This window comes from Kribbella sp. NPDC051586 (assembly GCF_044453965.1).
Lineage (GTDB): Bacteria > Actinomycetota > Actinomycetes > Propionibacteriales > Kribbellaceae > Kribbella.
This window is the reverse complement of record NZ_JBITDF010000005.1, coordinates 725,359-781,050: the sequence shown is the minus strand read 5'-3', so window position 1 is coordinate 781,050 and position 55,692 is coordinate 725,359. Positions and strand designations below refer to the sequence as shown.

At 68.2% G+C, this 55,692-nt stretch carries 60 protein-coding genes, 2 tRNA genes and 1 pseudogene (2 of these 63 cut by a window edge); 34 read left to right on the top strand and 29 right to left on the bottom strand.

Translation table 11 applies throughout. The annotated features are described in order from the left end of the window. Both ACIA58_RS37465 and ACIA58_RS37460 read right to left on the bottom strand, forming a co-directional pair. Positions 1–679 carry the 5' portion of a PhzF family phenazine biosynthesis protein gene (locus ACIA58_RS37465; protein ID WP_396408598.1) on the bottom strand. It extends 143 nt beyond the left edge of the window, so the window shows 679 of its 822 coding nt (coding positions 1–679); its start codon is at positions 677–679; its stop codon lies off the left edge, out of view. 150 nt (positions 680–829) lie between these two features. Continuing rightward, positions 830–1,189, bottom strand: coding sequence for a hypothetical protein (locus tag ACIA58_RS37460; RefSeq protein WP_396408597.1), 360 nt, complete (start codon positions 1,187–1,189; stop codon positions 830–832). Between the two features lie 38 nt (positions 1,190–1,227). Here ACIA58_RS37460 and ACIA58_RS37455 point away from each other — a divergent pair, with 38 nt between their 5' ends. Further along, the gene (locus ACIA58_RS37455; protein ID WP_396408596.1) at positions 1,228–1,611 is read left to right on the top strand and encodes a VOC family protein; all 384 of its coding nucleotides are present in this window, start codon (positions 1,228–1,230) and stop codon (positions 1,609–1,611) included. Here the strand turns inward: ACIA58_RS37455 and ACIA58_RS37450 are convergent. The 4 genes from ACIA58_RS37450 to ACIA58_RS37435 form a co-directional block, all read right to left on the bottom strand. Further along, positions 1,599–2,111, bottom strand: a complete 513-nt coding sequence (locus tag ACIA58_RS37450; protein ID WP_396408595.1) for a DUF1707 domain-containing protein — start codon at positions 2,109–2,111, stop codon at positions 1,599–1,601. The genes ACIA58_RS37455 and ACIA58_RS37450 overlap by 13 nt on opposite strands. After that, positions 2,108–2,809 (bottom strand): PadR family transcriptional regulator, encoded by a 702-nt coding sequence (locus ACIA58_RS37445; protein WP_396408594.1) that lies wholly within the window; start codon positions 2,807–2,809, stop codon positions 2,108–2,110. Before ACIA58_RS37445 ends, ACIA58_RS37450 begins: the two co-directional genes overlap by 4 nt. A gap of 74 nt (positions 2,810–2,883) precedes the next feature. After that, positions 2,884–3,603: a DUF2993 domain-containing protein gene (locus ACIA58_RS37440; protein ID WP_396408593.1), complete on the bottom strand. Its 720-nt coding sequence runs from the start codon at positions 3,601–3,603 to the stop codon at positions 2,884–2,886. Continuing rightward, on the bottom strand, positions 3,600–4,502 hold the full coding sequence (locus ACIA58_RS37435) for an NAD-dependent epimerase/dehydratase family protein (RefSeq protein WP_396408592.1): 903 nt from the start codon (positions 4,500–4,502) through the stop codon (positions 3,600–3,602). The genes ACIA58_RS37440 and ACIA58_RS37435 overlap by 4 nt, the downstream gene beginning before the upstream one ends. A gap of 68 nt (positions 4,503–4,570) precedes the next feature. Here ACIA58_RS37435 and ACIA58_RS37430 point away from each other — a divergent pair, with 68 nt between their 5' ends. Both ACIA58_RS37430 and ACIA58_RS37425 read left to right on the top strand, forming a co-directional pair. Further along, positions 4,571–5,296, top strand: coding sequence for a phosphatase PAP2 family protein (locus ACIA58_RS37430; RefSeq protein ID WP_396408591.1), 726 nt, complete (start codon positions 4,571–4,573; stop codon positions 5,294–5,296). Then, entirely contained in the window at positions 5,233–5,892 is a 660-nt protein-coding gene (locus tag ACIA58_RS37425) for a phosphatase PAP2 family protein (RefSeq protein WP_396408590.1), read from the top strand. Before ACIA58_RS37430 ends, ACIA58_RS37425 begins: the two co-directional genes overlap by 64 nt. Before the next feature lie 18 nt (positions 5,893–5,910). Here ACIA58_RS37425 and ACIA58_RS37420 read toward each other — a convergent pair whose 3' ends face one another. From ACIA58_RS37420 to ACIA58_RS37390, 7 genes are all read right to left on the bottom strand, one after another. Further along, positions 5,911–7,272, bottom strand: a complete 1,362-nt coding sequence (locus ACIA58_RS37420; protein WP_396408589.1) for a hypothetical protein — start codon at positions 7,270–7,272, stop codon at positions 5,911–5,913. Positions 7,273–7,488: 216 nt separating this feature from the next. Next, positions 7,489–7,564 (bottom strand) — tRNA-Arg (locus ACIA58_RS37415). 42 nt (positions 7,565–7,606) lie between these two features. Continuing rightward, positions 7,607–8,770 carry a hypothetical protein gene (locus ACIA58_RS37410; protein WP_396408588.1) on the bottom strand — a complete coding sequence of 388 codons (1,164 nt, stop codon included), beginning with the start codon at positions 8,768–8,770 and terminating at the stop codon, positions 7,607–7,609. Positions 8,771–8,988: 218 nt separating this feature from the next. Then, the gene (locus ACIA58_RS37405) at positions 8,989–9,594 is read right to left on the bottom strand and encodes an META domain-containing protein (protein ID WP_396408587.1); all 606 of its coding nucleotides are present in this window, start codon (positions 9,592–9,594) and stop codon (positions 8,989–8,991) included. Further along, the gene (locus ACIA58_RS37400) at positions 9,591–10,100 is read right to left on the bottom strand and encodes a SigE family RNA polymerase sigma factor (protein WP_396408586.1); all 510 of its coding nucleotides are present in this window, start codon (positions 10,098–10,100) and stop codon (positions 9,591–9,593) included. Before ACIA58_RS37400 ends, ACIA58_RS37405 begins: the two co-directional genes overlap by 4 nt. 92 nt (positions 10,101–10,192) lie before the next feature. After that, positions 10,193–11,494, bottom strand: coding sequence for an alpha/beta hydrolase (locus ACIA58_RS37395; protein WP_396408585.1), 1,302 nt, complete (start codon positions 11,492–11,494; stop codon positions 10,193–10,195). A 128-nt stretch (positions 11,495–11,622) separates the two neighbouring features. Further along, positions 11,623–12,228, bottom strand: a complete 606-nt coding sequence (locus tag ACIA58_RS37390; protein WP_396408584.1) for a hypothetical protein — start codon at positions 12,226–12,228, stop codon at positions 11,623–11,625. A 219-nt stretch (positions 12,229–12,447) separates the two neighbouring features. Here ACIA58_RS37390 and ACIA58_RS37385 point away from each other — a divergent pair, with 219 nt between their 5' ends. The 4 genes from ACIA58_RS37385 to ACIA58_RS37370 are packed head-to-tail and all read left to right on the top strand — an operon-like array spanning position 12,448 to position 14,430. Then, positions 12,448–13,152, top strand: coding sequence for a hypothetical protein (locus ACIA58_RS37385; protein WP_396408583.1), 705 nt, complete (start codon positions 12,448–12,450; stop codon positions 13,150–13,152). Next, positions 13,149–13,289 (top strand): hypothetical protein, encoded by a 141-nt coding sequence (locus ACIA58_RS37380; protein ID WP_396408582.1) that lies wholly within the window; start codon positions 13,149–13,151, stop codon positions 13,287–13,289. Before ACIA58_RS37385 ends, ACIA58_RS37380 begins: the two co-directional genes overlap by 4 nt. Continuing rightward, positions 13,286–13,912 carry a hypothetical protein gene (locus ACIA58_RS37375; protein ID WP_396408581.1) on the top strand — a complete coding sequence of 209 codons (627 nt, stop codon included), beginning with the start codon at positions 13,286–13,288 and terminating at the stop codon, positions 13,910–13,912. The genes ACIA58_RS37380 and ACIA58_RS37375 overlap by 4 nt, the downstream gene beginning before the upstream one ends. Positions 13,913–13,923: 11 nt before the next feature. After that, positions 13,924–14,430 carry a GNAT family N-acetyltransferase gene (locus ACIA58_RS37370; protein ID WP_396408580.1) on the top strand — a complete coding sequence of 169 codons (507 nt, stop codon included), beginning with the start codon at positions 13,924–13,926 and terminating at the stop codon, positions 14,428–14,430. A gap of 32 nt (positions 14,431–14,462) precedes the next feature. On the opposite strand, the gene mscL is transcribed toward ACIA58_RS37370, so the two are convergent. Both mscL and ACIA58_RS37360 read right to left on the bottom strand, forming a co-directional pair. Next, positions 14,463–14,852: a large conductance mechanosensitive channel protein MscL gene (gene mscL, locus ACIA58_RS37365; protein ID WP_396408579.1), complete on the bottom strand. Its 390-nt coding sequence runs from the start codon at positions 14,850–14,852 to the stop codon at positions 14,463–14,465. 118 nt (positions 14,853–14,970) lie between these two features. Then, positions 14,971–15,588 (bottom strand): hypothetical protein, encoded by a 618-nt coding sequence (locus ACIA58_RS37360; RefSeq protein ID WP_396408578.1) that lies wholly within the window; start codon positions 15,586–15,588, stop codon positions 14,971–14,973. A 90-nt stretch (positions 15,589–15,678) separates the two neighbouring features. On the opposite strand from ACIA58_RS37360, the gene ACIA58_RS37355 reads away from it, so the two are divergent. Next, positions 15,679–15,861 (top strand): hypothetical protein, encoded by a 183-nt coding sequence (locus ACIA58_RS37355; RefSeq protein WP_396408721.1) that lies wholly within the window; start codon positions 15,679–15,681, stop codon positions 15,859–15,861. 62 nt (positions 15,862–15,923) lie between these two features. Here ACIA58_RS37355 and ACIA58_RS37350 read toward each other — a convergent pair. After that, positions 15,924–15,968 (bottom strand): annotated as a pseudogene (locus ACIA58_RS37350) (FmdB family transcriptional regulator); the annotation flags it as partial. 125 nt (positions 15,969–16,093) lie between these two features. Further along, positions 16,094–16,558 (bottom strand): DUF1203 domain-containing protein, encoded by a 465-nt coding sequence (locus ACIA58_RS37345; RefSeq protein WP_396408577.1) that lies wholly within the window; start codon positions 16,556–16,558, stop codon positions 16,094–16,096. A gap of 78 nt (positions 16,559–16,636) precedes the next feature. On the opposite strand from ACIA58_RS37345, the gene ACIA58_RS37340 reads away from it, so the two are divergent. Next, positions 16,637–19,177 carry a penicillin acylase family protein gene (locus ACIA58_RS37340; RefSeq protein WP_396408576.1) on the top strand — a complete coding sequence of 847 codons (2,541 nt, stop codon included), beginning with the start codon at positions 16,637–16,639 and terminating at the stop codon, positions 19,175–19,177. A gap of 6 nt (positions 19,178–19,183) precedes the next feature. Here the strand turns inward: ACIA58_RS37340 and ACIA58_RS37335 are convergent, their stop codons facing one another. From ACIA58_RS37335 to ACIA58_RS37325, 3 genes are read right to left on the bottom strand one after another with little or no spacing between them, the layout of a single operon-like run. Then, positions 19,184–20,242 carry a serine hydrolase domain-containing protein gene (locus tag ACIA58_RS37335; protein ID WP_396408575.1) on the bottom strand — a complete coding sequence of 353 codons (1,059 nt, stop codon included), beginning with the start codon at positions 20,240–20,242 and terminating at the stop codon, positions 19,184–19,186. Further along, positions 20,242–21,150: a phosphotransferase gene (locus ACIA58_RS37330; protein WP_396408574.1), complete on the bottom strand. Its 909-nt coding sequence runs from the start codon at positions 21,148–21,150 to the stop codon at positions 20,242–20,244. The genes ACIA58_RS37335 and ACIA58_RS37330 overlap by 1 nt, the downstream gene beginning before the upstream one ends. Further along, positions 21,143–21,685, bottom strand: a complete 543-nt coding sequence (locus tag ACIA58_RS37325) for a 5-formyltetrahydrofolate cyclo-ligase (RefSeq protein WP_396408573.1) — start codon at positions 21,683–21,685, stop codon at positions 21,143–21,145. The genes ACIA58_RS37330 and ACIA58_RS37325 overlap by 8 nt, the downstream gene beginning before the upstream one ends. Before the next feature lie 83 nt (positions 21,686–21,768). On the opposite strand from ACIA58_RS37325, the gene ACIA58_RS37320 reads away from it, so the two are divergent. From ACIA58_RS37320 to ACIA58_RS37285, 8 genes are all read left to right on the top strand, one after another. Then, positions 21,769–23,157, top strand: coding sequence for a UTP--glucose-1-phosphate uridylyltransferase (locus ACIA58_RS37320; RefSeq protein WP_396408572.1), 1,389 nt, complete (start codon positions 21,769–21,771; stop codon positions 23,155–23,157). Between the two features lie 19 nt (positions 23,158–23,176). Next, positions 23,177–23,647, top strand: coding sequence for a GNAT family N-acetyltransferase (locus ACIA58_RS37315; protein ID WP_396408571.1), 471 nt, complete (start codon positions 23,177–23,179; stop codon positions 23,645–23,647). Positions 23,648–23,657: 10 nt separating this feature from the next. Next, positions 23,658–24,884, top strand: coding sequence for a gephyrin-like molybdotransferase Glp (glp, locus tag ACIA58_RS37310; protein WP_396408570.1), 1,227 nt, complete (start codon positions 23,658–23,660; stop codon positions 24,882–24,884). Continuing rightward, positions 24,881–25,363: a cyclic pyranopterin monophosphate synthase MoaC gene (gene moaC / locus ACIA58_RS37305; RefSeq protein WP_396408569.1), complete on the top strand. Its 483-nt coding sequence runs from the start codon at positions 24,881–24,883 to the stop codon at positions 25,361–25,363. The genes glp and moaC overlap by 4 nt, the downstream gene beginning before the upstream one ends. Then, positions 25,360–25,848, top strand: coding sequence for a molybdenum cofactor biosynthesis protein B (locus ACIA58_RS37300; protein ID WP_396408568.1), 489 nt, complete (start codon positions 25,360–25,362; stop codon positions 25,846–25,848). Before moaC ends, ACIA58_RS37300 begins: the two co-directional genes overlap by 4 nt. Beyond that, entirely contained in the window at positions 25,848–26,465 is a 618-nt protein-coding gene (locus ACIA58_RS37295; RefSeq protein ID WP_396408567.1) for a GNAT family N-acetyltransferase, read from the top strand. Before ACIA58_RS37300 ends, ACIA58_RS37295 begins: the two co-directional genes overlap by 1 nt. Positions 26,466–26,562: 97 nt before the next feature. Then, positions 26,563–27,339 carry a hypothetical protein gene (locus ACIA58_RS37290; RefSeq protein WP_396408566.1) on the top strand — a complete coding sequence of 259 codons (777 nt, stop codon included), beginning with the start codon at positions 26,563–26,565 and terminating at the stop codon, positions 27,337–27,339. Between the two features lie 74 nt (positions 27,340–27,413). Then, positions 27,414–27,486: transfer RNA gene (locus ACIA58_RS37285), tRNA-Ala, on the top strand. A gap of 145 nt (positions 27,487–27,631) precedes the next feature. Here the strand turns inward: ACIA58_RS37285 and ACIA58_RS37280 are convergent. Next, a complete protein-coding gene (locus tag ACIA58_RS37280; protein ID WP_396408565.1) occupies positions 27,632–28,471 on the bottom strand; it encodes an endonuclease/exonuclease/phosphatase family protein in 840 nt (279 codons plus the stop codon). A gap of 108 nt (positions 28,472–28,579) precedes the next feature. After that, complete coding sequence (locus ACIA58_RS37275; RefSeq protein WP_396408564.1) at positions 28,580–29,194, bottom strand: TetR/AcrR family transcriptional regulator; 615 nt, start codon at positions 29,192–29,194, stop codon at positions 28,580–28,582. Between the two features lie 112 nt (positions 29,195–29,306). On the opposite strand from ACIA58_RS37275, the gene ACIA58_RS37270 reads away from it, so the two are divergent. After that, positions 29,307–29,999 (top strand): hypothetical protein, encoded by a 693-nt coding sequence (locus ACIA58_RS37270; RefSeq protein WP_396408563.1) that lies wholly within the window; start codon positions 29,307–29,309, stop codon positions 29,997–29,999. A gap of 41 nt (positions 30,000–30,040) precedes the next feature. Here ACIA58_RS37270 and ACIA58_RS37265 read toward each other — a convergent pair whose 3' ends face one another. Next, positions 30,041–30,616 (bottom strand): TetR/AcrR family transcriptional regulator, encoded by a 576-nt coding sequence (locus ACIA58_RS37265; RefSeq protein ID WP_396408562.1) that lies wholly within the window; start codon positions 30,614–30,616, stop codon positions 30,041–30,043. Positions 30,617–30,699: 83 nt separating this feature from the next. Here ACIA58_RS37265 and ACIA58_RS37260 point away from each other — a divergent pair, with 83 nt between their 5' ends. The 8 genes from ACIA58_RS37260 to ACIA58_RS37225 all read left to right on the top strand — a co-directional run bounded on the left by ACIA58_RS37260 (position 30,700) and on the right by ACIA58_RS37225 (position 42,297). Then, a complete protein-coding gene (locus ACIA58_RS37260) occupies positions 30,700–31,581 on the top strand; it encodes an SDR family oxidoreductase (RefSeq protein WP_396408561.1) in 882 nt (293 codons plus the stop codon). Positions 31,582–31,650: 69 nt separating this feature from the next. Beyond that, positions 31,651–32,076, top strand: a complete 426-nt coding sequence (locus ACIA58_RS37255; RefSeq protein WP_396408560.1) for a Fur family transcriptional regulator — start codon at positions 31,651–31,653, stop codon at positions 32,074–32,076. A 39-nt stretch (positions 32,077–32,115) separates the two neighbouring features. Then, a complete protein-coding gene (gene katG / locus ACIA58_RS37250) occupies positions 32,116–34,341 on the top strand; it encodes a catalase/peroxidase HPI (RefSeq protein WP_396408559.1) in 2,226 nt (741 codons plus the stop codon). Between the two features lie 212 nt (positions 34,342–34,553). Continuing rightward, positions 34,554–35,066 carry a hypothetical protein gene (locus tag ACIA58_RS37245; RefSeq protein WP_396408558.1) on the top strand — a complete coding sequence of 171 codons (513 nt, stop codon included), beginning with the start codon at positions 34,554–34,556 and terminating at the stop codon, positions 35,064–35,066. 124 nt (positions 35,067–35,190) lie between these two features. Further along, entirely contained in the window at positions 35,191–35,667 is a 477-nt protein-coding gene (locus tag ACIA58_RS37240) for a hypothetical protein (RefSeq protein WP_396408557.1), read from the top strand. A 224-nt stretch (positions 35,668–35,891) separates the two neighbouring features. Continuing rightward, positions 35,892–37,328, top strand: a complete 1,437-nt coding sequence (locus ACIA58_RS37235; RefSeq protein WP_396408556.1) for a GuaB1 family IMP dehydrogenase-related protein — start codon at positions 35,892–35,894, stop codon at positions 37,326–37,328. A 415-nt stretch (positions 37,329–37,743) separates the two neighbouring features. Continuing rightward, complete coding sequence (locus ACIA58_RS37230; protein ID WP_396408555.1) at positions 37,744–38,724, top strand: response regulator transcription factor; 981 nt, start codon at positions 37,744–37,746, stop codon at positions 38,722–38,724. Positions 38,725–38,805: 81 nt separating this feature from the next. After that, positions 38,806–42,297 carry a discoidin domain-containing protein gene (locus ACIA58_RS37225; protein WP_396408554.1) on the top strand — a complete coding sequence of 1,164 codons (3,492 nt, stop codon included), beginning with the start codon at positions 38,806–38,808 and terminating at the stop codon, positions 42,295–42,297. Here the strand turns inward: ACIA58_RS37225 and proS are convergent. From proS to ACIA58_RS37195, 6 genes are all read right to left on the bottom strand, one after another. Next, positions 42,294–43,706 carry a proline--tRNA ligase gene (gene proS, locus ACIA58_RS37220; protein WP_396408553.1) on the bottom strand — a complete coding sequence of 471 codons (1,413 nt, stop codon included), beginning with the start codon at positions 43,704–43,706 and terminating at the stop codon, positions 42,294–42,296. The genes ACIA58_RS37225 and proS overlap by 4 nt on opposite strands. 105 nt (positions 43,707–43,811) lie before the next feature. Further along, positions 43,812–46,028: an NADP-dependent isocitrate dehydrogenase gene (locus tag ACIA58_RS37215; RefSeq protein ID WP_396408552.1), complete on the bottom strand. Its 2,217-nt coding sequence runs from the start codon at positions 46,026–46,028 to the stop codon at positions 43,812–43,814. Positions 46,029–46,114: 86 nt separating this feature from the next. Then, complete coding sequence (locus ACIA58_RS37210) at positions 46,115–46,804, bottom strand: pentapeptide repeat-containing protein (RefSeq protein ID WP_396408551.1); 690 nt, start codon at positions 46,802–46,804, stop codon at positions 46,115–46,117. 51 nt (positions 46,805–46,855) lie between these two features. Beyond that, complete coding sequence (locus ACIA58_RS37205; protein WP_396408550.1) at positions 46,856–47,680, bottom strand: ROK family protein; 825 nt, start codon at positions 47,678–47,680, stop codon at positions 46,856–46,858. Positions 47,681–47,700: 20 nt separating this feature from the next. Next, positions 47,701–48,474 (bottom strand): hypothetical protein, encoded by a 774-nt coding sequence (locus ACIA58_RS37200; protein WP_396408549.1) that lies wholly within the window; start codon positions 48,472–48,474, stop codon positions 47,701–47,703. Position 48,475: 1 nt separating this feature from the next. After that, positions 48,476–49,000 carry a SigE family RNA polymerase sigma factor gene (locus ACIA58_RS37195; RefSeq protein WP_396408548.1) on the bottom strand — a complete coding sequence of 175 codons (525 nt, stop codon included), beginning with the start codon at positions 48,998–49,000 and terminating at the stop codon, positions 48,476–48,478. Positions 49,001–49,168: 168 nt separating this feature from the next. On the opposite strand from ACIA58_RS37195, the gene ACIA58_RS37190 reads away from it, so the two are divergent. The 8 genes from ACIA58_RS37190 to ACIA58_RS37155 all read left to right on the top strand — a co-directional run. Next, entirely contained in the window at positions 49,169–49,720 is a 552-nt protein-coding gene (locus ACIA58_RS37190) for a hypothetical protein (RefSeq protein WP_396408547.1), read from the top strand. Between the two features lie 46 nt (positions 49,721–49,766). Next, complete coding sequence (locus tag ACIA58_RS37185) at positions 49,767–50,462, top strand: YcnI family protein (protein WP_396408546.1); 696 nt, start codon at positions 49,767–49,769, stop codon at positions 50,460–50,462. Positions 50,463–50,464: 2 nt separating this feature from the next. After that, a complete protein-coding gene (locus ACIA58_RS37180) occupies positions 50,465–50,977 on the top strand; it encodes a copper resistance protein CopC (protein WP_396408545.1) in 513 nt (170 codons plus the stop codon). Further along, on the top strand, positions 50,977–52,008 hold the full coding sequence (locus ACIA58_RS37175; protein ID WP_396408544.1) for a copper resistance D family protein: 1,032 nt from the start codon (positions 50,977–50,979) through the stop codon (positions 52,006–52,008). The genes ACIA58_RS37180 and ACIA58_RS37175 overlap by 1 nt, the downstream gene beginning before the upstream one ends. Positions 52,009–52,052: 44 nt before the next feature. Then, the gene (locus ACIA58_RS37170; protein ID WP_396408543.1) at positions 52,053–52,535 is read left to right on the top strand and encodes a MarR family winged helix-turn-helix transcriptional regulator; all 483 of its coding nucleotides are present in this window, start codon (positions 52,053–52,055) and stop codon (positions 52,533–52,535) included. A gap of 111 nt (positions 52,536–52,646) precedes the next feature. Next, a complete protein-coding gene (locus ACIA58_RS37165) occupies positions 52,647–54,173 on the top strand; it encodes an ABC transporter substrate-binding protein (protein WP_396408542.1) in 1,527 nt (508 codons plus the stop codon). Further along, positions 54,174–55,112: an ABC transporter permease gene (locus tag ACIA58_RS37160; RefSeq protein WP_396408541.1), complete on the top strand. Its 939-nt coding sequence runs from the start codon at positions 54,174–54,176 to the stop codon at positions 55,110–55,112. After that, positions 55,109–55,692 carry the 5' portion of an ABC transporter permease gene (locus ACIA58_RS37155; protein WP_396408540.1) on the top strand. The gene runs 259 nt beyond the window's last position, so 584 of the gene's 843 nt are visible here — the first part of the coding sequence; its start codon is at positions 55,109–55,111; the stop codon falls past the right edge of the window. The genes ACIA58_RS37160 and ACIA58_RS37155 overlap by 4 nt, the downstream gene beginning before the upstream one ends.

Genomic DNA, 55,692 nt, shown 5'->3' with positions numbered 1-55,692 from the left:
CCCGCAGGTAGGCGCCGAACGCGGCCGCCGCCGCGCCCGTCGCGGGATCCTCGACGACACCGCCGACGGGGAACGGATCCCGCACGTGGAACGTGGTCGGGGACTCCCGCCAGACGAGCTGCAGGGTGGTGAGGTCGCGCTCGAGCATGTACGCGAGCAGGCGATCGAAGTCGTAGTCCAGCTCGGCGAGTCGTTGCCGGGTCGCCGCACTCAGGACGAGATGCCGTGCGCCGGCGTAAGCGATCCGCGCCGGCAGATCCGGGTCGAGGTCGGTCGCCTCCCACCGCAGGATGTCGAGGACATCTGTCAGGTCCCCAGCAGGCTCGACTGACGGCTCGACGCTGGTGAGGGTCGCGCGCAGTCCGTCGTCAACGGTGACCGGGACCAATCCGGCCTGCGTCGAGAAGACGAACTCACCCGGACCACTCCGCTCGGCGAGGGCGACCGCAGTCGCAACCGTCGCATGTCCACAGAACGGCACCTCGGCCTTGGGCGAGAAGTACCGCACCGGAAGCACATCCGCTCCATCGGTGACGAACGCCGTCTCGGAGTAGCCAACCTCAGTCGCAATCGCCTGCATCGCAACGTCGTCAAGCCCGCTGGCGTCGAGCACCACCCCGGCCGGATTCCCACCCGCCGGATCGGATGTGAACGCCGCGTAGCGAAGTACTGTCGTCATCGTCGAATGACCTCCACATGAGTTGCCCGAGGTGAGGTGATCGTGCCGCCCTCGACAGGTCTGGACGCAGGTGGTGCGTAGGCACGAAGACGTCATGGTGGCACGGCGGGTTGGGACCCCACCATCTGGTCCACGCCTCGTCCTCCAGAACTACCGCGTCCAGTCCAGTTGAGGCTCCGGGATCGCCAGGCCGCGGCCGAATTCCTTTGCCTCCTCGCGAGCCTGGTCGTCTCCCCGCGGGTACCGGAACACGCGCCCCGGGAACACCACGAAGATCTCCCGGTCGTCATGGAAGTCGGCGTACCAACCGGGACTGTCGAGCACCCGCGACAACATCTCGGCCAACTCTTCCCCACGCTCCACCTCGAACTCCAGCAGAGACCACACCGGCGGTTGGTCGGCTGAAGCATTGCCGACGGCGGGCCGGCTGATCTTCCGCACCGTCAGCTGGAGCCGCTCCAGCTCGGTCCCGACCGTGAGGCTCTCCAGGATCAACACTCCGTCGTACATGCCCGCGACCCTACGGACCAGCGCCGACAATTACGGGTATGCAGATCGGGTACGTCATCTTGTACGTCGCGGATCTGGAACGGTCGGTGGCGTTCTACCGGGACATGGTGAGGCTCGCGTACAAGTTCACCGATGCGGGGTACGCGGAGTTCGACGCGGGCGGAGTGCGGTTCGCGTTGTACGAACGGCGCCGCGCCGAGTGGCTGACGGGGCGTGCAGTGACGCCGGGCGCGGGCGGGGAAGTGGTGGTGATGGTCGACGGCGTGGACGCGTACGCCGAGCGGCTGGTCGCGGCCGGCGTACCGCTGCTGAGCGGGCCGGCGGACCGTCCGTGGGGACATCGGACGGTCCATGTTGCCGACCCGGACGGGTTCGTCGTGGAGTTCGCGGAGGAGATCCCGCGGGCCCGTCAGCGGCGGTAGTTCTGCCAGCGGCGGCGGGACATGCCGCTCATCAGGACGATCCAGAACACGCCCCACAGCAACCAAGGCGCGGTCAGGGCGATCGAGCTGATCACCAGGCCGATCATCAGGAACGGCATCAGCATCATGAACGGCGGCGGTGGACCTGGCCTCCGCCGGACGCCGCTCGGACCGCCTTGCGCGACCTGCAGCTCCATCGAGGTCGGCAGGTCGTCGAACAGCGGCTCGAGGTCATCGCTGTACCGCGATCGGGTCGCCTGCTCGCTGCGCTCCTCGAACTCGGCCTGCGTCAACCGCCCGGCGACGAAGTGCTCGCTGAGCAACGAAACAGCCTGGTCCCGCTCCGCGTCGCCGATCCGCACCCGCTTCCTCGGTACGTCGCTCTGCCGGCGAGCGTCGCGCTGCTCGTCCCAGCCGGTCTCGCGCCAGTCGGCGACCAACCTCGGTCCACGCCAATCGCCGTCCCAACCGCGACGGCGGCCCCGATCCGGCGAGGTCATGCCCGGTCCTGCTCGTTGTTCTCCGGGTTGTCGTCGTCCTCGGCGAGGATGCCGTACAGCCTGCGGCGCAGGTCGCCGACCGCCTCGCGGGCCTTCGCCTGCTGGTCCGGCGTACCGCTGGCCATGATCTGCCACATCGCCGTCGCCACCTGCCCGAGCACGGGCTTGAATCCGTTCTCGTCCTCGCTGCCGGGAGCGCTCATCGCCTCCCACGGCGCGGACACCTCGTCCTGGTGCTCGGCGACGTACGCCCGACCCTCGTCGGTGAGCTGGAACGTCCGCCGGCCGACCTCTGCGTCAGCCGCCACCAGCCCCTCGTCCTCGAGCTGCTGCAGCGTCGGGTAGATCGACCCGGGGCTGGGCTTCCACACCCCACCGCTGCGCTCGGCGATCTCCTGGATGATCTGGTAGCCGTTCATCGGCTGCTCGGCGAGCACGGCGAGGATCGCCGCGCGCACGTCACCGCGCCGTGCCTTCGGCCCACGCCACCGCGGCGGCGGACCCCACGGCGGGCCGAACGCCTGGCCGCCGCCGAACATCGCCCACGGCGGCCCGAAGTGCTGGTGCTGCTGGTGTCCCCGGGGCCCGCGCCGGCCGGTCATCGCCGCGCGCAGCTCGTCCAGGATGTCGTCGAAGTTCGAACAATGCCGCGCGAACTGCTGCCAAGGCCAGCCCGCGGCGTACGCCGATCCGGTCATCTCGACCACCCGTCCCTACGAAAGTGATTGCGATAGTTCGACGATATATCGCGAACCATCGCAACCCAAGGGAGTCAGGAATTGAACTTCAGGTCCTGGACGGCAGCGGTCAGGATGACGGAGTTGTCCTGGACGTTGACCCCGGTGACCTGGGCGCCGAACGGGAGCTTCGGGATCTCGATGCCGTCGGACAGGCGGTTCTGCAGCGCGGTCCGGAGGGCGGCCGGGATGCCGTCCGGTAACTGGTCGACGGTCAGCGCCAGGCGGCCGTTGCTGATCTGCGGAGTGATCGGCACGTCGGCGCTGGATCCGCCCAGCGTCAGCTTGGCGTGCAGCTGGCCGTCGACCACGACCACACTCAGCCCTCGCAGCCCGGTGGCCGCGACGGCGAGCCGGCTCAGCTCGCGCGGCGCGAACTGCAGTCGCAGGTCGGTCGAGTCGATGGTCACCGCACCGGACTGCTGTGTCAGCAGTGAGCGCGGCACATGCACGCTGTGCATGTCGACCGTGAGCTTCTCACCCGGGATCTTGGACAGCTTCGGCTGCCCCATCGTCAGTGTGACCTTGGAGAAGTCCTCCTTGAACAGCTGCGGGAAGAACCCGAACCCGCCGATCTTCACCGTGGTGTCCGCCGAGCGCACGTCGTACTTCGCGGCCTCCTTGGTGGCCATCGAGGCGAGCTGGTTCTGCGCGACCACCGCGGCGATCCGGTCCGCGACGACCGCCAGCACCGCCAGCACGACCAGCGTGACAACGAGGCGGCGGAACCCGCGGCCTGGCCTCTTGGAGCTCATTGCTTGCCCTTCCCGATCATTTCGGTGAGTGCGTCGTCGGTCGCCGTCGGTTTGATGCCGAAGGCAACAGTTGCGGCGGTGGAGTCGAGCACGAACGGACGCTGCCACTGGTACTGCATCTCCACCATCTCCCGCGCGGAGGGATCCACCAACCCGGCCAGCTTCAATATCCAGCCCGGCATCGCGGCCATCTTTGCCTGCGGTGCGCCTGCCAGTACGGCGGCGCGCTCGGCGAGTCGGCGGACCGGCACCGGCTCCGGAGTCGGCACGTGCCAGGCGCGTCCCCACGCGCTCTCGTCGCCGGCGACAGCGATCAGGGTCCGCGCGACGTCGCCGACGTACGTCCAGCTGTGCGGCGCGTCCAGGTCGCCCGGCATCATCCCGCGCTTACCGGCGATCACTTTCGGCAACACCGTCACGCTGAACGGCGACACCGCGCCCGCGCCGAGGTAGTCCGACCCGCGCACCTCCGCCGTACGGATCCGACCCGCCTGATGTGCTTCCAGCGCGTCGGCCCACAGTCGCGCCCGCACCTGCCCCTTCACGGTGTTGGGCAGCAGCGGCAGTTCCTCGGTCATCACCCCGTCAACGGCGCCGTACCCGTACAGGTTCCCGGTCGTGACGAGCACCGCACCCGAGGCTTCCGCCGCTGCGATCAACGCCGCGCCGAGCGGAGGCCACTGTGAAGTCCATTTGCTGTACGCCGGTCCCGCGCACGAGTAGATCGCCGTCGCACCCTCGACGTACTTCGCCAGCTCCGTGCCGGCATCGGCAGCGATCCGCTCAGCGCCGTCCGGCCCACCCCCGGACCGGGTGATCACCCGAACCCGTTCCCCCTGCTCGACCAGTCGCCGGGCCACCACGCTCCCGACCGCACCCGCACCGACAACAACCTGCACGCGATTCCCTTCCCATCCGGCCGGCCTTCACAGTACCGATCACCGAGTTCGCTGTGATTCTGTGCCCGATGGGGTACAGGTTGGCCATGGCGACGCGGCGGGCGGGTGCGACGGCGGTCGTCCGGACGCGGAGCTGGCGGTTGTTCCGTGGGGTCCTGGCGATGCTGGTGTTCGCGCTGCCCGTAGTACTGCTGGGGCTGGCGGTGCGACAGCAGTTCGAGCCGTTGATCAGCGCCGATAACGCGGCCAGCCGGGCGGCCACCGGGTTCAGCGTTCGTCACGGGCTGGTGCCGGCGCTGACCGTGATCCAGCTCGTCAGCCAGCCGATCTTCGTGTACATCGTGGCGACCGCGGTGGCGGTCTGGGTCTGGACGTCCAAGAAGCTGAAGGGGCGGGCGTTGTGGGCGTTCGTCACGATGATGGTCGGCTGGGGGATCGGCGGCATCTCCAAACCCATCACGCAGCGCGCACGGCCGGTCGTCGACGGTCCGGTGCCGCACGCCCAGGGCTACTCGTTCCCCTCCGGCCATACGCTGAACATCACCTTGGCGGCCGCCGTCCTGGTCTTCCTGCTCTGGCCGCTGCTGTCCGCGACCCAACGCCGCATCGCCGTCGTCCTCGCGATCGTGGTGCCTGTGCTCGTCGGTCTGGACCGGCTTTTCATCGGTGCACACTTCCCGTCCGACATTCTCGCCGGGCACATTCTCGGTCTAGGCATTATGTTCGCTTCATGGATCGGGTTCATCGGAAAGACGGCGTCGATCTCCTCACCAGGACCGTCGCACCCGGCGTAGCCCTCGGTGGAGTCATCATCGGCATCGGGCTGGCGCTGAAGGGACCACTCGACGGGATCTCCCACGCCGAGGAGGCGGTCAACAGAGATCTCGCCGGCGATCGCACCGGAACCTGGAACACGATCACCGCGGTGTGGTCGCAGATCGGCAACACCGCGGGTGTGATCGCGGTGTGCATCGTCGTGTCGTCGCTGTTGTTGTGGCGGTCCCGGGACCTGCACCTCGCGCTCGTCGCACCGGTGGCGATCGCCATGCAGGGGCTGATCTTCCTGATCTCGGCCAAAGTCGTCGACCGCGACCGCCCGCAGGTGGAAAGGCTCGACCCGTCCCCCCCGACCGCGAGTTACCCGAGCGGACACGTCGGTGCGTCGACCGGCTTGTACTTCGCGTTCGCCCTGCTCGCGCTGGGCATCGAACGCCCCTGGCTGCGCTGGACGACGGTGGTCCTCTGCCTGGCGATGCCGTTGCTGGTGGCGTTCTCGCGGCTGTACCGCGGCATGCACCATGTCACGGACGTCGGCGCAGGCGCGCTCAACGGCGCGATCTGCGCCCTACTCGCCTACGGCTGGTACCGCACCTGCACCTCACGCCGCTAACGCCACGCGCCCCACTGGTCAGTACGACTGGCGGTACCACTTCGACCAGGCCTGTTGGATCTGTGCCGGGGCGTAGAACGTCATCGATCCGCCCTTGTCGCTCTTGACGACTCCGGTGAACGGTGTCGAGTTGCCGGTGTAGGCGATACGGGCCGCGTACAACGCGTCGGAAATGCTGTAGGTCTCCGCGAGGTAGCCATACACGCTCCCGGCCACGTCGTACCAGAAGGACCCTTCGGCACCGGATCCGTTGTAGAGCTGCGCGTCGGTCGGGGGCCGCCCGGCGAACCGCGACCGCAACGGGTTCTTTCGCATCTCGTTGAAGTTGAAAGCCATGTTGTCTGCGTCCGGATCCGGGTTGTTCCGGTAGAACGCTTCGACGAACCGGGCCACACCTTCCGCGGTCCAGGCAGGAGCCGGCTTGTCGTCGGTGTAGGACCAGATGGTGTCGCGCGCGAAGATCGTGTGCACGAATTCGTGGACGAGTACGGCTGTGTTCTCGTGCGAGCTGCGCTGGGAATGAAATACCACGCGGGCGCCGCCGATGCCGTTCGTCGTCACACCGGACACGAGTGTGCCTGGATTGCCCGGCAGCGGCTTCGCATAGCCGGCCGGGTCGGCGACCCAGCCCTTGGGCTGCGGGCCGGTGCGGAACCAGGACGCGCGGCGGGTGGAGTTGTTGGAGACGAACATGACGAACCCCGCCTGCTGCACGTCGTAGGAGTCGAACTTCTTGAACATTCGCAGGTCGTACTCGGCGGCCTTCTCGGCGTCCGCCGCGACCGAATCGGCCAAGTGCCTCTCGTCCGGATATGCCGCGATCTTCACGTGCGCTCGCTTGGCCACGTACAGCGCGCTCAGGTCCCACGGAGCGTTCATCAGCGGCTTCCACCCAGTGATCGCGACGGGTCCGGATTCGCTGTCCTGGTGGACCGTGAGCTGATACGAGGTGAGTGGGACGTAGACCTTGCCGGAATCCGGGTCGACCGGATCCAGCGTGTCATGCGTGCCCGCCCAGACTCGGACCGTGCCATTGCCGGCGGAGTTCAACGGCACGTGTGCGCTGATCGCGCTGTCGGGATAGAAGACGCCGTTGGAGAAGCCCAGCGCGGCCATGTTCTGCCACCAACGCGTGGCTGAGACCTTGGCTGATCCCGTGAATTTGGCCAGGAACGCGCTGCGGTTGGCCCGCGCGACATCTTCGGTGAGGCCCCGGAACAGCGTGTCAGTAGCTGCCGCCGTGGGCCGGCTCGCAGTTGGCTTCGAGCTGGCCTTGGTGCTCGACGAACAGCCGGTGGACGTGGCGGTGATCGCTGCGGCCAAGGCGACCGCGATTGCGATCCTGGTTCGAACGCGGCCGGATCGAGCTGTGCGAATCATGGTTCCCCAGTAAATTTCTGGCTGGACAGAGGCCTATGTTCAATCGCTTGAACATGCAGTCGGGGAGAGTAATGCGAGACGCGTGCGGTTGTCACCCGATTTAGGCGGGACAACCTTGGGCCACGGTCCTCAACCCGGACTTCCACCGGCAGCTGGCCGCCAACACAAAGAACCTCGGCCATCTCTTCGATGACCGAGGTTCTGAAGACGTCTCCTTGGTGCCCCCGGCAGGATTCGAACCTGCGACGCACGGTTTAGGAAACCGACGCTCTATCCCCTGAGCTACGGGGGCGCACGCGGGGACAGCTTAGCGGAGGTGGGGGCGGGGTCCGCGTCAGCCGGTGAGGGCGGTGACGCCGAGGTGGCCGGCGATGGAGTTGTAGCGTTCGGCGTAGAGGGTGGTGCAGCGGGAGGCGGCGCAACCCGCGCCGGCGAACGCGATGCCGCGGACGGTGGCGGAGCTGGTGCCGCGGCGGGTGTAGACGGGGCCGCCGGAGTCGCCGCCGATGATGGCGACCAGCCCGCCGCGGGTGGCGCGAATGACGTACGTCGTGCAGCCGTCGGTGTCGCAGTACTTCGCCGAAGTCGAGCGGACCGTGAGGCCGCAGAGTGACGTGCTGAAGCTGCCCGACTGGCAGACCACCGTGCCGACGCCGGGGTCGCCGCCGCCGGTGACGGTGCGGGTGTTGGCGGTGTCGCCAGGGCCGTCCGTCCAGATCTTCGCGCCGTACGCGCTGCCCGTCACCAGCGACTGGTCGTAGTCCGGGTAGTTCGTCCGGAGAGTCGTGGTGCCGTAGTAGTTGGTGCCCGACTTCCAGACCGTGCCGGCTGCGCCGCAGTGGCCTGCCGTGACCGTGCCGCGCTGACCGTTGGAACGCCGTACGACGGAGAACCCGGCGGTGCAGTTTTTCAACGCGGAGGTGATCCGGGCACCGCCCCAGTGACCGCCCTTCGGTGTGTCGCTCAGGCGGGTCGTTCGCGTGAGCGAGCCGGCGACGAGCTGTACGCCGGACAGCTCGCCGAGGCCGGCCTGGGACGCAGAGGAGGTCGTGGCCTGGTCGTACTCGACGACGACGTTCTCGGTGACTGGGTCGAGGTCGGCGGCGAACGTCGTACGGCCGGCGTCGGAGGACCAGTCGCGGGCACCGACTGCGTTCCACGCGTCGGCGATGGACTGGGCCGAGCGGCAACTGCGCTCCACCCGGACCATCTGCTTGCCCGCCGCGGGCAGGTTGCGGGTCATCGCGGACTGGTACTTCTTGGCGTCCAGGCGTGCGGAGTCGACAACGACCTTGTAGCCGGTCGTCGCCGAGCCGACCACGCCGATGACGCCCTGGCCCAGTCCGTACGGCAGGCCGGAGGTGGGACGGCCGGTCGCGTCGAGGGGCTCGAGCGAACGCACGGCGGCGGAGATGCCGTCGCCGAGCGACTCACCGAGCGGACGCGCGTCGGAGGCGGAGGTCGGTTGCAACAGCCGCTTCGCCTCGGTCGAGCTCACACTCGGTTGTGTGTGGGAGCACACCGCGGCACCCGCCACCGCGCCCGAGGAGGGGACGGTGAGGGCGACTGCGAAGAGTGAGGCTGAGCCGAGGGTGAGCAGCGGGACGGTAACAGAGAGTCGCACAAAGCTCCCAAGATCGGTGGACCGGCCACTAGATGGTCCGGTCAGAGGCTCCGTTCCGTCAAGAGGCGATCACCGTCCGCGAGCAATTGCGACTACCGTGCGCGAGCGTAACTCGCAACTTGACGCCCGTCGGCGCCGAAGAACTGGAGCGTGTCCCCGTCGATCGCGATCCGCTTCGCGGCCTTCAGTACGCCGGTGTGCGGGACGTTGTCGCAGCCCATCATGTGCTGCGGGCCGGACGTCGCCGTGAACTCACCACGCTGGCCGATGCTGTACGTCCCCTGGAGGGCGTTGCAGCCGTCCGAACCCGTCCAGGTCCCGTCCGCACGGAACACCAGCACCGGGTCATCCGGCCGGGAGGCCTTCAGTGACTTGAAGCCGGCCATCTGCAGCGGCCGCCACGTGCCGGACACGGTCTGAGCCGTCGGCGGTTGCGGTGTCGGGGTCGCTGAGGCCGGCGCCTGTCCACCGGCGACCGGCGGCTGGGCGGGCTTGCCGTTCGAGCCGGCCAGCCCGAAGCCGACGACCGCGATCCCCGCGACCGCGACGGCGGCCGCGCCGGACGCGATCCAGGTCCGCCGCTGGGCCCGGTGGGCGCCCGAGGTGGCGCGCTCGGTCAGGCCGGTGGCCTCCGGCACCGTGGCGGCGGCGCGCTCGAACGTACTTCGCAGGTCATCCTCGAGATCGGTGTTGCTCACGACAACCTCTCATCAACGCGGTCGGCCTTCTTGGACAGGCGCAGCTTGGATTCACGTAGCGAGGCGAGCGCCCGGCTCGCCGTCGCGCGCACGGAGGACGGTTTGATGCCGAGCACGTCGGCGATCGTCTGGTCGTCGAGGTCCTCGTAGTAGCGCAGGACCAGCACGACCCGCTCCCGGGCGGACAAGGTGGCAAGCGCTCGCCAGAGGTCGTCGGAGTTCGCGATGTCCGTGGCGTGATCGGGCACCGCGCCCGGTGGGTCGATCTCGGCCGTCGGGGCCTCGCCGTACGAACGCCGGCGGGTCATCGAGAGGAACTCGTTCACCAGGATGCGCCGGACGTAGTGGTGCGGGTCGTCCGCGTTCCGCACCTTCCGCCACGAGCGGAACGCCTGCATCAACGCGATCTGCGCAAGGTCCTCCGCTCGCTGGTAGTCGCCGGAGACGGTGAACCCGAGCCGCACCAGTTCCTGTCCACGGGCGGATACGTACTCCTCGAACTCCACTCGCCACTCCCTGGCTGGGCGTAAAACTCCTCACACCTATTAGACGCATCGAGCCGCCCACGTGCTGCAACCATTCGCGCACAGTTCGATCTCTACTCCAGCAGGAACTTCCGGACCGCCTCCTGCCCACGGGGATCTCGTTGCACGCTGTGTCCGCTTCCGGCGATGACGACAAGCTTGGCGTCCCGTGAGTGCTCCTGCTCCCATCTGGACCAGTCCAGTGGGCAGAACAGGTCGTTGCTCCCGTGCAGGATCAGCGTGCGCGGCAAAAGCTCCTGCGCGGTCGGGTAGGTCGACACGCGGGCTGCCGGCCAGCGCAGGCAGCCCTGGATCATCAGCTGGCTGCGGGCGGTTGCCGCGTCGTACGGGTACATCCTCTTCGGGTCCAACCGGCGTACTGCGTCGTCGAGAGCGGTCTTGCGGTTGGCCTTGCCGGACCAGGGAAAGCGCAGGTCCGAGCAGAGGGTGGCCATGTGCAGGCCGGCGGAAAGCGTGCCGTACGTGAGGCCTTTGCTGGTGGTCTGCTGGAAGAGCTGCTTCAGACCGGTGTCGTCTCCGCCGCGCGCGGCGTGCAGGATGGCTGGGATCCCTTTGAGCGTTGGGTTCACCGAGTTGAGGCTCGCGACGGACAGCGTCTCCATCAGGTCGGTCCCGCTCACACCGTGCTGCACCAACCAGGCCAGGTCCGCCACCGGATCCGTCGTACATGTGGCGTCCTGACTGCATGCGGCCTTGAGCACGCCGCCGGTCGCAGCCATCAGATCCACGCCCATAGGGTCGAAGCCCTTGTGCGGTACGACGGAATCCAGCACGAGCGCCTGCACGTGGTCCGGGTACTTCAGCCCGTATTGCGCTGCCGTGAAGCTGCCGTACGACGTACCGTCGAGCGTCAACCGGTCGACCTTGAGGGACTGGCGTAGCTGCTCGATGTCGTCGACGGTGTCCGGGGTGCCGTAGTACCCGAGGCCTGAGCTGATTCGCTGGGCGCACTCGTCGACGGCTGTCGGGGGCGGTGTCAGGAAGTCCGATCCGCCCACGGTCTCTTGGAGGGAAGGGCAATTGATGCCGTCCGGACCTGTGCCACGCTGGTCGAACATGACGAGGCGGTAGTCGCGCAGCACATCAGGATGCACATTCCGCCGGAGGCTGGACAGGAGCGGTACGCCGGGCTGTCCGGGGCCGCCGGTGAGGAGCAGGAGGAGACCGCGCGGTGCGTCCACGTTGTCGGCGGCGACGACCGCGAGATCGAGAGACGGGCCGTCCGGTCGTTGGCGGTCGAGCGGCACGTGCAGCGTCGTGCAGGTAAAGCCTGCTGCGCAGGGCTTGTTTTCCGCCGGAGCTGAGCAGGCACTGCAGGCGAGGACCAGCGCGCACAGCAGCCGGATCGTTCGCATGCATCAGGGTGCGGCAGCGCGCCGGCCGCCGCAACCTGCCTCGCGGGTCGACCTCTGGAGGGACCCGCAAGGCAGGCGCGGTTGACCCCGCTTCGGACGGCTTCGGGGTGCGCGTCCGGCGCGGGGGGTCAGCGGAGGCCGAGCGCCTTGGTCAGCTCCGGGGTCACCTGGCGCGGCGCCGGCAGGGTGCCGGGCTTGCCCTGGCCCTCCAGGGAGGTCGCCACCAGGCGGTGGCAGCCGAAGGCTTCGGCGGTGATCGAGAGCACGCCGCGGTCGTTGTCGGTGAACCGCAGCACGTAGGTCGGGCCGAGTTCCTTGGTGCAGATGCTCGGCTTCTTGGCGACGGGTTTCGCCGCGTTGACCAGGGCGAACAGGTCTGTCGCCTGCTTGCCGGTGCGCTTCGTGGTGACGGTCGCGTAGTCCTGCCCGGACGCCTTCGCGTCGTACTGGCAGATCGTCACGCTGACGGGGTGGAACAGCGAGGTCGCCGCGCCCTGGCCCCAGACCACCTTGTCGGTGGCGGTGCGGACGGCCGCGACGGTGTCGGGGCAGTCGGTGCTCGGTGTGCCGCTGGGGGTGGGCGACGGCGTGGGGGTGCCGGGGGTGGTCGGCGTATCCGTGGGCTGGGCGGCGGGCGGAGAGGTGGCGTCCTCGTTACCGCAGGCGGCGGCAACTCCGAGAACAGCCACGACGAGCGTCGCACCGATCAGGCCCCGTGTCCGTAATGCACTCACGACTCGGTCCTTCCGGGGTTGGCAAGGTCACCCATGATGCTGGAACGGAGTCACGCAGCGCGTGCCAGAACATCACGGCGGCGCGTCGTTCCGGTCACGCCGCCGGATCGTTCGGCAACCGAGGCAGACCTGTAACGTCCGCGCGCTGGTCGCGGCCATCCCCTCCCCGGAAACTCGTGCGGCTGCCGGTGTGCCGGTCTCCATCTACGATGCTGTGTCGTGGGCCGGAAGAAGAAAGCCGCGGCCGCGGCGCAGCTCGAACGTCAGGAGTGGCGGCTCGGCGTCGACTGGGCGCGGTGGCTGCTCGCGGGTAATTCTCCCCAGGCACTGACCATGTACGGTCTCGTCCTCGAGCCGGGCGAGAACGCCTACATCGAGACGAGCGCGCAGTACTCGCGGCTGTACGGCGGCAACGGCCGCTACAACGCCAGCGGCGGACTGTTCATCGGCAAGCCGGGCATGGTGCTCGGGATGATGGCCGCCACCGCCGCGGTCAACGCGAGCCGCAAGGCCGCTGCCAAGCGGGACATGCAGCAGATGTGGCGTGACGCCCAGGAACTCCCGATCGTCGCGACCAACTACCGCCTGCTCTGCCACCAGCCCGCGAAAGGCTGGATGAGCTTCTACTACAGCGCTGTGCAGGAGTTCTACCCCGATCCGGCCAATTGGACGATCACCTTCGGCTTCCAGAACGCGGTGCCGCTGCGGCTGGCTGGTCTGTCCACGCCGACGCTCTCGGTGCTTACTTCGTGGTGTGTTCTCGGGAACGAGCGCTGGCGGGGTGAACCGGGAATCGCAGGGCTGATCCAGGAAGCCCTCGGCCCGCAGCTCGGTGGTGGCTCAACTGCCGAGATCCAGGGAGAAGTGGTCCGGGGAGAGATCACACCCGGACAACCCCGGCGACTCGGTAACCTGGAACCATGACGAGCCCGTACGAAGACGACGAGCCGCTGCTGCCGGACCAGACCCGCGACGAGGACCCGCGGACCTGGGGTGACAACGACTTCGGCAGCGACGACGACGATCGCATCCTGAACGAGGTCCCCCCGCACCACGGATGACCGTGCTCCTGGTCCACGGCGGCCTGTGGGAAGCCATGGACGCAGCCACGTTCTGGGGTACGACGGGCATCACCGAGGGACTCACGTCGTACGGCCTGGACGTGCTCGCTCCGGATCGGCCGCAGCGTCCTGGTGGGTGGGACGTCGAGGTCGCGGCTCTGGGGGAACAGCTCGCGAAACGCTCCGGTCCGGTGACAATCGTTGGCGCCTCCAATGGGTGTACGGTCGCCGTCCTGCTGGCGCTGACGTTTCCTGAGCTGGTCGATCGCCTCCTCCTGGCCTGGCCCGCGACCGGTGACGATGCCGCGCTGAACGAACGCACGCGGGCCGGGATGATGACACGCGGCTGCCCGGACGACGTCGCGGACAGCCTGCTCGCCGGCGGCATCCTGCGTGGGGTGACGGACCAGGATCTGACGAAGCTGACACGTATTCGGGTGGCGGTGTTGCCTTCGGTACCGGAGAATCCGTCGCATCAGCGGAAGACGGTCGACGCCTTGCTGGGGTCGATCCGGGGGAGTCGTGAGCTGGCCGGGTGTCCCGAACCGCCGACGCCCGCCTTCCGTAACAGCCCGCCTTACCTGGATCAGCTGGTGCGAACGATCGTGGAGTTCGTCAACTGAGGGGGAAGAGCGTGGAGCTTCGGGGGTTTTCCGACGAGCACGGCGTGCAGGTCGCGAGTTGGGCAATGAACGCAGGGGAAGTGGCGTTGCTGTCCGGGCGGGTGGAGTACCCGTTCCCGGAGGATCTGCGGACGAGCTGGCGGACGGTCGAGGAGGACATCCACTCCTATCTGTTGTTCGATGGTGAGCGGCCGGTCGGCTACGGCGAGGTCTGGCTGGACGACGAGGAGGACGAGGTCGAACTGGCCCGGATCATCGTCGACCCGGCGCTCCGCGGTCGCGGGGTCGGCGGTGAGCTTGTCCGGGCATTGCTCGGGCCGGCGCTGGACGCCGGGTACTCGGAGGTGTTCATCAGGGTCCGGCCGGAGAACGCGGCGGCTGTCCGCGCCTACCACGGCAGCGGCTTCGTCGACGTCCCCGCCGCCTTGATGGAGGAGTGGAACGACGGCCAGCCGGTCCCGTACCGCTGGATGCGCTATGTCGGTGAGCAGGTGGACGCCGGCGAGCTCAGGGGCTGAGGTTTTCGCGCCCACCTGCCTGACGGCCGGCCTTACGGCTGGCGGGTGCGGAGCAGGTCGCGGATCTCGGTGAGCAGCTCCTGGTCGGTGGTCAGCGGGTCGGGCTCCGGCTCCTGCCCGCGCGCACGGCGCTCGGCCAGCTTGTTCAGCGGCATCACGATCAGGAAGTAGATCGCCGCGGCGACGAACAGGAAATTCAGTGCCGCCTGCAGGATCAGGCCGATCGAGAAGTGTGCTTTGTTGATGTCGAACGACCAGACGCCGCTGATGTCGGTCTTGCCGAAGATCGCCGCGATCAGCGGGTTGATCAGCCCGTCCACCAATGCGCCGATGATCTTGGTGAATGCTGCGCCGATGACGACGGCGACCGCGAGGTCGACGACGTTCCCGCGCATGATGAATTCCTTGAAGCCCTTGAGCATGTGGGTGCCTCCACGAAGCGGGTGGTCTGTACCCGAGAAACGTAGGGCTGCGCGCTTGCCAGAGCGAGAGACCGCGCCGTGCGGGCACGCATCGTGTCGCCACATGTTCGCTGGGTGATCAGCTCGTGTCGGGCGTCAGCGCGACCGTGATCCGTGAGTTCGTACTGGCCTGGGCCAGTCGGGAGGCGATCTCCGGCGTGGTCGCGACCACGATCAGCGCGCCGGCCGTGGCTGAACGCGGCGCCGGCAGCGCGACCACGGGGACGCTTCGGGCCAGGAGGCTCGCCGCGTCGGCGGCCGTGCTCGTTGCGGCGTAAAGATTGAGGCGGTCGCCGACCCGCAGGAGGCCACTGATGTCGGCGTCGTCGACGCGGAACGGATAGGCGAGCGAGCCGGACGGCACGGCCGGCGGCGCCAGGAATCTGGCGTCGGTGAGTGGTTCACCTGCTCTGACCGGTCCGCTCAGCAGTCGGGCGGTCAGGTCCGTGCCGGGTCTGAGCGCGCCTGCGGGCACCGCGCCCGGTGGTAGGTCGACGGTCCGGAGGTCGTCGTGCGAGGGCACGGCTCCGCCGGTCAGGTCGCGCGCGGCGGCCAGCACCGCGACCGTCGGCGGTGGCGAAGGGGACAGGGCCAGGAGGCCGAAGTAGACAGCGGCCGCGGCGGCGACGCCGGCCAGGAGCCGACGGTGCCACCGGGCAGCGCGGAGCAGATCACGAAGCAGGGAAGGGATCTTCATGCCGGAGAAGATACGAGTCTTACCGGCGTCCCTTCCGGTTATCCACAGCCGAAGATCAGCCGAAGATCAGCCGAGGATCAGGCGGCGCTCGTGCTCGAGGACGAGGAGCTGCCCGACGACGAGCTGCCGGACGACGAGCTGCCCGACGAGTCCTTCGAGGTCGACGACGACTTCGACGACTCCGACGACGAGCTGCTGGAGCTCGACGAGGACGACGACTCGGACTTGGCCGGCACCGAGCCCTTGCCGGACGAGCGGCTGTCGGTCCGGTAGAAACCGGAGCCCTTGAACACGACGCCCACGGCGTTGAAGACCTTGCGCAGGTTGCCCTCGCAGTTCGGGCACACGGTCAAAGCATCGTCCGTGAAGCTCTGGCGCACCTCGAGCGCTTCACCACAGTCGGTGCACTGGTACTGGTACGTCGGCACGGTCGGTTCCCTTCAAGCCGCTGGCACTCCTACTACCCGACTGCTAATAATGCGCCAGCGGCCCGAAGTATTCCAACTCAGCCCTGTCGGCGCACCGTGAAGTTCCAGCAGCCGGCCACCACGTTCCGCACCTGGACGGTGTCCACGGCCGGGTCCTCGAACAGTCGTTTGAGCTCAGTTTCGCTCGTCCCAGGCTCTGCGACGGTCCCGTCCAGCATCTGACCGGCGACATCGTACGGGCGCAGTACCGCCCGCCGGTCGCGATAGTCGAACGGGAAGCTGTCCGCCGCCGGGCTGGGGCAGTCCGTCACGTGCACGAACACCGGCCCCACCTCGGCGTACGGACCGCCGGCCGTCATCGGGCGGTGGGCGACCAGCGCGATCGGCTCGCCGGCGCCGGCGATCGTCAGGCAGCAGCGCAGCGGCTCGCCGCCTCCGGAGGTTCGCGAAACGACGGCGTTTCCGAAGTCGTCGTGGTTGTTGCAGCGGATCCGGTGCAGCTCGGCGGCGGGTACGCCCTCGTACCTCAACTCTGTGTTCATGTCGAGGGAACGCAGAGCAACGCAAAGTTGTGAGGGACCCCATTTGGGGAGGGCGGGCGGATTCTCTACGGTTGGTCCGTGCCTCGCCTGCTTCGACTCGCCGTCATCAGCGGAATCGCCCTCGTCACGGTCCTCGTGGTGATCGCCGGGACCGTGATCTTCGTCGTCCGCCACTCGTTCCCGACGTACGACGGATCGATCGACCTGAACGGCCTCGACGGCGACGTCACCGTGGTCCGGGACGCGAACGCGATCCCGCAGATCTACGCCGACACCCCGGCCGACCTGTTCGCCGCGCAGGGCTACGTGGCCGCGCAGGACCGGTTCTTCGAGATGGACTTCCGCCGGCACGTCACCGCCGGCCGGCTGAGCGAGCTGTTCGGCAAGGACGCGCTCGAGACCGACAAGTTCGTCCGCACGCTGGGCTGGCGGCGGGTGGCCGAGCAGGAGCTGCCGCTGCTGAGCCCGAGCACCCGGGAGTACCTCGACGACTACGCCCGCGGCGTCAATGCGTACCTGTCGACGCACAGCGGCTCCGGCCTCAGCCTGGAGTACGGCGTTCTGTCGCTGCAGCCCGGCGGCCCGAAGAACTACACCCCGGAGCCGTGGACCGCGGCGGATTCGCTGTCCTGGCTCAAGGCGATGGCGTGGGACCTCGGCGGCAACCTGGACGAGGAGATCACCCGGACCAAGCTGCTGGCCGCGTTCCCGGCGCGCAACATCGAGAGCCTCTACCCGCAGTACCCCTACGACCGGAACCAGCCGATCATGTCCAGCGGCTCGATCGGCAAGGACGGCAAGTTCACCACCACGCCGGTCAGCCCGGAGCTGCGCCGCGGGATGCTCACCCAGGGTCTGCTCAAGTCCCTGGACTCGGTGCAGAGCGTCGCCAAGGGCCTGCCCGAGCTGCTCGGCCAGGGCGACGGCGTCGGTTCGAACTCCTGGGTCGTCTCCGGTGACCACACCACCACCGGCAAGCCGCTGCTGGCCAACGATCCGCACCTGGGCGCGACCATGCCGGGCATCTGGACGCAGGTCGGTCTGCACTGCAACAACGTCGGCAAGGACTGCCCGTTCGATGTGTCCGGCTTCAGCTTCTCGGGTCTGCCCGGGGTGGTGATCGGCCACAACAACGCGATCTCCTGGGGCTTCACCAACCTCGACCCGGACGTCCAGGACCTGTACCTGGAGCGCATCGACGGCAACAAAGTCCTCTACAACAACAAGTGGCGCGCGATGAGCACGCGCGAGGAGACGTTCAAGGTGGCCGGCCAGGACGAGCCGGTGAAGATCACCGTCCGCGAGACCCGGCACGGTCCGCTGATCTCGGACGTCGGCGAGGACGAGCGCAAGGTCGGCGAGCAGGCGGCGACGCAGGCGAAGTACCCGACGGCGTACGGCGTCGCGCTGCAGTGGACCGCGCTCAATCCGGGCAAGACCGCCGATGCGCTGTTCGCGATCAACACCGCGCAGAACTGGACCCAGTTCCGGGCCGCGGCGCAACAGTTCCAGGTCCCCTCGCAGAACCTGGTGTACGCCGACACCGACGGCCACATCGGCTACCAGTCGCCCGGTCTGATCCCGATCCGCGCCACCGGTCGCGGTGACTGGCCGGTGCCGGGCTGGGACCCGAAGTACTACTGGAAGGGCTACATACCCTTCGATGCGCTGCCGACCGAGTTCGATCCACCGGGCGGGATCATCGTCACTGCCAACCAGGCAGTGGTGCCGAACACCTACACCTACTACCTGACGAACTCGTGGGACTACGGGTACCGAAGTCAGCAGATCCTCGACCGGATCAAGGCGGCGGGCAAGCTGGATGCGAACGCGATGGCGTCGATCCAGCTGGACACCAAGAACAAGGCCGCCGAGATGCTGGTGCCGTACCTGCTGCGGATCAGCATCGACGACTCGTTCGACAAGCAAGGCCAGGACACCCTACGGAACTGGGACTTCACCCAACCGCCGGACTCCGCCGCGGCCGCGTACTTCAACGTCGTCTGGCGCAATCTGCTCGCGCTGACCTTCCATGACCAGCTCCCGGAGGGCACCTGGCCGGACGGCGGGTCGCGCTGGTTCGAGGTGATCCACAACCTGCTCGGCCAGCCGAACAGCGGCTGGTGGGACAACATCGGCACGCCGCAGAAGGAGAGCCGCGACGACATCCTGCGCGAGTCCCTCGTCAACGCGCGGACCGAGATCACTCAGAAGATGGCGCGCGAGCCGGTCAACTGGCAGTGGGGCAAGCTGCACAAGCTCACGCTGACCAACCAGACGCTGGGCAAGTCCGGGATCGGGCTGGTCGACAAGATCTTCAACCGCGGGCCGTACCAGCTCGGCGGCGGCACGTCGATCGTCGACGCGACCGCCTGGGACGCCTCCGAGGGGTACGACGTGACCGCGACCCCGTCGATGCGGATGGTCGTCGACCTGTCGGACTTCGACCAGTCCCGCTGGGTGAACCTGACCGGTGTCTCCGGGCACGCGTTCTCGTCCAACTACGTCGATCAGACCAAGCTGTGGGTCAAGGGCGAGACGCTGCAGTGGGCTTACACGAAGGGCGCGGTCGAGGCGACCCGCAAGCACTCACTGACCTTCACCAAGCCGGACCGCTAGCTGCTGTCACCAAGCGGGCGTGCTGGCCTCGGCGAAGAGTTCTTCCGGCCAGGTCCAGAGCGCCCGCTGGGTCAGCAGGATCGAGATGGTCCCGTCTGCCGGTGTGGTCGACCACAGCGAGCCGAGACCGCCCGCCCAGCCGTACCGGTCGCTGCCGACGGACACTCCGTAGCCCCAACCGGTCTCCGGCCCGAGGAAGCCGGCCGCCCCCTCCCGCTGCGCCGGTGTGAGCTGGTCGGTCGTCATCTCCACGATGGCGGCCGGAGACAGCAGACCGCCATTCAGCAGCATCCGCGTGAATGCGTGGAAGTCGTCGACGGTCGACACCAGCCCGCCAGCGGCGTCCGGGAACGACGGCGGCGTCAGCCACTGACTTCCCTTCGCCGGATCCAGCACGTCGTCGCCGACGTACGCCGTGGCCAGCCGCTCAGGATCGCTTGCGGTGAACCCCGTGTCGCGCATCCCGAGCGGCTCGAAGATCCGCTCGCGGAGGAACTCCTCCAACGGCTGGTCGGCAACCCGTGCGATGAGTACGCCGAGCACATGCGAGCCCGTCGCGTACAGCCACTGCTCACCCGGCTGGTACTGCAGCGGCAGCGTCCCCAGCCGGCGCATCCACTCGTCCGGCTCCAACGGAGTCCGTGGCAGCGGCGGTCCGAAGGTGTGGAGCTCCAACTCCTCCTCACGCTGCCGCAGCGCCGGGTTGTCCGACTCGCCGAGCCCGAGTCGGAAGGTCAGCAGATCGCGCACCGTGATCGGCCGCGCTGCCGGCACCGTGTCGTCGATCGGCCCGTCCGGCTGCCGCAGTACGGCGGGATGCGCCAGCTCCGGTAGTACGTCCGCGACCGGTGCGTCCATGGACAGCCGGAGCTCGTCGACCAGGATCATGGTCGCGGCTGCCACGATCGGCTTGGTGAACGACGAGACCCGGAACAGGCTGTCCCGCTGCAGCTCCGGGCCGTCGTACTCCATCCGGCCGAGCACCTGCACGTGTGTCTCGTCGCCTCGGCTGGCGAGGCTGATCAGGCCGGGTACGACCCCGTTGTCGACGTACGTCTGCAGCATCAGCTCAGTCCACCAGCGAAAGGCATGTCACGCCACTGTGCTGCGAACATCCGGATCCCCTCGGCCAGTGCCGGCATCTGCGGGACCAGTGGGGTGCAGACGAGGACCTGCAGAGCACGTGCCAAATCCATCACCTGCTGGATCTGCGGGTCGAGTGTCCGAAGACCAGCGGCCCGCGCCGCCTCGTCGTACGCGCGGCAGAGGTCGGGACCGAAGCCGGCGACGTCCCACTCGATCGGTCCGAGCGTCGCGTCCTCGAAGTCGGCCCACAGCGGGCCGTCGACGGTGGTGATCAGGTTCCAGGACGGGGCGTCGCCGTGCACCGGCTGGACGGTCGCTGACGGGAAGGCCGCCTCGAACCCGGCCCGGCTGGTCAGGACAGGCTCCAGCACCTTCCACTCGGCTCTAGCCCGGTCCACGTCCTCCTGCTCCAGCAGACCGGGCACAGCCTCGGCCGCGTCCAGACCAGACCCGATCAGTCGCAGCGGGGTCATCCAGGCCAGCTCTCCCGGGTACTCCGCCAGCTGCGCGTGCAGCTCCGTCACGCGAGCCGTGGCGCCGAAGTAGTCGGGCTCGGCGGTCTGGTCGACTTCGACGTACGTCCAGAAGGTCATGGACAGGCCGTCCTGCTCCACCGACTCGCGCGGCACCAACGGAGTCGGCGGCACCACAGGGACGCCTTGCTCGGCCAGCCAGGTGACCACGTCGAGCTCGCGCTGCTGACGGCGTGCGGCGGGCTCTGGTTCTTCGAGGCCGGCGGGGAGGTTCATCGGGACCCGCGCGACCACTGGTGACGGCTGCAGGTGCACGACCGTCGAGAAGGCGGTGTAGAGCACCCTCGGGTCGGTGACCGTCAGGCCAAGTGCGCGTGCGGCTGTGGCTGCGGCTTCGACCGCGGTCTCAGTCATCTCCTGATCTTCGCAGGGGGATCAAGCGAGTTGGCGTGAGTGCGGCGTCCACCGGCCGGTCGTGGGGGTCGGACGGGAGAGCGTCCACGACCTCCGCGTCGTACACGGCCGCCCAGACCGGCGTACCGGGCCGGATGCGGGCGAGCGCACGGTCGTACGAGCCGCCGCCGCGGCCCAGGCGTACGCCGTCGCGGGCAACGGCTACGGCCGGACAGATGACCAGATCGGCCGTGGCGATGGCTTCCGAGCCCAGATCGATCGGCGGCTCGGACAGACCGAGCCGACCGGGCACCAAGTCGGCCGCACCGGGCGCAATGCCCCAGCCGAGGTCGTTGTCGGCGTACAGGATCGGCAGCAGTACCTCGCGATCCGTTGCGAGCAGCCAGTCGATCAGCGCGCCGGTCTGCGGCTCCGGCCCCATCGAGACGTACAGCGCGACCCGGTGGACGTCGGGCAGCACCTGCTTGGCGCAGGCCAGCAGCCCTTCCGCATGCGGGCGCTGCCCCCGGGTACCGAGGAAGTGATGCCTCGCCATGGCTTTCGACTGGAACACCATCTGATCGTATGAGCGTGACGCGGACAACACTGGTATTAGCGGCTGTCCCCTAGGGTTGGTGCATGAGTGAGGTGGGTCTCAGACAAGCGCAGGAGAAGATGCGCGCGGCCGGTGCTGCCGACGTTGCAATACGCGTCTTCACGCACTATTACCGGCTGCTCGAATCGGGACAGCAGGGCAAGCTGCACGAGTCCGACATCGAGCCGGTAGGCGACCTGCCGCATCTCGACCACCTGGACCCCGACCCCGAGGCCATGCGCGCCGCGCTCGACGGGACCGTGGTGATCAAGCTCAACGGCGGCCTGGGTACGTCGATGGGCGTCACCGGCCCGAAGTCGGCGCTCCAGGTCAAGGACGGGCTGAGCTTCCTCGACATCATCGCCCGCCAGATCCTGAGCACCCGGCGCAAGTACGACGTACCGCTGCCGCTGGTGCTGATGAACTCGTTCCGAACCAAGACCGAGTCGCTGCAGATCCTGAGCGAGTACGACGGCCTCGCGATCGACGGCCTGCCGCTCGACTTCATGCAGAACATGGAGCCGAAGCTGCTCGCCGACGACCTGACGCCGGCCGAGTGGGAGCCGGACCCGGAGCTGGCCTGGTGCCCGCCGGGCCATGGCGACCTGTTCACCGCGATGGTTGCCTCCGGCACCCTTGACGCCCTCCGCGAGCACGGCTTCCGGCACGCCTTCATCTCCAACGCCGACAACCTCGGCGCGACGCCCGATCCCCGGATCGCCGCGTGGATGGCGGAACATACCGTACCGTTTGGTATGGAGGTCTGCCGGCGCACGAGGTCGGACCGCAAGGGCGGCCACGTGGCGGTGCGCAAGTCCGACGGCCGGCTGATCCTGCGCGACAGCGCGCAGGTCGCCGACGACGACACGCAGTACTTCCAGGACATCACCCGGCACAAGACCTTCAACACCAACAACCTGTGGATCGACCTGGACCGGCTCGCCGAGCTGATGGACGGGCACGACGGGATCCTCGGCCTGCCGATCATCGTGAACCGCAAGACCGTCGACCCGGCCGATTCCTCGTCGCCGAAGGTGATCCAGCTGGAGACCGCGATGGGTACCGCGATCGAGACCTTCGAGGGCTCGCAGGCGGTGCTGGTCGACCGGAGCCGGTTCAAGCCGGTGAAGACCACGAACGACCTGCTCGTACTGCGTTCCGACGTGTACGAACTGGACGAGGCCGGTGACCTGACCACGACGCACCAGGGCGACGAGCCGTACGTCGACCTGGACCCGGAGTACTTCAAGATCCTCGCTGACTTCGACGCCCGCTTCCCGGCCGGACCGCCGTCGCTGGTCCGGGCCGACCGGCTCGAGGTGCGCGGTGACGTTGCCTTCGGCAAAGATGTGGTCGTTGTCGGCGAGGTCGAGGTGGAGGCGCCGGCCGGCGAGCGCCGGGTGATCCCGGACGGGACCGAGCTGAGCAGCTGAACGCTTCGGGGGGAGTGCGATGGACGACCTGCTGATCAGGCCGTTGGAGCCGTCCGACACGGACGAGGCCGCCGCGGTCTGGTGGCGCTCGCGGCACGCGGACTCCGAGCTGCTGCCGCCCGCGATCCACACCGCCACGGAGGTGGCGACCTGGTTCGCTGAAGTGCTGCTGCCGGACGCCCAGACCTGGGTGGTGCTCGACGCCGATCGGATCGTCGCGGTGCTGACCCTCGACGGCGACGACCTGGACCAGCTGTACGTCGTACCGGAGGCTGCCGGCCAGGGCATCGGATCGACCCTCGTCGGCCTCGCCAAGGACCTCCGCCCGGGCGGTCTGGCGCTGTGGACCTTCCAGACCAACACCCGGGCCCAGACCTTCTACCGGTCCCACGGCTTCATCGAGGTACGCCGCACCGACGGCACTGCCAACGAGGAACGCGCCCCCGATGTGCGCATGACCTGGGGGAACCACCCGGAGGCTGTGGATTAGGGTCAGGTTCGTGAGACGGACTGTTGATGAGCATCTGGAGGCTGTGCTCGGGCGGGTGACGGCGCTGCCCGCGTTCGACCAGCCGCTGATGGACGCGCTCGGGCTGGTGCTGTGTGAGGACATCGTCTCCGGGGTGAGTCTGCCCGGGTTCGACAACTCGGCCATGGACGGGTACGCCGTTCAGGCCGGTGACCTGGCCGGGGCCTCAGACGAGAACCCGATCAGCCTGCCGGTGGTGGGGGAGTTCCGGGCCGGGCGGAGCGAGCCGATCGTGGTGACCCCTGGTACCTGCGTGCGGATCATGACCGGTGCGCCGATGCCGCGCGGCGCCGACAGCGTCGTACCGGTCGAGTGGACCGACGGCGGGACGGTCAACGTCCGCATCGTCCAGCAGCCGCCGGTCGGGGGCTCGGTGCGGCATGCCGGCGAGGACGTGACGGCCGGAGTGCAGGTGCTCGACCGCGACACCATCCTCGGTCCGCGGCAGATCGCCGTACTCGCAGCGGTCGGCCGGGCGCGGGTGAAGGCCCGTCCGCGGCCGCGGGTCGTGGTGATCTCTACCGGGGCCGAGCTGCGTGAGCCGGGGAGCCGACTGGGCGACGGGCAGATCTACGACTCGAACAGCTACACCATGGCGGCGTGCGCGCGGGACGCCGGAGCGGTGGTGTATCGCGTCGGCATCGTCGACGACGACCCCAAGCGGATCATGGACACCCTCTCCGACCAGCTGGTGCGGGCTGACCTGGTCATCACCACGGGTGGCGTCAGCATGGGCGCGTACGACGTGGTGAAGGAGGAGCTGTCCAAGCTGGGCACAGTGGACTTCCCGCAGGTCGCTATGCAGCCTGGGAAGCCGCAGGGGTTCGGTGTGATCGGTGAGGACGAGGTGCCGATCTTCACGCTGCCCGGCAACCCGGTGTCGGCGTACGTGTCGTTCGAGGTGTTCGTACGGCCCGCCCTGCGCAAGCTGATGGGCCAGATGCCGTACCGGAGGGCGCTGGTCCCTGGGGTGACGCTGGATGGGTTCAGCTCGCCCGCTGGGCGACGGCAGTTCGTCCGCGCTGCGGCCACCTCCGGCGACGAGGGCTGGATGGCCAGTACAGTCGGCGGGCACGGCTCGCACCTGCTCGGCGGGTTGAGCCGTGCGAACGCACTGATCGTGGTGCCCGAGGACGTAACAACCGTCCGGGCCGGCGACCGCGTAGAGCTGATGGTGCTGGATGAGGAGACCGGATGACCGAACCGCCCGCCGGGCTGACCCACGTCGACGAGACCGGGGCCGCGCGGATGGTCGACGTCTCGGCCAAGGAGGCAGGCAGCCGTCGAGCAGTTGCCAGCGGCAAGGTTCTGGTCTCGGCCGAGGTGGTGGCCGCGCTGCGCGGGGACGGCGTACCGAAGGGTGACGCGCTCGGTGTCGCCCGGATCGCCGGGATCATGGGCGCGAAGCGGACGCCGGACCTGGTGCCGCTGTGCCATCCGATCGCGATCACCGGCGCCAAGGTCGACCTCGAGGTCGCGGACGACGCCGTCCTGATCCGCGCGCAGGTGAAGACGACCGACCGCACCGGTGTCGAGATGGAGGCATTGACCGCGGTCGCGGTCGCAGGGCTCGCCGTCATCGACATGGTGAAGGCGCTGGATCCGGCGGCGGTGCTGTCCGACGTACGGGTGGAGTTGAAAGAGGGCGGCAAGACCGGGCACTGGGAGCGGCCGTGAGAGCTCTTGTCGTCAGCGTGTCCAACCGTGCGGCCGCTGGCATCTATACCGACACCACTGGTCCACTGATCGCGTCCCGGTTGGCGGACTGGGGTTTTGAGGTGTCTGGGCCGTCTGTCGTCCCGGATGGCCCGCCCGTCGGCGATGCGCTGCGTGCAGCTGTCGAGGCGTCGTACGACGTTGTGCTGACGACAGGTGGCACTGGGATCTCGCCGACCGACGAGACGCCCGAGCAGACGGCTGGTGTGTTGTCGAAGGTCGTGCCGGGGATTGCGGAAGCGATCCGGGCGTACGGCATTGCCAACGGAGTACCGACGGCCGCACTGTCGCGTGGGCTCGCCGGCGTTGCCGGTAGTACGGTCATCGTCAACCTGCCCGGATCACGTGGCGGGGTGAAGGACGGTCTCGCCGTACTGGAGCCGCTGCTGCGACATGCGGTGGAGCAGGTGCACGGTGGGGACCACGTGCGGACGGACACCGACTGATGGCGATCGTGCACTGGCCTGTCGAGCTGCAGCACGGACAGGTCGGGCTGCGGCCGCTGCGGGCAGGCGACGGAGCCGAGTGGGCTGCTGCACGCCAGCGGAACGTCAGCTGGCTACGGCCCTGGGACGCGACCCAGCCGCCCGGCGCCGAGGACGGTGCACGCACGTTCCGCTCCATGGCACGCGACTGGAACCGGCAGGCCAGGTACGGACGGATGCTGCCGTTCGTCATCACGTACGGCGGCGCCGCGGGCGTCGGCGTGCGATCGAAGTGGCCCCTGGTCGGACAGCTCACCGTGTCCGGCATCACCTACGGCTCGGCCCGCTGGGCGAACCTCGGCTACTGGGTCGACGAGCAGTACGCCGGTCGCGGGATCGTGCCGACGGCAGTGGCGATGGCGGCCGACCACTGCTGGTTCACCCTCGGCCTGCACCGGATCGAAGTCGCGATTCGCCCGGAGAACAAGGCAAGTCTGCGCGTCGTGGACAAGCTCGGCTTCCGGTACGAAGGCGAGCGGCCGAGGTTCCTGCACATCGACGGCGACTGGCGCGACCACCGCATCTTCGCGCTCAACGTCGAAGAGGTCGGGCCCGGTCTCGTATCGCGCTTGCGCTGACTACCCTGCGTGCTATTCACATCAGTCACACGAGTCTTCTTGCGACACACCGTCCCACGTACCTCATCTGGCCCCCGCCGCACCTTAGCGTCGTCGCATGGGGACGACAGGGCTGATCTATGTGGCGATCGTCGCCGCCTGGGCTGCCTACCTCGTCCCGATGTGGCTGAAGCGAGGCGACGAGGCGCGGCGGCAACCAGTGGTGCCGTCGTCCGCCGAGGCGCGGGTGCTCTCACGCGACCCGGCCCGGCCGCGGTACGTCGTACGCCCACCGGTCGCCGTCACGGCTGACGACTCGTCGCCGCCGAAGCGGTACGTTCCCAACCGAGCCCGCCGGGTGGCCGCAATGCGCCGTCGGCGGGTGCTGTCGATCCTGACGCTTTCACTGCTGTCGGTCGTCGCCCTCGCCGGACTCGCGATGGTGCCCTGGTGGTCGGTCGCGATCCCCGGGGCGTCGATCCTCGGCTTCGTCGTACTCACCCGCGTGCAACTGCGACGCCAGGCACGGTCGCGCGCCCGGATCGCCGCGGCACGCCGTACCCGCCTGCAGGCCCAGCACGACCGCGGCCCGGCTGGGAAGCCCGCGCCGTCCCCCGACGACGAGATGACCATCGAGGTCAAGCTCCCCGCCGCGCCGGCGCCCGCCAAGCCCGTCGAGAAGCCTGCTGCCGAAGGGCTCTGGGACCCGGTGCCGGTGACGCTCCCGACGTACGTCCTGAAGGAGAAGGCACCCGACCGGACGGTGCGCACAATCTCCCTCACCGACGACGAAGTCTTCTCCAGCGCCCGGACGACGGACCCCGCCGAGAAGCCCGTCGTCGCCGAGCCCGCCAAGCCCGAAGAACCCGAGGTGAAACGGGCCGTCGGCGACTGATATCCGGTTTTAGAGTCCGGGGCTCTACGTGTTAGAGTTTCGCGGTCGCCAAGGGAAACCAAGGCGGCCAACTCGGGGCTGTGGCGCAGTTGGTAGCGCGCTTCGTTCGCAACGAAGAGGCCAGGGGTTCGAATCCCCTCAGCTCCACGAGGGTGATGGGCGAGGTGTGTCGCGCAGTTCCTGCGCTGACCGCCTCGCCCTCGTTATTTGTGCGGCTGCGCTTCGCTCGCCGCCGGCGGGGGCTTCGCCACCCGCACCCCCCTGGAAGTCGTGACGGCCGTGAACGTGGCAGCTAGGCGGTCTCGGAGGGGAGCTGGAGTCTGGCCAGCAGCCCGATGTGGTCCGAGAGGTAACCCGAACCGCTGGGTAGCAGGTGCTTACCGGTGAACAGCACGTCTGTCTCGTCGACGGCGATCGCCTCGGCGACGAGGATGAAATCGATGCAGTGCGGTGTCTTGCCCGGTGGCAGATAGTCGGCATGGAATGTTGGTGGGCACTGGCCGTCGAACGCATCGCGCAGACCGGACCGCCGTCGAAGTTCGGCGTGCAGCGAGCTCGCTCTGGCGACGTTGAAGTCTCCACAGACGACAGCGGGTGAACTGTCGGCAGTTACCGCCTGCGCGAGCGCGGTGAGTTGGTCGCGCTGCAGCTGACGGAAACGATTGTGTTCCGACCAGTCGCCGTCGGTGTTGGCAGTCGGGTGAATATTGAGTACGCGGACTCCGCTGTCGGCCGGCCGAACGGTGAGCATCCTGCTGTGGAGGGCGTTGAGCCGGGCGCGAGCAGGAATTCCTGAGTGGCGCGACGGTCGCGGGAGGCGGGTGTACGTCGTGCCGGCCAACCGCAGGCGCGACAGCGTGACCAGGCCGCCGGCAGGTCCGGCCACGGAGGGCCGGTAGGCCACATGCGGAAAGGACGGCATCCCTTGTCGAAGTTGTGACAGGTGGTGGTACGCGAAGATTTCCTGGAGGCAGACCAGCTCGATGTCACCGGCGTCGAACTGGGCAGCGATTGCGGCGAGCCGCTCGGCGGTGCGGGCACCCTTCAACGCAAGCCCATGCACGTTCAGGCTGGCGACTGTCAGACGCATGGCCATGGTGTGGCACATCGTAACCATCGAGGACGGCCGCACTACCGATCCGGGTGGATGCCAAAGCGTGTGCCGAGCTCTCGCAACTTCGCACCGGCCTGGTAGCCGGCGATCGTTTGAGCTCTCTGTTCGGCGTCGAGCTTGGCCGGACTACTTCTTCGCTTGTGCAGCGCCGTTTAGGGCTAGGTCCAGGATGGTGTCTACCTGGGTTTTGGTGACGGGGCGGGTGTGTAGGAGTAGGCGGTAGTAGAGGGGGGCGTAGAGGAGCTCTACCAGGTCGGCCAGGTCTACGTCTTGGCGGAGTTCGCCTGCTGATTGGGCCTTGGTCAGGCGTTCTATGCAGAGGTCCACGCGGGGTTTGATGATGGATGCGACGACGGCCTTGGCGATGTCGGGGTCGCTTTGGGCGGCGGCTATCAGGCCCTTGCTGTAGGCGGCGAACATGGGGCTGGCGAAGGCCTGGGCGACCTGGGTCATCTGGGTGCGGAGGTCGGCTTCGAGGTTGCCGGTGTCGGGGAAGTCTAGGGTGCTGCGGCCACGCTCCTCGATCGCTTCGAGGAGGATGGCGGCCTTCGAGGGCCACCAGCGGTAGATCGTCTGCTTGCCGACGCCGGCGCGTTTGGCGATGCCCTCCATGGTCAGGCCGGCGTACAGCTGCTCGCCGCACAGCTCGAGCGCCGCGTCCAGGATCGCCTGCCGGGCGCGCTCGCTCCGCCGGTCGGGGTTGGGCGCCGAACGGGCTGCGGGAGTCGAGGGTGTCGCCATACGTCCGAAGCCTACACGAGACGAGACGTTGTGTCTTGACAACGGCTTTCGGCGAGACTTAGCGTCTCGCCATGAGACGAGACGTCTCGTCAACTTCGAGGGAGGAACCGCCGTGTCCGAAGTCGTGATTCGCAGGTATGCGGGGCTGTTCGGGGTCATCGCGAGCGCATTGATCGTGGTCCAGGTGCCGCTGTACTTCCTCTACTCCGGCGCCCCGCCGGACTGGAACATCCTGACTCGCAGCCTGATCGGGATCGTGGGCTGCGTGTTCTACATCCTGTTCTTCACCGGCCTGCGTCAGTTGATCCATCAGGTCGACGTCGCGTCGGACTGGATCGCGGGCGTGATCCAGACGGCCGGTCTGCTCTGGGTGGCGATGGTGTTCGTGCCGCAGTCGATGGAGGCCGGCGCCGCGATCGTCACCGACCATGACATCGACACCACGAAGGAGGGCCCGTTCGCGGGAGCGCAGTATCTGATGCAGGGGCTGATCTCACGCCTGCTGATGGGGTTGTTCCTGATCGCACTCGGGATCGTCGTCTACCGGTTGCGGTTGCTGCCGAAGTGGGTGGGATGGTCGGCGTTCGTGCTCGCGGCGATCAACCTCGCCTTCGTCCCGGCCATCTACTTCGGCGACAATCCGTCGAACTTCTACGCCGTCCAAGGCTGGGGTACGACGGCCAGCATGGGCGCACTGTGGAGCTGGTGGACGCTTGCCGTGAGCATCAGCATCCTCCGCAGTTCCCGCCGTACTGCGGTCGTCGCGCGGCCCAGGCAAGCGCCGGTCCCGGCCGCGGCCGGCTGATACCGAAGCGGGTAGGTGCCTGAGGCAAGGATCTTGGGCGCCTACCCGAGCGAGGCGCTGGCCGTGCGGAGTTCGGCGAGGGCGGTCAGCACGTGTGGCGCCAGCCCGTCCTCGTCGTGGTCGAGCTCCATCCAGGCGGCGTATCCGCGCTTGAATGCGAGTACGCCGAGTTCGGCGGCGAGGTGGGCGAGCGGATCCGGTACGCCGCGCTCGAGCAGCGCATCCGCCATGGCCTTCGCGAGGCCGACGCTCTTGAGGGCGTCGCGTTCCTGGAGCTCGGTGCTGGCGGCGATGGCTGCTTTGAGGCGGGGGCCCAGTTCGCGGTTCATCGGGCCCATCGCGTTCGAGGCGCGCTCGAGTCCGGCCGCGATCGCATCGAGCGGGCCGGCGTCGTCGGGGGCCTCGGCGATCCCCTCGATCAGGAGGCGGCAGAGGGTTTCCTGGCCGGCCACCAGGAGTTCGCGTTTGTCGGGGAAGTGGCGGAAGAAAGTGCTCTTCGTGACACCTGCTTTTTCGGCGATCTCGGCGACCGTGGTCGCGTCGTAGCCCTGGTCGGCGAACAGGTCTACTGCTGCGACGACCAGTCGTTCGCGCGCGCCGGGTTGCCATCGAGCCATGGGGCGATTGTAGGTGATGGGACCTTTGTCTCGTCAGTGCTACTGTGATGGGACAAAGGTCCCATCACGCTGAGGAGCGTCTGATGCAGGTATTCATCACTGGTGGAAGCGGACTGATCGGCTCGGCCGTTGTTCGGGAGCTGCTCGGCAACGGGCATACCGTCCTCGCGCTCGCACGGTCCGGCGCGGGTGTGTCGGCGCTGCAGGAGGCTGGTGCCGCGGTCGTTCGCGGGAGCCTTGCCGATCTGGATGTACTCCGGGCCGGTGCTGCTGAGTCTGGCGGCGTGATTCACCTTGCCTTTAGCAACGACTTCAGCAGTCCGGAGGCGTTGGCTGCGGGAGTCGCTGAAGAGGGGGCCGCGCTTGCGGTGTTGGGGGAGGCGTTGGTGGGGAGTGGCCGTCCGTTAGTGACGGTCTCGGGTACGCCGTGGGTGGCCGGGCGGATGTCGACCGAAGCGGATCCGCTGCCTCTTGATGGGCCCGTCGGTGGGCGTGGGCGTTCTGTGATGGGCGTGCTCGGGCTGGCGGAGCGTGGGGTGCGGAGTGCCGCCGTACGCATGCCGCGGACTGTTCACAATCAAGGGACTGGTGGATTTGCCGGACTGCTGACCGAGATTGCCCGGCGGACTGGAGTGTCCGGTTACCCCGGTGATGGCACGCAGCGGTGGCCGGCTGTGCATGCGCTGGACGCGGCCGTGCTGTTTCGACTGGTGCTGGAGAACGCGCCGGCCGGGACCGCGTGGCATGCCGTGGACGACGAGGGCGACGCCGTACGCGACATTGCCGCGGTAATCGGCCGACGGCTCGGGTTGCCGGTCGAGGCTGTGCCGGAGGAGACGTACGGCCCGCTCGGCCCGATCTTCGCCAGCGACCAGCCCGCGTCCAGTGCGCACACCCGGGATGTCCTCGGCTGGAAGCCTGAGCATCCGAATCTGTTGGCGGACTTGGAGAATCTTCGGCCCTGAGTTGTCTCAGGTTGAGAATCGCGGCAGCTAATCTTGACTCGTTCCAGAAAACGGGGAAGACTCTGGGGCGTGCCGACGGTGGATGAGCTCCAGGGGTTGTTGCGTGGGGCTTCGTTGCGGGTGACTCGGCCGCGGGTGGCGGTGCTGGCCGCGGTGTACGAGCATCCGCATGCGGACACGGACTCGATTATCGGTGCCGTGCGCAACGAATTGCCCCAGGCGTCGCACCAGGCCGTGTACGACTCGCTGCACACGTTGACGGCGGCGGGCCTGGTGCGGCGGATCCAGCCGCTGGGGTCGGTCGCGCGGTACGAGTCGCGCGTGGGTGACAACCATCACCACGCGGTCTGTCGCTCGTGCGGGACCATCGCCGACGTCGACTGTGCGGTCGGGCACGCGCCCTGCCTGACCGCGTCCGAGGACCACGGGTTCGTCATCGACGAGGCCGAGGTCATCTATTGGGGGCTGTGCGCCGACTGCTCACGCCGTACCTGATCTTTCCGTTGAAGAACGTCCAGTCCTGGAAGGAATCTGATGTCCGAGATCCACGAGCCGCTGCCCGGTGAAGGCAGCGAGGAGAGCCGCGGTGCCGAGGAAGGCAAGGGCCAAGGTTGCCCCGTCGCCCACGGTCAGGGCGTGCACCCGACTACCGGGAACGCGAACCGCGGCTGGTGGCCGAACCAGCTCAACCTGAAGATCCTGGCCAAGAACCCCGCGGTGGCCAACCCGCTCGGCGAGGAGTTCGACTACGCCGCCGCGTTCCAGACCCTCGACCTGGCCGCGGTGAAGGCCGACATCGCCGAGGTGCTGACCACGTCGCAGGACTGGTGGCCGGCCGACTTCGGGAACTACGGCCCGCTGATGATCCGGATGGCCTGGCACAGCGCCGGCACCTACCGGATCAGCGACGGCCGCGGTGGCGCGGGCGCCGGGCAGCAGCGGTTCGCGCCGCTGAACAGCTGGCCCGACAACGCGAACCTGGACAAGGCGCGCCGCCTGCTCTGGCCGGTGAAGAAGAAGTACGGCCAGAAGATCTCCTGGGCCGACCTGCTGATCCTGACCGGCAACGTCGCGCTCGAGACGATGGGCTTCAAGACCTTCGGGTACGCCGGTGGCCGGCCGGACGTGTGGGAGCCGGAGGACGACGTCTACTGGGGTCCGGAGACGACCTGGCTGGGCGACGAGCGCTACACCGGTGACCGTGAGCTGGACAAGCCGCTCGGTGCGGTCCAGATGGGTCTCATCTATGTGAACCCGGAAGGCCCGAACGGCAACCCGGACCCGATCGCCTCGGCCCGCGACATCCGCGAGACCTTCGGCCGGATGGCGATGAACGACGAGGAGACCGTCGCGCTGATCGCCGGTGGACACACCTTCGGCAAGACGCACGGTGCGGCCGACCCGGAGCAGTACGTCGGCTCCGAGCCCGAGGGCGCACCGATCGACCACCAGGGCCTCGGCTGGCGGAACACGTATAACAGCGGCCACGGCCCGGACACGATCACCAGCGGTCTGGAGGTCACCTGGACCACCACGCCGGCCAAGTGGGGCAACGACTTCTTCAACCTCCTCTTCGGGTACGAGTGGGAGCTGACGAAGAGCCCGGCCGGTGCGAACCAGTGGGTGGCCAAGGACGCCGAGGAGATCATCCCGAACGCGTACGACGCCGGCAAGAAGCAGAAGCCGACCATGCTCACCACGGACCTGGCGCTGCGGTTCGACCCGATCTACGAGCCGATCTCGCGCCGGTTCAAGGACAACCCGGACGAGTTCGCGGACGCGTTCGCGCGGGCCTGGTTCAAGCTGACCCACCGCGACATGGGTCCGGTCGTGCGGTACCTCGGCCCGGAGGTCCCGAGCGAGGTGCTGATCTGGCAGGACCCGCTGCCGGCCGTGGACCACGAGCTGGTCAACGCCGACGACGTGACCGCGCTCAAGGCTGCGATCGCGGCGTCGGGGCTGTCGGTTTCGCAGCTCGTCTCGACCGCGTGGGCGTCGGCGTCGACGTTCCGCGGCAGTGACAAGCGTGGTGGCGCGAACGGCGCCCGCGTCCGCCTGCAGCCGCAGGCCGGCTGGGAGGTCAACAACCCGGACGAGCTGGCGCAGGCGCTGCGCACGCTCGAAGGCATCCAGCAGTCGTTCGGCAAGCCGGTCTCGCTGGCCGACGTGATCGTCCTCGCCGGTGGCGTCGGTGTGGAGATCGCGGCGAAGAACGCCGGCCACGATGTCGTCGTACCGTTCACGCCGGGCCGGACCGACGCGTCGGCGGAGCAGACCGACGCCGACTCGTTCGCCGCGCTCGAGCCGGTCGCGGACGGGTTCCGCAACTACAACGGCAAGGGCAACCGGCTGCCGGCGGAGTACCTGCTGCTGGACCGGGCGAACCTGCTCACCCTGAGCGCGCCCGAGCTGACCGTCCTGGTCGGCGGCCTGCGGGTCCTCGGTGCGAACTACGACGGTTCGAAGTACGGCGTACTGACCGACAACCCGGGCACGCTCACGAACGACTTCTTCGTGAACCTGCTCGACCTCGGCACCGAATGGCACGCCACCGACGACAGCCAGGAGACGTTCGAAGGCTCAGTCAACGGCGAGGCCAAGTGGACCGGCACCCGCGCCGACCTCGTCTTCGGCTCGAACTCCGAACTCCGCGCCGTCGCCGAGGTCTACGCCAGCGACGATGCCCGACAGAAGTTCATCACCGACTTCGTCGCCGCCTGGCACAAGGTCATGGAACTCGACCGCTTCGACCTGCAGTAACCACCTGCAACTGAAACCGGCTCCTCCTGCCAGGGGGAGCCGGTTTTCAGTTGCCGCAGGAGTCGGCCTTCCAGGCTCCCTGGATGCGGCGCATGCGCATCTCGTCGACGGTTTGTGTTGGTGTTCCGGGCAGCCGCACGCTCTTTCCCTTGGAATCCACGGCACCGGCCTTGGACGAGTCGACACAAGCACTGGCGTCGTAGAGTCGGGGGGTGGCTACTGATGGTTCTGGCATTCGGTCGGTGGAGGACGTGCGGCGGGATGTTGCAGGGGTGCTGTCGCGGTTTCGGCGTGGCCGAACTCTGCCGTTCAGCTTCGGCGACGGTGGCGTGCCGGAGGCTGTGCTGCTGACCTATGACCAGTTCGAGGATCTTGGCGGGGAGTCGAAGTTCGAGCGTCGTCCTGGGGTGGTGGCGGCGGAGACCGTGGCTGCGCAACTGGCGTCGATGGTGGGCGCGATCCGGGACGGGGTGTTCGTACCGGTTGTGTGGGGCGATGGTGGCGAACGGGAGGCCGTCATCATGTCGACCTCGCAGTACCGGCGGTTGCGTGGCGACGACGAGCCCCCGCCCGGGACGATCGACGATCCGACCCGGCGCGTGTACGCCTCGGAGCCCTTGCCGAGCAGCCGTCCGATGACCGTCGACGAGTTCGCCGAGATGATGGGGCCGGAGACCCAGCGGATCCTCGATGAGATCCGCCAGGAGGACGACAGTTCGCAATGACGTCCGGTGACGGGTATGAACTGATCATCGGCGATGGGTTCGCGATTTCCGACGGCTCGCAGCGGCGGCAGGGCGAAACCCGGGCGGACCAGAGGATTATGTTCGCCGACAGGTCCTTCGCGAAATGGAGGAGCTCGCGGTCCAGACGTCAGACGGGCGGCATGCGCTCGGATATGAATCGGGGAAGGGGGATCTGCGGGACTGCGTCACTGCTTATCTGCAGTCCGATCCGCAGCAGAAGGCGGACTATCGGCTGGTGTTTCGGGAGATGCCGCCGGCGGAGCCTGGCGGGCTTCCGCGGCGGGAGTTGCTGGCCGTGAAGCCGCGGCAAGGTGCCGGCAACATCTACGAGCACACCTGCGCGCGGCTCAATCGCAATCTTCACGACCGGCAACCGGGTCTGAACGCGTTCGGTGATCGGATGCCCGGCCTCAAGCAGAACCAGGCCCAGCGGCGCGCCGAGCTCGATGCCAACCGCGCCATTGCCCACGCGTTCCCCGGACAGGTGCCCTTGGCAACATCGCGTCCGTTGTCGGCGGCCCAGTTCGGCGTCCGCCGGGCGAACTCCCCGCCGCGCCAGGACCACAGCCTCGACCGGTGATGCCCGCCGACTCGTGGCGTTTGGCTGGTCCATGGAATGGCGAGTCGTGGATTGAGGCTGGATTTCGTAGCCGAAGCCCACGACTCGGCGGATGGGGTGGCTGCCTTAACGCACGAGTCGGCGGAGAGGGGTGGTGGCGGGGCATCGATCGTGGATTGCTTGTTCGGTGGTCGTCGGCGTGCGAGGCTGGTTGGGTTTGTTCACCGGGCGGAAGGGGTCAGGTCATGCGGTTTCACGATGGGCGGGAGGCTGCGGGCGATCTGACCTTCAGTGATGTGTTTCTCGTGCCGAATCGGTCCGGCGTCGCGTCGCGGCTGGATGTGGATCTTTCGACGGGGGACGGGAGCGGGGCTTCGATTCCGGTGGTCGCCGCGAATATGACTGCGGTGTCGGGGCGGCGGATGGCGGAGACTATGGCCCGGGGTGGCGGCCTGGCGGTCATTCCGCAGGACATTCCGGTGGATGTCGTGGCCGACGTGGTCGGTTGGGTGAAGAGCCGGGATCCGGTGCATGACACGGCGTTGACGCTGCCGCCGACCGGGACCGTGGGTGAGGCGTTGAACCTGTTGCCGAAGCGGAACCACGGCGCGGTCGTGGTTGTCGATCACGGGCGGCCGGTCGGGGTTGTGACCGAGGCGGACTGTATGGGGGTGGATCGGTTCACGCAGCTTGAAGGGATCATGTCCCGGGAGCTGCTGACGGTGCCGCAGGGGATCGACCCGGAGGCGGCGTTCAACCAGTTGCACGACGGGCGGCACCGGTTGGCGCCGGTGGTGGACGCCAACAACCAGATCGTCGGCATCCTGACCCGGCAGCGCGCACTCCGCGCCACGCTGTACGACCCGGCCCTCGACGCGAACGGGAAGCTCCGGATCGCCGCCGCGATCGGGATCAACGGGGACGCCGAGCAGAAGGCGAAGGCGTTGCTCGACGTCGGCATCGACGTACTCGTCATCGACACCGCGCACGGTCATCAGGAGCGGATGCTCGAGGTGGTCGAGCGGGTCCGCGCGCTGGGTCCGAACGTGCCCATCGTGGCCGGCAACGTGGTCACCGCCGAGGGCGTCACGGATCTCGTCAACGCGGGCGCGGACATCGTGAAGGTCGGCGTCGGGCCGGGTGCGATGTGTACGACGCGGATGCAGACGGCGGTCGGGCGACCACAGTTCTCCGCGGTGCTCGAGTGCGCGACCCGGGCGCGGGAGCTCGGCAAGCACGTGTGGGCCGACGGCGGCGTACGGTATCCGCGCGATGTGGCGCTCGCCCTGGCCGCGGGGGCTTCGAGCGTGATGATCGGCTCGTGGTTCGCCGGCACGTACGAGTCGCCCGGCGATCCGCACCGCGACAACCAGGGCCGGATCTACAAGGAGAGCTTCGGGATGGCGTCCGCGCGGGCGGTGCGCTCCCGGACGGCCGACGACACGCCGTTCCAGCGGGCCCGGAAGAGCATCTTCGAGGAGGGCATCTCGACGGCCCGGATGTACCTCGATCCGGACCGTCCGAGCGTGGAGGACCTGCTCGACTCGATCGTGTCCGGCATCCGCAGTTCCTGCACGTACGTCGGCGCCGCGAACCTCGCCGAATTCCACCAGCGGGCCGTGGTCGGCCTGCAGACGGCCGCCGGCTACACCGAGGGAAAGCCGCTCGACACCAGCTGGTAGCTGTAATCGTATACATCCAATCTCACCCCCGGGGTGAGGTTGAGGGCACAACAAGATCATGCGGCGGGCGATGGTCACGGTCGGCGTTCGGTGGCACCGTGTAGTCAGCGGGGGGAGGAAGGGACACCGAACCGACCGTCGGGGGGTCGCCGATCTCGCAGGGGGCGTGGGATCGATCGACGCGGGGGCTCAATGGCACCGGTGTCCCACTCGTGGTCGCGGGTGGTGAAGCAGAGTTCGGCCGAGGCTTGGGAGGGCGACTCGGGAACTCGTACTCACCACCCGCGACCGCCGTCCCGGCACACCATCCACACCGCGTCCGGCAACCGGATCGCGCGCATCGCTTGGCAAGTCGCGGGGTACAGCGGCATAGTCGAGTGATCGATGCTGCCGTGGTGTGTGGGGAGCCGGCGTTGTGGAGTCAGACAAGGCCCCGTTGCGGGTGGACGCGGAGACCGCGATCATCCTGCGCGAGGCCTATCACAAGATCGAAGCGTTGTTCCGCTCCGACCACTACGGCCTGTACGACTACGTCCGGGTGGTGGCCGGGAAGGTCGCGCGGGTAGACGCGTTCATCGTCGGGTTCCTGCAGGGCAGCAGCCGGGTGCGGTACCCGTACGGGTACGACGACGGCCGGTACGTGAACCCGGACACCCACAATTTCGGCCCGAACGGTCAGACGGCCTGGATCCTCAAGCACCGGCAGACGTACCGGTACGCCTACGACAACGGTTTCGCGCTGCACGCCGGCATACCGGTCGGCGATCCGGTCCGGCGGTCCGCGGACGCGGTCACGGTGCCGATCTTCCGGCCGGCCAAGGACGGGCCCGACCAGTTGTTCGGGATGCTGTCGATCCAGAGCTACGAACCCAAGGTGTACGACGACAACGCGGTACGGGCGTTCGAGTGGTTGTGCGCGGTCGTGGAACGGGTGCTGACCCGCGAGGGCGAGGACCGCGAAGCGCTGCGCCGGCTGCCCGCGGGCGACGTCGGCCCCAACCTGCTGACGTCCGACCACGTGATGGAGTACCTGACGCACCGGGTCGCGTCGATCCGGGAGATCGCGGCCGAGGCGGAGAACGAGCCCGACGTGAGTGCCGCCGTACGGACGCATCTCGAGCGGATCATCGACGCCACCGAACATATCCAGTCCGAGCTCATCGAGATGCTGATGGAGACCGACGAGGGCCCCGAGCGCCGGTTCACCACGCTGACCAAGGCGCAGCAGGCGGTCGCCCTGCTGCTGGCCGACGGCCTCGACAACGACCAGCTCGCCGCGGAGCTCGGCATCAGTCTGAACACGGTCAAGACCCACCTCAGCGCGATCCTGCGCAAGTACGGCCTCCGCAGCCGCGCCCAGGTGGCCGACGATGTCCGCAAGTACCTGGCCCGCTGACCCTCGACATACTTGAGGACATGAAGTAACTTCCCGAGTGGCTGTTAATTCCGAATTATCCCGCCGCCCTGGGAGGCCTTCGTGTCGCTCGATCCTGTGTCCCGCCGTGCCTTCCTGGCCACCAGCGGCGGGCTCCTCGCCAGCCTGACGCTGCCGTCGGTTCCGTCGCAGGCGGCGGCGCCCACGACGGATCTCGCGCGGTATCGCCCGGTGCGGGCCTCGTCGAGTGCGTACGCCGCGACGCCGCCGGACTTCGTGGTCGACGGGCTGGCGGTGCCGGGGGTGCGCGGCTCCGGGTGGCGGGCGGTCGGCGGTGATCCGCAGTGGATCGTGGTGGATCTGCAGGGGCGGTGCCGGGTGGACGCGGTGCGGTTGACGTTCGAGGCGACGGCGAAGGATCCGGCGTTCGACTTCTCCGGCGGCAACCCGTACGGGAACACGACCGGTCAGGAGTTGCTGTCCAGTTCGCCGCTGGACTTCCGCGTGGACACCTCGACGGACGGCGTGTCCTGGCACACGGTTCACCAGGCCACCGACAGCCCCGGCGGTACGGTCGACATCGCGCTGGACAGTCCCGCCACCGCGCAGTACGTGCGCCTGACCGGCACCCGCCAGGCGAACGCGAATGCCCTTGGTTTGAACGGTTTCCAGGTCTACGGCACCACGACGGGGTCCCGGCCGCCGGCCACGGGCTGGACCGACTGGGGCCGCCACACCGACAAGGCACCCGCGCTGCGCAAGGCCGACGACGGGACGTTCCCGATCGAGTCGGGCTGGACGCTGACGATGGACGATTTCGCCGGTACGGCGGATGGCGGCGTACTCGCGCAACCGGGCACGGACACGTCGACCTGGCTGCCTGCGACCGTGCCCGGAACTGTGCTCGGATCCCTGGTGGAGCAAGGGCATCTGCCGGATCCGGTCGAGGGGATGAACAACCTCGAGATCCCGGAGGCGCTCAGCCGGCACGCGTGGTGGTACCACCGCAAGTTCGACCGGCCGGCAGCGAGTGGTCAGCGGGTGTGGCTCGAGTTCGACGGCGTCAACCATCAGGCCGACGTCTGGCTGAACGGGACACAGGTCGGGACGCTCAAGCATCCGTTCGCCCGCGCCGCCTTCGACGTCACCACGGCGCTGCAGGCGAAGAACGCTCTCGCCGTGAAGATCGCACCGATGCCGCATCCCGGAACTGCCGGCGACAAAGGCGATACGGGCCAATCGTTCGTCCAGTCCGCCACCTTGTACCTCGACTCGCCGACGTTGCTCGCTGCCTCCGGATGGGACTGGATGCCCGCCGTCCGCGACCGGGCGGCCGGGATCTGGAACCACGTCCGCCTGCGTTTCACCGGTGACGTGGTCGTCGGCGATCCGCGCGTGGTGACCAAGGTCCCGAGCGTGGACCGGGCAACCGTCGCAGTCACGGTGCCCGTCCGCAACGCGTCGACGGCTGCCCGGACGGCCACGGTGAAAGCCTCCTTCTACGGCCGTACCGCGACCAGAACGATCACCCTGCAGGCCGGGGCCATGACGGACGTGGTCTTGGCTACGGAGACATTCGACAACCCCGAGCTGTGGTGGCCGAACGGGTACGGCGAACCCACCTTGCACGAGTTGACCGTGACCGCGAGCGTGGGCGGGACCGTGAGCGACAGCCGGGCAACGACGTTCGGGATCCGTGAGTTCGGCTACGACTACGACTTGCCGATCGTGATCGACCCGGCGACGAACAGTGCGGCGCAGACCGTCACGTTCGCCAAGCAGACGGCGCAGTACGTCCGGATTCAAGGGCGCCGGCGCGCGACCGGCTGGGGGTATTCGCTGTGGACGTTGGCGATCAAGGACAGTGCTGATCCGTCGGTGGATCTGGCGAGGGCCGGTACGGCGACGGCCTCGTCCGACGACGGGAGTCCGGCGGCACAGGCGATCGACGGGGACGATCGGACGCGATGGTCGTCGCAGTACGACGATGACGAGTGGATCCAGGTCGATCTGGGGGCTCCGAAGGCCTTCGACCGGGTCGAGCTGTTGTGGGAGACGGCGTACGCGCTGCTGTTCACGATCCAGATCTCCCCGGACGGTCAGCACTGGATCGATGTCGAGGACGTCAGCAATGCGCCGGTGCCGTTGAAGATCAGCGTGAACGGCGTGCGGGTATTCTGCCGCGGCGGGAACTGGGGCTGGGACGAACTGCTGCGCCGGATGCCCGAGGAGAAGCTGCGCGCGGTGATCGGCATGCATCGCGACATGAACTTCACCATGATCCGCAACTGGATCGGCTCGAGCACGCGCGAGGAGTTCTACCAGGCCTGCGACGAGAACGGGATCCTGGTCTGGAACGACTTCTGGGAGGCCGGCCCCTTCACCGACGACCTCCCGGGGTACGCCGAGATCGCGCGCGACACGATCGTTCGGTACCGGACGCACCCCTGCATCGTGATCTGGTGCGGGGCGAACGAGGAGAATCCGCCGGCCGCGATCGACGCGGCGATCACCGCAGCGGTCCGGGAGGAGGACGACGAGATCCTGTACCTGCCGAACTCGGCGGCCGGGTTCGTCTCCGGGCACGGGCCGTACTACTGGGTCGATCCGGCCAAGTACTTCGACCCGAACACGTACGACACGTTCAACTTCGGCTTCCACACCGAGATCGGGATGCCGACGATCCCGGTGGTCGAGAGCATGCGCAACCTGGTCGGCGACGGCGATCCGGGGTGGCCGATCGGTACGCCGTGGTACCACCACGACTGGTCGACGCACGGGAACCAGCGGCCGGACACATACCTGGGCGCGGTCGACGAGCGGCTCGGATCGTCCGGCGGGCTGGAGGAGTTCACCCGCAAGGCACAGTTCGTGAACTACGAGAACATGCGCGCGATGTTCGAGGCCTGGAACGCGCACCTGTGGACGGATGCATCCGCGTTGCTGCTGTGGATGTCGCATCCGGCCTGGCATTCGACCGTTTGGCAGACCTACGACTACGACCTCGACGTGAACGGCAGCTACTACGGCGCCCGCAAGGGCTGCGAGGCGATCCATGTCCAGGCCAACCAGGCCGACTGGACCACCGTCGTCGTCAACCACACCCGCCACCCCGTCACCGCCACCGTTCAGGCCGACCTCTACGACCTCCAGGGCAACCGGCTTGCCACCGACACGGCAGCCGTAACAGTTGATGGGAGCAACAAACAGGACAGTTTCGCGGTGGCATTCGGAACCGAGCTGCCGGACCTTCATCTGCTCAGGCTGACGCTGACCAGCGCCGATGGCCAGTTGTCCGAGAACACCTACTGGCGCTACCGGAAGCCGGCGGACCTGCAGGAACTGAACGAGTTGCCCAAGGCCCGTTTAGAGGTGCGGTCGAGCGGCAAGAGCGCGACGGTCCGCAATACCGGGAAGGTGGTCGCGGCGTTGGTGCGGTTGTCGCTGCGGGATCGGGCGGGGGAGCGAGTGCTGCCGACGACGTACTCCGACAACTACTTCTGGTTGCTGCCGGGTGAGACGCGCACAATCACGGTCACCACGCCGGGCTCGGCCTCCGGACTGAAGCTGGAGGCCGAGCCCTACAACAACTAGTAGGAGCGGGCGACGTACGCGATCAGGTCGGGCTCGGTGTCGTCGAGCGGGAGCGTGCCGTCCGGGCGCTGGAGGCAGCGGACCGTCATGCCGGACTCGGCCAGCCGGTCCTCTCCCTCTTCACCGACGGCGGTGTACGGCAGGCTGGCCCAGCCTGTCGCGGCCGCCTCCACAGCCTCGTCGACCGTCGACACCTTGGTACTGCGAGCCGCGTGCCGAGCTGTCGCTTCATCGAGCAGGTGGGCTTGGTCGATGGCGATCGCGTCGACGATGGTTGATGTCAGGTCGGCGAGGTTGACCGCGGTCTTGGTGGAGTCGCGGAGGCGTCGTACGACGGTTGCCACGTTGGCAGCCAGGTCGCGGGGGCCGAGCTCGACGCGGACCGGGATGCCCTTGAGCTCCCAGTTGACCGCGCGGCGGCCGAACGGCTGGTCGGTGCGGTCGTCGACCCTGACCCGCAGGCCGGCGGCCTCGAGGTCTTCGGCGATGCGTTGAGCAGCCTCGATCGTTTCGTCTCTTACTGCGAGTACGACGACCTGGATCGGGGCGACTGCCGGCGGGATGCGAAGGCCGGCGTCGTCACCGTGCACCATGATGAGGCCGCCGACCATGCGGGTGGTGCTGCCCCAGGAGGTGGTCCAGGCGAGTTCGCGTTGACCGTCGCTCGACAGGTAGTCGATGTCGAAGACGCGGGCGAAGTTCTGGCCGAGCTCGTGGGACGTGCACATCTGCAGGGCTTTGCCGTCTCCGGTCATCGCTTCGAGGGTCATCGTGTTGATCGCGCCGGCGAAGCGTTCGCGGCGGGTCTTGCGGCCGGCGGTGACCGGGATCGCGAGGACGTTGACCATGACGTCGCGGTAGACGTCGTACAGGATCCGGGTGGCGTACGCGCGGGCGTCCTCGAAGGTGGCGTGGGCGGTGTGGCCTTCCTGCCAGAGGAATTCGGTGGTGCGCAGGAACAGGCGGGGGCGGAGCTCCCAGCGGACCGCGTTGGCCCATTGGTTGAGGAGGAGGGGGAGGTCGCGGTAGCTCTGGATCCACTTGGCCATGTACTCGCCGATGACGGTTTCCGAGGTGGGGCGGACGACGGCGGGCTCTTCGAGTTGCTTGCCGCCGGCATGGGTCACCACGGCCAGCTCGGGGCTGAAGCCCTCGACGTGTTCGGCCTCGCGTTGGAGGTAGCTCTCGGGGATCAGGAGGGGGAAGTAGGCGTTCGCCGCGCCGGTGGATTTGATGCGGCGGTTCATTGCCTCTTGCAACAGTTCCCAGATCCCGTAGCCATACGGTCGTACGACCATGGTCCCCCGCACGGGCCCGTTGTCGGCGAGCTCGGCTTTGGCAATCACATCCTGGAACCATCGGGGGAAATCCGCAGCCTGCGAGGCAAGCACGGAACGGGTCGTAGTCATGCCCGCCAGTCTAAGAACTAGAAATCCCTTGCGGCGACGCATTTCCCGGGTCTACAAGCACAGCTCCCGGCGCCCTGACGGGCACCGGGAGCTGGAGGCAGACGGTCAGAGCGAGGCGAGGGCCTCGTTCCAGGTCTTTGACGGGCGCATGACGGCGGCTGCCTTGGTGGGGTCTGGCTGGTAGTAGCCGCCAAGGTCTACGGGGCTGCCCTGGACTGCCAGGAGCTCGGTGATGATGGTTTGTTCGTTGGTGGTGAGGGAGTCGGCGAGGGGGGCGAAGGACTTGGCCAGGGCCGGGTCTTCGGTTTGGGTGGCCAGCTCTTGGGCCCAGTAGAGGGACAGGTAGAAGTGGCTGCCGCGGTTGTCGATTCCGCCGACTCGGCGGGTGGGCGACTTGTCCTCGTTCAGGAACGTCGCGGTCGCGCGGTCCAGCGTGTCGGCCAGGATCTGCGCGCGGGCGTTGCCGGTTGCCTGGGCCAGGTGCTCGAAGCTCGCGGCCAGCGCGAAGAACTCACCGAGGCTGTCCCAGCGCAGGTAGTTCTCCTTGACCAGCTGCTGCACGTGCTTCGGCGCCGAACCACCCGCACCGGTCTCGAACAGCCCGCCGCCGGCCATCAGCGGCACGATCGACAGCATCTTCGCCGAGGTGCCGAGCTCGAGGATCGGGAACAGGTCGGTCAGGTAGTCACGCAGTACGTTGCCCGTCACCGAGATCGTGTTCTCGCCGCGGCGGATCCGCTCCAGCGAGAACTTGATCGCGTCCACCGGCGCGAGGATGCGGATGTCCAGGCCCTCGGTGTCGTGCTCGAACAGGTACGTCTGCACCTTCGCGATGATCTGAGCGTCGTGCGCCCGGGTCTCGTCCAGCCAGAACACCGCCGGGTCGCCGGTGGCCCGGGCCCGGTTGACGGCCAGCTTGACCCAGTCCTGGATCGGCGCGTCCTTGGTCTGGCAGGCGCGGAAGATGTCACCGGCCGACACAGCCTGCTCGAGGACGACCTCACCGGCGGTGTTCACGAGTCGGACGGTGCCGGTGGTCTGGATCTCGAAGGTCTTGTCGTGCGAGCCGTACTCCTCGGCCTTCTGCGCCATCAGGCCGACGTTCGGCACGGAGCCCATCGTGGCCGGGTCGAACGCGCCGTTCGCGCGGCAGTCGTCGAGGACCGCCTGGTAGATCCCGGAGTAGCTGTGGTCCGGCAGCACGGCCAGGGTGTCGTGCTCCTCGCCGTCCGGACCCCACATGTGCCCCGACGTCCGGATCATGGCCGGCATCGACGCGTCCACGATCACGTCCGACGGGACGTGCAGGTTGGTGATGCCCTTGTCCGAGTCGACCATCGCGAGCTTGGGGCCGTCGGCCAGCTCGGCGTCGAAGGAGGCCTTGATCTCGGCGCCCTCGGGCAGGGTCGCGATGCCGTGCAGGATGCCGCCGAGCCCGTCGTTCGGGGTCAGGCCGGCCTTGGCGAGGACGTCGCCGTACTGCGCGAACGTCTCCGGGAAGAAGGCGCGGACGACGTGGCCGAAGACGATCGGGTCGGACACCTTCATCATCGTGGCCTTCAGGTGCACCGAGAACAGCACGTCCTCGGCCTTGGCCCGGGCGACCTGCGCGGTCAGGAACTCGCGCAGCGCGGCCACGTGCAGCACCGACGCGTCGACGACCTCACCGGTGAGCACCGGGATCGACTCGCGCAGCACGGTGGTGGTGCCGTCGTCGCCGACCAGCTCGATCCGCAGTACGTCGTCGCCCTCGAGCACGGCCGACTTCTCGGTGGCGCGGAAGTCGTCGGTGTCCATCGTCGCGACGTTGGTCTTCGACTCCGGGGACCAGGCGCCCATGCGGTGCGGGTGGGTCTTGGCGTAGTTCTTCACCGAGGCGGGCGCGCGGCGGTCGGAGTTGCCCTCGCGCAGCACCGGGTTCACCGCGGAGCCCTTGATCTTGTCGTAGCGGGCCTGGATCTCCCGCTCCTCGTCGGTCTTCGGCTCGTCCGGGTACTCCGGCAGGGCGTAGCCCTGGGACTGGAGCTCGGCGACCGCGGCCTTCAGCTGCGGGATCGAGGCCGAGACGTTCGGCAGCTTGATGATGTTCGCCTCGGGCGTCTTGGCCAGCTCGCCGAGCTCGGTCAGCGCGTCCGCGATCCGCTGGTTGTCCTTGAGGTATTCCGGGAAGACGGCCAGGATCCGGCCGGCCAGTGAGATGTCCCGGGTCTCCACTCCGACACCGGCCTGGCCGGCGTACGCCTGGACGACAGGGAGGAACGAGTACGTGGCGAGCGCCGGAGCCTCGTCGGTGTGGGTGTAGATGATCGTCGAGTCAGTCACAGCCCCACCCTAATGGGCCTGCCGGCCGGACCGTCCCCGGCGTGGGCAGGCTCACGCCTCGTGCAGGGCTCGCCTGCGGAGATCAGTCAGTCGAGCTCGTCGGGGTGGGCAAGTGTGATACCGCTCGCCGTGGTCACCGCGCTGGTGAACGCCAACGTGTCGATCGGGGATGCCGCCGCGACCGTCGCCCCGGCCAGCGAGGCCAGGCCCTTCGCGCCCTCCCAGGTGCAGTCAACGAAAACCGCCTTGGCGGCCTTGACCTGGGAGAACTCCACGCCGGACAGGTCGCAGCTCCGGAATACCGCCCCGGTCAGGTCCGCGGAGACGAAGTCGGCGTTCTGCAGCCGGCAGTCGGTCAGCTCGACCTTCTGGAACTTCGAGAACCGGAACGACGCGAAGTCGAGCACGCTGTCGCGGATCGTCACGTGCTGGAGGTTCGCCCCGGGACCGGCGAAGCCGATCATCCGGGACGCCGCGACCGCCACCCGGGTCAGCGACACGTCGGACCAGCGCGCGTTCGCGATGTCGCACTGGGCCAGCTCGGTGTCGACCAGGATCAACTTCTCCAGATCGGACCCGGCCAGCTTGCACCGGGTCAGCCGGCAGCCGCTGATCTCGACGTGCTCGGCCTCCAGGTCACTGAGATCCACATCCTCCAGCGCCAGATCGAGCAACCGCTCCTCGTCGTCGATGGCGTCGGGCGTGGGTGACCCGGAATCGAGCTGGGACCGCAGACGCGGCGCGGCGATCGTCGTAGCGGACTTCCGGGGTGCCATGGCGCCAACGTACCCACCCCGACCGACAAACTGCGGATGCCTGGGGATCCGTCACGCGCTGCGGAGGTAGTGGGCTGCGGCGCCGATCAGCGCGGAATGCTCGGTGTCCTTCGTGGCCGAGGCCGGGAAATCGAGGGACGACTGCACGAGGTCGAAGGCTCCTGAGATCGAGCCGCCCAGGACGGTGTGGGTCACCCCGAAGCGTTCGAGCCACGGGGTCAGGGCGGCGGACAGGTGGGTGAAGGCTGTGACCAGGACTTCCTGCGCGGTCGTGTCGCCGGCGCGGGCAAGGTCGGCGATCTCCTTCACGCCTGGGACCTGCTTGGGGTACGCACGCAGGATCGCGCGGGCGGAGATCGAGTCCTCGAGCGGCTTCCCGGCGTACGTCGTCTTGTAGAGCTCGCCGCCCGGCGGGACCGTGTCGCCCTCGCGGACCACCCGGCCGTCGGCGAGGAACGCCGTACCGATGCCGGTGCCGATCGTGACGCCGAGGCAGCGCTCGACGCCGCGGACCCCGCCCGCCGTCCACTCACCGACCGTGAACGCCTCCGCGTCGTTCATGAACAGGAGCCGGTCGATCCCGAGCTCGGCGCTGAGCGCGGCACCGAGGTTGAACCCGTACAGCTGGTCGAACTTGCCCTGCCCGCGGTACCACGCCACGCCCGTACCGAAGTCGAACGGACCGGGCAGCGCGATCGCCAGACCGTTTGCCAGCGGCAACTTCCGGGCGGCGTGCGCGAGTTGCCCGACCACCACCTCCGCGGCCGCCTGGGACTCGAGCTTGGCCCGGTCCACCTCGGTCACGTCCCACGTCGCAGGGCGCACCACGGCCGCCGTGACGTGACTTCCCCCGATCTCCAGCACCGCTACGTCCATCCGGACATCATCGCAAAGAGTCAGTACCGCTCCTTGAACACCTGCTTCCCGGAGCCGTCGTACATGGTGATGTACATCGGGTCGTCGTTCCCGTTGCGGATGTCGTCGGTGTACACGCGGTGGACCCAGTAGCCGTCCTTGATCGTGGCGTCCGCGTGCTGGCCGAGGCCCGAGAACGCGATCCGGGTGACTCCCTCCGGCACCCGGCCCGCGTAGCTGTACCGCATGCCCCCGCACCACATCGTCCGGTTCTCCCGATCGACCGGATGATCGCCGCATCCCGTGCTCCAGTAGCGCTGGATCTGGTACGCGCGCGTGACGATGCCGACATTGAGGAGCGTCGAGCCGAAACCGCCCAGTGGCTGGCCGAAGATCGGTACGCCGGCCACGCAGTACGCGTACTGCGATCCGTCCGGCGAGCGTCGTACCGTCATCGCGCCGTCGGCGTCGGTCACCTCGACGACCTTGTCGGTCCAATTGCTCACTACCTGCCGGCGCCAGGCGTCGTCGTTCGCGGTCCGGAAGAAGTCGTCGGACTTGGCGCACAGATCGGTGACCATCTTCGGCTGGGCTGTGGTCGCCGGCTGGGGTGCGGTCTCCGCGTTGCCGAGATGGCCTACGAGCAGTACGGCGATGACGGCGGTCGCCGCGGTGGCAGCTGTCGCGGCCGAGAACACAGCGCGGCGGACCCGCGTACGGTGCCGTCCGGCGGCGACCAGGTCTGCCACGTCCGGAGTGAACGTCGCGGGACGGTCGGCGGCCTGGTCCAGCAAGGTCTTCAGTTCAGTTGTCATCTCAACGCCTCACAGCCAGGTTGGAAAGCTCGGCGAGGGCCGGGTGCGTGCGCAGCTTCTCCAGTGCGCGCAACGTCTGGCTCTTCACCGTCCCTGGGCGGCAATCGAGGGCGGCGGCTGTCTCCTCGATGGACAGCTCGTCGAAGTACCGCAGTACGACGCAGGCGCGCTGGCGGGGCGGCAGTTGGGCGAGGGCCTTGGTGATCACGAGGCGGTCCTCGAGTACGCCGAGTGGGTCGGCGCGCTCGGTCTCGTTGGCGAAGTAGTCGTCACCGCCGACGACCTCCTGGCTGGACTTGCGGCGCAGCGCGTCCAGGGTGGTCGAGACCACGACCTTCCGCGCGTACGCCGCGATCGCGCCCTTGCGCTGGATCCGGCCCCAGACGCGGTACAGCCGGATGAGAGCCTCCTGGGTCGCGTCCTCGGCGCGGCGCCAGTCTCCGCACAGCAGGTAAGCGGTCCGGCACAGAGCGTTGGCGTGATGCGTGACGAACTCGACGTAGTCCCGCTCGGTCTCCGGTCTCACCCGCAGCTCTCCCCAGTCATGCCGGGTCAAACGTGGTGGGCCCGCCCCCTGGTTGCACCGATCCGGCAAGATTCTTCCGTGACTCATCTCATGGTCGACGGTCTGCGGGTCACCCGGGGAACCCGGACCCATTCCTGTCCGTAGAGTGACTGGTGCGAGGGGATGGGTATGCCGACCGAGAGCAGGACCACGTCCGTGGTCGCGGCGCTGAGCGTCGCGGTGGCGGTAGTCGGTCACGTGCTCGTCGGGGGCGGGTCCGTACCGCTCGGCGTCGTACCTCCGCTGGCGGCGTTGGCCGGGGTTTGCTGGCTGCTGGGTGAGTACCTGGCCGGGGAGCGGTTGCTGACGGCACTCGTGCTGGCGGCGGTGCAGCTGTTCGTGCACGTGACGCTGGACTCGGCGAGCATGCACGAGGGCCATGACGGCCATGACGGCATGGCGATGTCGCCCGGTGTCGGCAGCAGCCTGGTGATGACCGCTACGCACTTGTCGGTCCTGCTGGCAGGGGTACTCGCGGTCAGCCAGGCGCAGCGCTGGGTCTCGCGCGTCGTGCGCATCTTCGCGCGGCTCCTGCCGCAGTTGCCGGTCCTGCGTCCGGTGCGGCTGTACACCCGCACTTTGGTCGTCGTGTCGTCCCCTGTCCCACTCCGAGCGGCCTGGCGCGAGTCGAACGTCTCCCGCCGCGGACCTCCCGGCGTACGAGTGATCCCTGCTGTCTGAACCGGCCCACGGGCCGGATTACTCGTATGCCTTGAAAGGTTCTCTCATGCCCAAGAGATTCGTCCTGCGCGCCGGCGCGATCGCCGCGGCGTCCGCGCTGGTCGTGATCGGCGCCGCGACGTCGGCGTCCGCGCACGTCACGGTGTCCTCGCCGGACGCCAAGCCCGGTGGGTACGCCAAGCTCGTGTTCCGCGTACCGACCGAGTCCGACAACACCAGCACCACCAAGCTGGTCGTGTCGCTGCCCACGGACCATCCGTTCGCGCATGTCGGTGCGCAGGTGAAGGATGGCTGGAAGGTGGAGAAGAAGGAGGAGAAGTTGCCCGCGACGGTCAAGGTCGGCGATGTCACGCTGACCAAGGCGATCACCACGATCACCTGGACCGCGACCGCCGGCGGCATCCCGCCGAACGACTTCGACGAGTTCGCGTTGTCGGTCGGCAAGCTGCCCGACAACGTCGATTCGCTCAGCTTCCCCGCCGTCCAGACGTACAGCGACGGCGAGGTGGTGAAGTGGTCCGAGGTCGCCAAGGACGGTGCGGACGAGCCTGAGCACCCGGCGCCGACGCTGAAGCTCGCAGCCGCCATCACGCCGGTGGCGGCGACGACGTCCACGGATTCGACGGACACGTTGGCGCGCTGGCTCGGCGGCGCTGGTCTGCTGGTCGGGTTGCTCGGTCTGGCCTTCGGGTTGCGGCCGCGTCGTGCCGCTGCGGCACCGGCCTCGACGGAGAAGCAGTAGTCGTGCGTAGATTGATCGCCCTACTGGTTGCGTCGCTGTTCACGCTGGTGGCTTCCACCGGCGTGGCGGCGGCGCACGCCAAACTCGAGTCGATGACGCCGACGGACGGTTCGTCGATGGCCGCGCCGCCGACGAAGGTGATCCTGACCTTCAACGAGCCGATCGGCGCCAACGGGACGCAGGTGCAGGTCAAGGCGCCGAGCGGTACGAACGTCGCGAACGGCGACGCCGAGGTGGTCGACAACACGGTCACCCAGCCGGTCGGCGCGATGGTCGAGGCCGGCCGGTACCAGGTCGAGGCGCGGATCGTCTCGGCCGACGGGCACCCGATCTCGATCTCCGGGTCCTTCACCGTCACGCATGCCGGTCATCCCGCGACCCAGCCGGCCGGCACACCGGCGTCCTCGCAGGACAGCGGCAGCTCCAACACCGTCACCATCGTCGCGATGTGCCTGGTGATGCTGGTCGTCGTGGCCCTCGCGATCGTCATCGTCCGCCGCCGCCCGGCCGCCTGATGAGCAAGTCCCTGCCGCCTACGGACGCTCCCGCCCAGCCGCGGGGGCGGGCCGGTTGGGTCATCCTCGGGATGGTTGCCGCTGGCATCGTCGTGATGGTGGCGGCGCTCGACGCGGCGGGCGGGGCGCCGAAGCGGGCGGAGGACGGACTGCTCGGCGCCGGGCTCGGGGTGTCGTGGGCAGTTCCGGTACTGCGGATCGTCGCCGATGCGTCCGCGGTGGTGACCGGTGGAGCGGTCCTGGCGGTGCTGCTGTTCCTCCCCGCGGACGGCGGGAAGCTTGGCAGCAAAGCGATCCGGGCCTGCCAGGACGCGGCGTTGGCGGCAGGGATCTGGGCGGTGGCGAGCATCGGCGGCCTGATCGCGACGGCGACCGTGATCCTCGGCATCCCGCTCTCACACCTTGCCGAGCATGCGGAGCCGGCCGGCCAATTGACGCAGGTGCGGGCGTTGGCGGCAGCCGTCGTACTCAGTGCGGTGCTGGCTGTCGTGCTGAGTGGTACGAAGACGTTGCGTGGTGCGCGGGTTGCCGCCGTACTCACGGTTGCCGCGCTGATCGGACCGCTTCTTACCGGGCATGGCGCCCTCGACCGGACGAACGTGTGGTCCGTCCTCGCGACGACCTCGCTCGTCGTACATGTTGTCGCGGCGACGGTGTGGGTCGGCGGGTTGGGCGCAGTACTGCGGTATTCGCGTTCGCGTCAGGCCGTCGAGATCTTCAGCACCCTTGCTCTGGTGTGCGCGGTGACGATGGGCGTGACCGGCCTGCTGACGGCCGAGATCCACCTCAGCGGCAGGCAGGAGGGCTGGGGCCTGATCACGCAGTGGGTCACCAGCGGGTACGGCGCGCTCGTGCTGGGGAAGACGCTCGCGTTCGCGACGCTGGTGATCATCGGGCAGTTGCACCGCCAGACCACGTTGCCGCAGCTGGAGTCGGGTGATCCGGTCGCCTTCCGCCGGCTCGCCGTACTCGAGCTGCTCGTCATGGCCGGCACCATCGGCCTCGCGGTAGCCCTCTCGCGCACGCCCTAACGCGCACTCGATGACATGTCAACAGATATCCGTACACTTGCTGTATGACGGAACCGCAATGGCTCGATGAGCGTGAGGCGCGACTCTGGCAGTCGTACCGGGACACGCACCGTGAGCTGATGCGCGCGCTCGAGGCGCGGATGATCGGCAATTCGGGCCTGTCCGGCGCCGACTACGCCCTGCTTCACCCATTGTCCGAAGCCGAGGACGGCGTACTCCGCACCCGCGACCTGGGCCGCTCCGTCGGCTGGGAACGCAGCCGCCTGTCCCACCAGGTCAGCCGGATGGAGAAACGTGGCCTGGTCTGCCGCGAGGAATGCGCCGCCGACGCCCGCGGCTCGATGGTCCGCCTCACCGAACTCGGCCGCAAAGCCATCGACGCCGCCGCCCCGGACCACGTCGACGCGATCCGCACGTACTTCTTCAACCGCCTCACCCCCGCCGAGCAGGCCCAACTCACCACCCTCCTCGACCGCATCGCCGCCGACCTCCCGGACACCTGCCCGAACCCGGACTGCGACGAGTAGGACACGCCGTCACGGAGAGCGATCGGGGAGCGGCCTCGGAAGAATGATGGCGTCTCGTTCAGATGCGCGCTGGATTTGACAATCGTTTTCACTAAGGTGAGGATGTGGCGCGTGTCCGAGGCGTTGAGCAGGCGTGGGTTCCTGGGGGTGGCCGGCGCCGCCGGGCTGGCTGCGGTGGCCGGGTGTGGGGCGGACGGTGAAGCGGCGGCGCAGCCCAAGCAGGGCGGGCGGTTGCGGGCCGTGTACGCCGGGGGTGGGGCGAAGGAAGTGCTCGATCCGCACGTGCAGAGCCTGTTCGTGGACATCGCGCGGCACAAGGCGATCTACGAGAAACTGGTCGAGCTCGGGCCCGATCTGAAGCCGGTGCCGCGGCTGGCGTCGCAGTGGGAGCACGACGGGACGGCGACGACCTGGCGGTTCAGCCTGCGCGATGCGAGCTTCCACGACGGCGCGAAGCTGGTCGCCGAGGACGTGCTGTTCAGCCTCGCCCGGATCGCCGACCCGGCGGTCCCGGAGCGGGTCGCGCAGTCGTCGCTCGCGACGCTGGATCTCAAGCGCAGCCAGGCGATCAACCCGACAACGGTCGAGCTGGTGCTGACCGCGCCGAATGCGGAGTTCCCGGCCCTGCTCGCGGGCATCGGGACGCAGATCGTGCGGGACGGGTTCAACGATCCGACTCGGCCGATCGGCACCGGCGCGTTTCGGTTCGTCTCCTTCGAGGCAGGGCGCTCGATGGTCGCCTCGCAGTACGACGAGTATTGGGACGAGCCGGCGCGGATCGACGAGTTGCACATCCTCTCCGCCGACTCCGAGGCGCGCGCGAACGCAGTACAGGGCGGGCAGACGGAGTACGCGAACGACATGACCGCGACGTTCGCGCGGACGGCCGGGAAGACGGTGCGGGTCGTCGCCGCGAAGGCCAGCACGATGCAGGCGTTCGTGATGAAGGTCGATCGGCCGCCGTTCGACAACCCGGAGGTGCGGCTCGCGTTCAAGCTGCTCGCGGATCGGCAGCGGCTGGTGGACGTCGTACTCGCGGGGCGCGGTGAGGTGGGGAACGACCTTTTCGGCAAGGGATATCAGTACTACCCGGCCGATCTGCCCGCGCCCGGGAGGGACGTCGATCGGGCGAAGGCGTTGCTGACGAAGGCCGGGCTGGTGGGGAAGGAGATCGAGATCTTCACCGCTGATGCCTCGGCCGGGTTCGTGGAGGCGGCGACGTTGTTCGCCGAGCAGGTCGCGGAGGCGGGCGTGCGGTTGAAGGTGACGACGGGTAGTCCGCAGACGTACGCGAAGGACCTGTTGACGAAGGGTGCCATTGGCAACCATCGGTCGGGCGCGATGCCGATCCCGCAGTACATCACCGACCGGTTGCTGTCGCATTCGCCGTTCAACGTGACGCATTGGCGGCGGCCGGCGTTCGACGCCGGGTTCGCGGCGGCCCGGGCGGTGACGTCGGAGGAGGAGCGGTCGACCCGGTACGGCGTACTGCAGAAGACGTTGCGGGACGAGGGCGGGATCCTTGCGTGGGGCCTGCCGGACTATCTGGTCGCGGTGTCGGCCAAGGTGCAGGGTGTGCAGGCGGTGCCGCCGAACACGCTGGACCAGGGGCGGTTCGACAAGGTGTGGCTGGCCTGAATGGGGTCGTACGCCGTACAGCGGGCGCTGCTCGCTGTCGTTCAGCTGGCGGCGCTCTCGGTGCTGGTGTTCGTCCTGACGTCGTTGCTGCCGGGGGATGCGGCGGAGATGCGGTTCACGGAGACGCTGACTCCGGAGCAGGTTGCGCGGTTGCGGGGTGAGCTCGGGCTGGATCAGCCGGCGCTGGAGCGGTTCCTGCACTGGTTGGGGAATGTACTGACGGGTGACCTGGGTACGTCGCTGATCAGCGGGGGACCGGTGGCCGACATCGTGCGGTCGTCGATCGGTGCGACGTTGGTGCTGACCTTGGCGACCCTCGCGGTGGTGGTCCCGCTGGCTGTTGCCCTGGGCATCGTGATGGGCACCGGGGAGAACGGGCGGATCGACCGTGCGATCACGTCGGTCACATTGGCGTTGTCGGCTATCCCGGACTTCGTTGTCGCGGTTGTGCTGGTCGCGATCTTCTCGCTGCGACTCGGCTGGTTGCCTGCTACCTGGATCGGCGGGGATCTGCTGGCGTCGCCGGCGCTGTTGGTCCTGCCGGTCGCAGTTCTCCTCGGCCGGACGGTTTGCCTGCTGTCGCGCCAGGTCCGGGCCGGCACGATCAACGCCCTGCAGGCCGAGTACGTCGTACAGGCGCGACGGCTCGGGGTGCCGCGACGGCAGCTCTTGCTCCGTCATGTCCTGCCGAACGCTGCCGTACCAGGCGTCCAGGAACTGGCCCGGACGGGTGACACGCTGCTGGGCGGGGTCCTGGTCGTAGAGGCCATCTTCGCCATCCCCGGCTTCGCCACCGCGCTGGTTGACGGCGTCGAGACGCGAGACATCCCTACCGTCCAGGGCCTGACGCTGGTCCTGGCCGTCGCGGCGCTCCTCATCAATCTGACCGCAGATCTCGTCTGCAACCGCCTGGTCCCCCGAACGGCCCTCCTCCGATGAGGACGGGGGAGGAGGCCGGTCCGTCCCGGCGGCCTCGCCGCCGCGCGGTTGCCCGGCGGGTCGCGGTGGGTGTGTCCGTGGGTTTGCTGGTCGTGCCGTTGGCGGTCGCGATCTTCGGTCCTTTCCTGCCGCACAGCACGCGGGACGGACTGCCGTACTCGCCAGAGGGACTGTTGGGGACGGACGGACTCGGGCGGGACGTGTTCGGACTGTTGCTGGTGGGTGGGCGGACCGCCCTGGGGATGGCGCTCGGCGCGGTGGTGTTGGCGTACGTGGTGGGTGGAGTCGTCGGGCTGGTGGCGGCGTCGACTCGGCATCGGTGGTTGGACGAAGGTTTGATGCGGCCGCTCGACGTACTGCTGCCGTTGCCGTCGTTGCTCGTGATCAGCGTCGTCGCGGTTGGCTGGCGGGCGTCCGCGATGGCGATCACGGTTGCGGTCGCGATGACCAACGTGCCGACGGTCGCGCGGCTGGTTCGGGCGGCGGCGCTGGATGCCGCGAGTGGGCCGGTGGTCGAGGCGTTGCGCATGCAGCGCGAGTCGTGGTTCGCGATCCAGATCGGCTACATCGGACGTTCGGT

Coding starts and splice junctions, on each gene's coding strand:
- ACIA58_RS37290 (WP_396408566.1), top strand. CDS start 26,563: ATGGGGACGACAGGGCTGATCTATGTGGCGATCGTCGCCGCCTGGGCT.
- ACIA58_RS37185 (WP_396408546.1), top strand. CDS start 49,767: ATGCCCAAGAGATTCGTCCTGCGCGCCGGCGCGATCGCCGCGGCGTCC.
- ACIA58_RS37315 (WP_396408571.1), top strand. CDS start 23,177: ATGGACGACCTGCTGATCAGGCCGTTGGAGCCGTCCGACACGGACGAG.
- katG (WP_396408559.1), top strand. CDS start 32,116: ATGTCCGAGATCCACGAGCCGCTGCCCGGTGAAGGCAGCGAGGAGAGC.
- ACIA58_RS37190 (WP_396408547.1), top strand. CDS start 49,169: ATGCCGACCGAGAGCAGGACCACGTCCGTGGTCGCGGCGCTGAGCGTC.
- ACIA58_RS37260 (WP_396408561.1), top strand. CDS start 30,700: ATGCAGGTATTCATCACTGGTGGAAGCGGACTGATCGGCTCGGCCGTT.
- ACIA58_RS37170 (WP_396408543.1), top strand. CDS start 52,053: ATGACGGAACCGCAATGGCTCGATGAGCGTGAGGCGCGACTCTGGCAG.
- ACIA58_RS37430 (WP_396408591.1), top strand. CDS start 4,571: ATGGGGTACAGGTTGGCCATGGCGACGCGGCGGGCGGGTGCGACGGCG.
- ACIA58_RS37345 (WP_396408577.1), bottom strand. CDS start 16,558: ATGAACACAGAGTTGAGGTACGAGGGCGTACCCGCCGCCGAGCTGCAC.
- ACIA58_RS37175 (WP_396408544.1), top strand. CDS start 50,977: ATGAGCAAGTCCCTGCCGCCTACGGACGCTCCCGCCCAGCCGCGGGGG.
- ACIA58_RS37275 (WP_396408564.1), bottom strand. CDS start 29,194: ATGGCGACACCCTCGACTCCCGCAGCCCGTTCGGCGCCCAACCCCGAC.
- ACIA58_RS37420 (WP_396408589.1), bottom strand. CDS start 7,272: ATGATTCGCACAGCTCGATCCGGCCGCGTTCGAACCAGGATCGCAATC.
- mscL (WP_396408579.1), bottom strand. CDS start 14,852: ATGCTCAAGGGCTTCAAGGAATTCATCATGCGCGGGAACGTCGTCGAC.
- ACIA58_RS37210 (WP_396408551.1), bottom strand. CDS start 46,804: ATGGCACCCCGGAAGTCCGCTACGACGATCGCCGCGCCGCGTCTGCGG.
- ACIA58_RS37320 (WP_396408572.1), top strand. CDS start 21,769: ATGAGTGAGGTGGGTCTCAGACAAGCGCAGGAGAAGATGCGCGCGGCC.
- ACIA58_RS37375 (WP_396408581.1), top strand. CDS start 13,286: ATGACCGTGCTCCTGGTCCACGGCGGCCTGTGGGAAGCCATGGACGCA.
- ACIA58_RS37380 (WP_396408582.1), top strand. CDS start 13,149: ATGACGAGCCCGTACGAAGACGACGAGCCGCTGCTGCCGGACCAGACC.
- ACIA58_RS37460 (WP_396408597.1), bottom strand. CDS start 1,189: ATGTACGACGGAGTGTTGATCCTGGAGAGCCTCACGGTCGGGACCGAG.
- ACIA58_RS37200 (WP_396408549.1), bottom strand. CDS start 48,474: ATGACAACTGAACTGAAGACCTTGCTGGACCAGGCCGCCGACCGTCCC.
- ACIA58_RS37205 (WP_396408550.1), bottom strand. CDS start 47,680: ATGGACGTAGCGGTGCTGGAGATCGGGGGAAGTCACGTCACGGCGGCC.
- ACIA58_RS37445 (WP_396408594.1), bottom strand. CDS start 2,809: ATGACCGGATCGGCGTACGCCGCGGGCTGGCCTTGGCAGCAGTTCGCG.
- ACIA58_RS37265 (WP_396408562.1), bottom strand. CDS start 30,616: ATGGCTCGATGGCAACCCGGCGCGCGCGAACGACTGGTCGTCGCAGCA.
- ACIA58_RS37325 (WP_396408573.1), bottom strand. CDS start 21,685: ATGGCGAGGCATCACTTCCTCGGTACCCGGGGGCAGCGCCCGCATGCG.
- ACIA58_RS37450 (WP_396408595.1), bottom strand. CDS start 2,111: ATGACCTCGCCGGATCGGGGCCGCCGTCGCGGTTGGGACGGCGATTGG.
- ACIA58_RS37425 (WP_396408590.1), top strand. CDS start 5,233: ATGGATCGGGTTCATCGGAAAGACGGCGTCGATCTCCTCACCAGGACC.
- ACIA58_RS37240 (WP_396408557.1), top strand. CDS start 35,191: ATGGAGGAGCTCGCGGTCCAGACGTCAGACGGGCGGCATGCGCTCGGA.
- ACIA58_RS37360 (WP_396408578.1), bottom strand. CDS start 15,588: ATGAAGATCCCTTCCCTGCTTCGTGATCTGCTCCGCGCTGCCCGGTGG.
- ACIA58_RS37455 (WP_396408596.1), top strand. CDS start 1,228: ATGCAGATCGGGTACGTCATCTTGTACGTCGCGGATCTGGAACGGTCG.
- ACIA58_RS37395 (WP_396408585.1), bottom strand. CDS start 11,494: ATGCGAACGATCCGGCTGCTGTGCGCGCTGGTCCTCGCCTGCAGTGCC.
- proS (WP_396408553.1), bottom strand. CDS start 43,706: ATGACTACGACCCGTTCCGTGCTTGCCTCGCAGGCTGCGGATTTCCCC.
- ACIA58_RS37335 (WP_396408575.1), bottom strand. CDS start 20,242: ATGCTGCAGACGTACGTCGACAACGGGGTCGTACCCGGCCTGATCAGC.
- moaC (WP_396408569.1), top strand. CDS start 24,881: ATGACCGAACCGCCCGCCGGGCTGACCCACGTCGACGAGACCGGGGCC.
- ACIA58_RS37330 (WP_396408574.1), bottom strand. CDS start 21,150: ATGACTGAGACCGCGGTCGAAGCCGCAGCCACAGCCGCACGCGCACTT.
- ACIA58_RS37235 (WP_396408556.1), top strand. CDS start 35,892: ATGCGGTTTCACGATGGGCGGGAGGCTGCGGGCGATCTGACCTTCAGT.
- ACIA58_RS37295 (WP_396408567.1), top strand. CDS start 25,848: ATGGCGATCGTGCACTGGCCTGTCGAGCTGCAGCACGGACAGGTCGGG.
- ACIA58_RS37160 (WP_396408541.1), top strand. CDS start 54,174: ATGGGGTCGTACGCCGTACAGCGGGCGCTGCTCGCTGTCGTTCAGCTG.
- ACIA58_RS37440 (WP_396408593.1), bottom strand. CDS start 3,603: ATGAGCTCCAAGAGGCCAGGCCGCGGGTTCCGCCGCCTCGTTGTCACG.